This window comes from Roseburia sp. TF10-5, assembly GCF_003462365.1.
In the GTDB taxonomy this organism is placed as follows: domain Bacteria; phylum Bacillota; class Clostridia; order Lachnospirales; family Lachnospiraceae; genus Roseburia; species Roseburia faecis.
On record NZ_QTYW01000005.1, the window covers coordinates 173,014 to 227,990 of the forward strand.

51 protein-coding genes (1 of these 51 running past the window's edge) are annotated in these 54,977 nt (G+C 45.0%); 3 read left to right on the forward strand and 48 right to left on the reverse strand.

The features are described 5' to 3' along the window. The 39 genes from DXD06_RS07255 to DXD06_RS07445 all read right to left on the reverse strand — a co-directional run. Positions 1-176 carry the 5' portion of a Cof-type HAD-IIB family hydrolase gene (locus DXD06_RS07255; protein WP_243000911.1) on the reverse strand. Its footprint begins 607 nt before the window's first position, so only the first 176 of its 783 coding nucleotides appear in the window; it begins with the start codon at positions 174-176; its stop codon lies off the left edge, out of view. Between the two features lie 79 nt (positions 177-255). Then, positions 256-1,632, reverse strand: coding sequence for a M14 family zinc carboxypeptidase (locus tag DXD06_RS07260; RefSeq protein ID WP_117831198.1), 1,377 nt, complete (start codon positions 1,630-1,632; stop codon positions 256-258). A gap of 34 nt (positions 1,633-1,666) precedes the next feature. Further along, positions 1,667-2,452 (reverse strand): CPBP family intramembrane glutamic endopeptidase, encoded by a 786-nt coding sequence (locus DXD06_RS07265; RefSeq protein WP_117831199.1) that lies wholly within the window; start codon positions 2,450-2,452, stop codon positions 1,667-1,669. A 21-nt stretch (positions 2,453-2,473) separates the two neighbouring features. After that, positions 2,474-3,121 carry an HAD hydrolase-like protein gene (locus DXD06_RS07270; protein ID WP_117831200.1) on the reverse strand — a complete coding sequence of 216 codons (648 nt, stop codon included), beginning with the start codon at positions 3,119-3,121 and terminating at the stop codon, positions 2,474-2,476. Then, positions 3,121-5,352 carry a DNA gyrase/topoisomerase IV subunit A gene (locus DXD06_RS07275; RefSeq protein WP_117831201.1) on the reverse strand — a complete coding sequence of 744 codons (2,232 nt, stop codon included), beginning with the start codon at positions 5,350-5,352 and terminating at the stop codon, positions 3,121-3,123. Before DXD06_RS07275 ends, DXD06_RS07270 begins: the two co-directional genes overlap by 1 nt. A gap of 37 nt (positions 5,353-5,389) precedes the next feature. Beyond that, on the reverse strand, positions 5,390-7,303 hold the full coding sequence (locus DXD06_RS07280; RefSeq protein WP_117831202.1) for a DNA gyrase/topoisomerase IV subunit B: 1,914 nt from the start codon (positions 7,301-7,303) through the stop codon (positions 5,390-5,392). Between the two features lie 30 nt (positions 7,304-7,333). Further along, a complete protein-coding gene (locus DXD06_RS07285) occupies positions 7,334-8,428 on the reverse strand; it encodes a PucR family transcriptional regulator (RefSeq protein ID WP_117831203.1) in 1,095 nt (364 codons plus the stop codon). 82 nt (positions 8,429-8,510) lie between these two features. Further along, positions 8,511-9,623 (reverse strand): ABC transporter ATP-binding protein, encoded by a 1,113-nt coding sequence (locus tag DXD06_RS07290; RefSeq protein WP_117831204.1) that lies wholly within the window; start codon positions 9,621-9,623, stop codon positions 8,511-8,513. A gap of 185 nt (positions 9,624-9,808) precedes the next feature. Continuing rightward, the gene (locus tag DXD06_RS07295) at positions 9,809-10,453 is read right to left on the reverse strand and encodes an orotate phosphoribosyltransferase (RefSeq protein WP_117831205.1); all 645 of its coding nucleotides are present in this window, start codon (positions 10,451-10,453) and stop codon (positions 9,809-9,811) included. A gap of 33 nt (positions 10,454-10,486) precedes the next feature. Beyond that, positions 10,487-10,921 (reverse strand): dUTP diphosphatase, encoded by a 435-nt coding sequence (locus tag DXD06_RS07300; protein WP_022045113.1) that lies wholly within the window; start codon positions 10,919-10,921, stop codon positions 10,487-10,489. A 1-nt stretch (position 10,922) separates the two neighbouring features. Then, positions 10,923-11,936 (reverse strand): NAD(P)H-dependent glycerol-3-phosphate dehydrogenase, encoded by a 1,014-nt coding sequence (locus tag DXD06_RS07305; RefSeq protein WP_117831206.1) that lies wholly within the window; start codon positions 11,934-11,936, stop codon positions 10,923-10,925. 1 nt (position 11,937) lies between these two features. Then, on the reverse strand, positions 11,938-12,588 hold the full coding sequence (gene plsY / locus DXD06_RS07310) for a glycerol-3-phosphate 1-O-acyltransferase PlsY (RefSeq protein ID WP_117831207.1): 651 nt from the start codon (positions 12,586-12,588) through the stop codon (positions 11,938-11,940). Between the two features lie 2 nt (positions 12,589-12,590). Continuing rightward, positions 12,591-13,913, reverse strand: coding sequence for a ribosome biogenesis GTPase Der (der, locus tag DXD06_RS07315; RefSeq protein WP_022045110.1), 1,323 nt, complete (start codon positions 13,911-13,913; stop codon positions 12,591-12,593). Between the two features lie 89 nt (positions 13,914-14,002). Then, positions 14,003-15,898, reverse strand: coding sequence for a hypothetical protein (locus tag DXD06_RS07320; protein WP_117831208.1), 1,896 nt, complete (start codon positions 15,896-15,898; stop codon positions 14,003-14,005). Beyond that, positions 15,873-16,778 (reverse strand): ABC transporter ATP-binding protein, encoded by a 906-nt coding sequence (locus DXD06_RS07325; protein ID WP_117831209.1) that lies wholly within the window; start codon positions 16,776-16,778, stop codon positions 15,873-15,875. The genes DXD06_RS07320 and DXD06_RS07325 overlap by 26 nt, the downstream gene beginning before the upstream one ends. Continuing rightward, a complete protein-coding gene (locus DXD06_RS07330) occupies positions 16,771-17,142 on the reverse strand; it encodes a GntR family transcriptional regulator (protein ID WP_243000920.1) in 372 nt (123 codons plus the stop codon). The genes DXD06_RS07325 and DXD06_RS07330 overlap by 8 nt, the downstream gene beginning before the upstream one ends. Before the next feature lie 104 nt (positions 17,143-17,246). Then, complete coding sequence (pgeF, locus tag DXD06_RS07335) at positions 17,247-18,113, reverse strand: peptidoglycan editing factor PgeF (RefSeq protein ID WP_117831211.1); 867 nt, start codon at positions 18,111-18,113, stop codon at positions 17,247-17,249. Between the two features lie 5 nt (positions 18,114-18,118). Beyond that, a complete protein-coding gene (locus DXD06_RS07340; RefSeq protein ID WP_022045105.1) occupies positions 18,119-18,475 on the reverse strand; it encodes a YraN family protein in 357 nt (118 codons plus the stop codon). A gap of 3 nt (positions 18,476-18,478) precedes the next feature. Continuing rightward, positions 18,479-18,814, reverse strand: a complete 336-nt coding sequence (locus tag DXD06_RS07345) for an EscU/YscU/HrcU family type III secretion system export apparatus switch protein (protein ID WP_055068466.1) — start codon at positions 18,812-18,814, stop codon at positions 18,479-18,481. 1 nt (position 18,815) lies between these two features. Then, positions 18,816-20,609 (reverse strand): flagellar hook-length control protein FliK, encoded by a 1,794-nt coding sequence (fliK, locus tag DXD06_RS07350; RefSeq protein WP_117831212.1) that lies wholly within the window; start codon positions 20,607-20,609, stop codon positions 18,816-18,818. A 35-nt stretch (positions 20,610-20,644) separates the two neighbouring features. Next, on the reverse strand, positions 20,645-21,406 hold the full coding sequence (locus tag DXD06_RS07355; RefSeq protein WP_055262144.1) for a ribonuclease HII: 762 nt from the start codon (positions 21,404-21,406) through the stop codon (positions 20,645-20,647). After that, positions 21,399-22,256 carry a ribosome biogenesis GTPase YlqF gene (ylqF, locus tag DXD06_RS07360; RefSeq protein ID WP_022045101.1) on the reverse strand — a complete coding sequence of 286 codons (858 nt, stop codon included), beginning with the start codon at positions 22,254-22,256 and terminating at the stop codon, positions 21,399-21,401. The genes DXD06_RS07355 and ylqF overlap by 8 nt, the downstream gene beginning before the upstream one ends. Before the next feature lie 31 nt (positions 22,257-22,287). Next, complete coding sequence (gene lepB / locus DXD06_RS07365) at positions 22,288-22,869, reverse strand: signal peptidase I (protein WP_022045100.1); 582 nt, start codon at positions 22,867-22,869, stop codon at positions 22,288-22,290. A 71-nt stretch (positions 22,870-22,940) separates the two neighbouring features. Beyond that, the gene (rplS, locus tag DXD06_RS07370; RefSeq protein WP_022045099.1) at positions 22,941-23,294 is read right to left on the reverse strand and encodes a 50S ribosomal protein L19; all 354 of its coding nucleotides are present in this window, start codon (positions 23,292-23,294) and stop codon (positions 22,941-22,943) included. 170 nt (positions 23,295-23,464) lie between these two features. Continuing rightward, entirely contained in the window at positions 23,465-24,895 is a 1,431-nt protein-coding gene (trmD, locus tag DXD06_RS17810; protein ID WP_117831213.1) for a tRNA (guanosine(37)-N1)-methyltransferase TrmD, read from the reverse strand. Between the two features lie 14 nt (positions 24,896-24,909). After that, on the reverse strand, positions 24,910-25,416 hold the full coding sequence (gene rimM, locus DXD06_RS07380; protein ID WP_022045097.1) for a ribosome maturation factor RimM: 507 nt from the start codon (positions 25,414-25,416) through the stop codon (positions 24,910-24,912). Positions 25,417-25,572: 156 nt separating this feature from the next. Beyond that, a complete protein-coding gene (locus tag DXD06_RS07385; protein ID WP_022045096.1) occupies positions 25,573-25,803 on the reverse strand; it encodes a KH domain-containing protein in 231 nt (76 codons plus the stop codon). Between the two features lie 22 nt (positions 25,804-25,825). Further along, complete coding sequence (gene rpsP / locus DXD06_RS07390; RefSeq protein ID WP_022045095.1) at positions 25,826-26,071, reverse strand: 30S ribosomal protein S16; 246 nt, start codon at positions 26,069-26,071, stop codon at positions 25,826-25,828. 32 nt (positions 26,072-26,103) lie between these two features. Continuing rightward, positions 26,104-27,462 (reverse strand): signal recognition particle protein, encoded by a 1,359-nt coding sequence (ffh, locus tag DXD06_RS07395; protein WP_117831214.1) that lies wholly within the window; start codon positions 27,460-27,462, stop codon positions 26,104-26,106. Between the two features lies 1 nt (position 27,463). Then, complete coding sequence (gene ylxM, locus DXD06_RS07400; protein WP_055068549.1) at positions 27,464-27,808, reverse strand: YlxM family DNA-binding protein; 345 nt, start codon at positions 27,806-27,808, stop codon at positions 27,464-27,466. 76 nt (positions 27,809-27,884) lie between these two features. After that, positions 27,885-29,096, reverse strand: a complete 1,212-nt coding sequence (gene ilvA, locus DXD06_RS07405) for a threonine ammonia-lyase (RefSeq protein WP_117831236.1) — start codon at positions 29,094-29,096, stop codon at positions 27,885-27,887. Next, entirely contained in the window at positions 29,080-30,042 is a 963-nt protein-coding gene (gene ftsY / locus DXD06_RS07410) for a signal recognition particle-docking protein FtsY (protein WP_117831215.1), read from the reverse strand. Before ftsY ends, ilvA begins: the two co-directional genes overlap by 17 nt. 43 nt (positions 30,043-30,085) lie before the next feature. Beyond that, on the reverse strand, positions 30,086-33,643 hold the full coding sequence (gene smc / locus DXD06_RS07415; protein ID WP_117831216.1) for a chromosome segregation protein SMC: 3,558 nt from the start codon (positions 33,641-33,643) through the stop codon (positions 30,086-30,088). 3 nt (positions 33,644-33,646) lie between these two features. Continuing rightward, entirely contained in the window at positions 33,647-34,336 is a 690-nt protein-coding gene (gene rnc, locus DXD06_RS07420; protein WP_055068459.1) for a ribonuclease III, read from the reverse strand. Positions 34,337-34,393: 57 nt separating this feature from the next. After that, positions 34,394-34,630, reverse strand: coding sequence for an acyl carrier protein (gene acpP / locus DXD06_RS07425; RefSeq protein ID WP_022045088.1), 237 nt, complete (start codon positions 34,628-34,630; stop codon positions 34,394-34,396). An 18-nt stretch (positions 34,631-34,648) separates the two neighbouring features. Continuing rightward, positions 34,649-35,674 carry a phosphate acyltransferase PlsX gene (gene plsX, locus DXD06_RS07430; protein WP_117831217.1) on the reverse strand — a complete coding sequence of 342 codons (1,026 nt, stop codon included), beginning with the start codon at positions 35,672-35,674 and terminating at the stop codon, positions 34,649-34,651. 140 nt (positions 35,675-35,814) lie between these two features. Beyond that, a complete protein-coding gene (rpmF, locus tag DXD06_RS07435; protein ID WP_022045086.1) occupies positions 35,815-35,994 on the reverse strand; it encodes a 50S ribosomal protein L32 in 180 nt (59 codons plus the stop codon). Positions 35,995-35,998: 4 nt separating this feature from the next. Then, entirely contained in the window at positions 35,999-36,523 is a 525-nt protein-coding gene (locus DXD06_RS07440) for a YceD family protein (RefSeq protein ID WP_022045085.1), read from the reverse strand. Positions 36,524-36,614: 91 nt separating this feature from the next. After that, entirely contained in the window at positions 36,615-37,805 is a 1,191-nt protein-coding gene (locus tag DXD06_RS07445; RefSeq protein ID WP_055068458.1) for an acetate kinase, read from the reverse strand. Between the two features lie 157 nt (positions 37,806-37,962). Here DXD06_RS07445 and DXD06_RS07450 point away from each other — a divergent pair, with 157 nt between their 5' ends. Beyond that, positions 37,963-39,273 (forward strand): tRNA(Met) cytidine acetate ligase, encoded by a 1,311-nt coding sequence (locus tag DXD06_RS07450; protein ID WP_158569504.1) that lies wholly within the window; start codon positions 37,963-37,965, stop codon positions 39,271-39,273. Positions 39,274-39,276: 3 nt separating this feature from the next. Here DXD06_RS07450 and aroB read toward each other — a convergent pair whose 3' ends face one another. The 6 genes from aroB to DXD06_RS07480 form a co-directional block, all read right to left on the reverse strand. Further along, positions 39,277-40,389 carry a 3-dehydroquinate synthase gene (aroB, locus tag DXD06_RS07455; protein ID WP_117831219.1) on the reverse strand — a complete coding sequence of 371 codons (1,113 nt, stop codon included), beginning with the start codon at positions 40,387-40,389 and terminating at the stop codon, positions 39,277-39,279. An 18-nt stretch (positions 40,390-40,407) separates the two neighbouring features. Continuing rightward, on the reverse strand, positions 40,408-40,995 hold the full coding sequence (locus tag DXD06_RS07460) for a ribonuclease H1 domain-containing protein (protein ID WP_117831220.1): 588 nt from the start codon (positions 40,993-40,995) through the stop codon (positions 40,408-40,410). A gap of 3 nt (positions 40,996-40,998) precedes the next feature. Beyond that, positions 40,999-41,871, reverse strand: coding sequence for a DUF2225 domain-containing protein (locus DXD06_RS07465; RefSeq protein ID WP_055068454.1), 873 nt, complete (start codon positions 41,869-41,871; stop codon positions 40,999-41,001). Positions 41,872-41,895: 24 nt separating this feature from the next. Further along, positions 41,896-43,575, reverse strand: a complete 1,680-nt coding sequence (locus tag DXD06_RS07470; protein WP_117831221.1) for a glutamine--tRNA ligase/YqeY domain fusion protein — start codon at positions 43,573-43,575, stop codon at positions 41,896-41,898. Between the two features lie 84 nt (positions 43,576-43,659). Beyond that, the gene (locus DXD06_RS07475) at positions 43,660-44,871 is read right to left on the reverse strand and encodes a BMP family ABC transporter substrate-binding protein (RefSeq protein ID WP_055262158.1); all 1,212 of its coding nucleotides are present in this window, start codon (positions 44,869-44,871) and stop codon (positions 43,660-43,662) included. 28 nt (positions 44,872-44,899) lie between these two features. Continuing rightward, positions 44,900-45,775, reverse strand: a complete 876-nt coding sequence (locus tag DXD06_RS07480; protein WP_022045077.1) for a hypothetical protein — start codon at positions 45,773-45,775, stop codon at positions 44,900-44,902. Positions 45,776-46,027: 252 nt separating this feature from the next. Between DXD06_RS07480 and DXD06_RS07485 the strand changes: the two genes are divergently transcribed. Continuing rightward, complete coding sequence (locus DXD06_RS07485; RefSeq protein ID WP_117831222.1) at positions 46,028-50,281, forward strand: 2-hydroxyacyl-CoA dehydratase; 4,254 nt, start codon at positions 46,028-46,030, stop codon at positions 50,279-50,281. Positions 50,282-50,366: 85 nt separating this feature from the next. Here the strand turns inward: DXD06_RS07485 and pap are convergent, their stop codons facing one another. Next, positions 50,367-51,836, reverse strand: coding sequence for a polyphosphate:AMP phosphotransferase (pap, locus tag DXD06_RS07490; protein ID WP_117831223.1), 1,470 nt, complete (start codon positions 51,834-51,836; stop codon positions 50,367-50,369). Between the two features lie 182 nt (positions 51,837-52,018). Here pap and DXD06_RS07495 point away from each other — a divergent pair, with 182 nt between their 5' ends. Next, positions 52,019-52,804, forward strand: coding sequence for a DeoR/GlpR family DNA-binding transcription regulator (locus tag DXD06_RS07495; RefSeq protein ID WP_022045074.1), 786 nt, complete (start codon positions 52,019-52,021; stop codon positions 52,802-52,804). A gap of 3 nt (positions 52,805-52,807) precedes the next feature. Here the strand turns inward: DXD06_RS07495 and DXD06_RS07500 are convergent, their stop codons facing one another. Then, positions 52,808-54,478, reverse strand: coding sequence for an EAL domain-containing protein (locus tag DXD06_RS07500; protein WP_172679153.1), 1,671 nt, complete (start codon positions 54,476-54,478; stop codon positions 52,808-52,810). 142 nt (positions 54,479-54,620) lie between these two features. Then, on the reverse strand, positions 54,621-54,896 hold the full coding sequence (locus DXD06_RS07505) for a hypothetical protein (protein WP_117831224.1): 276 nt from the start codon (positions 54,894-54,896) through the stop codon (positions 54,621-54,623). Positions 54,897-54,977 lie beyond the last annotated feature (81 nt).

Genomic DNA, 54,977 nt, shown 5'->3' on the forward strand with positions numbered 1-54,977 from the left:
TCAAAGCCGATCCCAAGCAGCCGCTTATCGTTTATATTGCTGCGGGATCTTCCACTGCACAGAAATGTCTTATGTCCGTTTTTGTGCAATTGTCTGATGGTTGGAATTGTACTTTCCGGAATCTGCATTTTTTCATCCCACAGCGTTCCGTCTATATCAAAAAATATGTATGCCATTTTTACTCTCCTCATCTGTCAGCTGTTTCCCCTATACTAGCATAATCCGGCAGATGCGTCAAAGTATCCTGATTTTTTTCTATTTCAATGCATTTGCAATCCGCACAACAACATATCTGTTTTTCTGGAATTCGATCTCATACTGCCAGTGCGGGCACGGTGCTACTGAACTTCCAATCTCAATGGTAATGGAAGGTTTATTAAGCAGATCCATCACATACTCCCGGTACTGTCCTCCCCAGGACTTTCCGCTGCCGCTATCCGGGGCTTTGCTGTATCCGGTAATTTTCTTTGCGATATCATACATTTTATAGGTATCTTTTTTCAGGCTTCCTTTCGTACAGTCCCCGTAAATAATTCTTCCCATGGCATGGTAATTCACCACACCCTGCAGATTTTGCTGTTTCATCAGCTGTCTGGTCAGCGTTGCTACTGCATAGGACTCCGGCTCGCTCAGTGCTTTTGGTCCGGAATATCCCTGTTCCCCTTTTTTCCCACCTGGAATAAAATGTTTTGCCGGAAAATTCCGGTTTAAATCCACCCCACGTCCATTGGATTTCCATCTGGAATGTTTTGTCTGGGAAATCGTCACCCCATCCGGGTTTGCCATGACAATATAATGGATCTGCATCTTCTGGAGGACATTTGACATTTTGACACCACCGATGGTTCCGTTATAATTTTCCAGATAATACTGGATTTCCTTCATCATGACTGCAGAACAGATATACTCTCTGGCATGCAATGTACTGACAATCAGAAGGGATTCCTCTGCATCCGGGTTTCCGATTGCAAAATCATAGATTCCACGTCCCTGCACAGAAGTTCCGATTTTGGTCATCTCACAGTAATCACTGTACTGCTGTGCCAGTTCCTGCATGTCTTTTTTCATCTGGCTGTATGTATACTTCTGTGACCGGATCTGTACGGCCTCTGTATTCGAAAACGTGACTTTTGCAGCCTCATCCGCTTCCTTCTGCTCGTTTTTTGCAACAATTTTATATGTATATGTCTTACCGGATGATACGTTTTTATCGGTATAGGATGGCTTGCTGCTCTCAGCAAGTTTTTTGTATTCCCCTCCGGCTGTTTTCCGGTAAATCACATAGGAAGTGGCATCGCTGCTTTTTTCCCATTCCAGATATACCTTTGTTTTTCCCTGTTTTGTTGTATGCAGTCCCTCCACGGCAGAAGGCTTTGGCAGTTCTTCCGGCTGTTGGGTATCATCTGGCTGCTGGATATCTCCCGGCTGTTTGGTATCATCCGGCTGCTGCGTATCTCCCGGCTGTTTTGTATCATCCGGCTGCTGCGTAGTATCCGGTGTTACATGATTACTCTCGGTATCCGTTACCGTGGCAGTATTTGCGGCATCTTCTGCATAAATACTCTGTGGGCACTGTGCCAGCATTCCAGCCACAAGTGCCCCGCAAATTACTTTTTTCCATAAACATTTCATCTTCTTTTGTACTCCTTTTTTTATTGTCTTTTATTTAGGCGATTGTTTTTCTGTCAGACAAATACCTCCACATCAGCACAATCCCAACTCCCAGTATCATCAGGGAAAATATCCATGCGACCGCATCTCCCCTGACACTGAAATCCAGCCAATGCGTTTCCGTCCGGACTACCGCAATAAAATTTGCCGTCATATGTCCGATCATGGATGCATAGACATTTCCCGCGCGATCCATCAGAAGTGCGAGCACCACACCGAGAATCAGTGCGTAAATGAACTGCACGATATTGACATGCACGGCTGCAAAAATCAGTGCCGAAATTCCAACCGCAAACGGTTTCGACAGCATATCTTTTAATCTTCCAAAAAGAATCCCCCGGAATACCAGTTCCTCCAGAATCGGGGTAAACACTGCCAGACAAAGAATTTCCATTCCTATTGTACTTCCGTAAAAATCGGTATTTGCCTGCTGGTAACCCATCGAAATTTCCGTCAGTTTCGTCATGGATATGAGATTGTTCAGGGAAATTCCAAGGCACGCCATAATCCCAGCCGCAAAAAGCGCATGACAGATACGCTCCCGGCTGATTCCAAACGGCTGCTTTGCAATCCCTGCCAGTGCCTGTCCCTGACGATAAAACGGAAGCATGGATGGAATTGTAAAAACAGTGGCAATCAGCTGACAGAACACATAATGTGTGGCATCTCCTCCAAATGCCCACTGTGCAATTGTCATAATAATCAGCATCACCGCATAATAAAAAAGAAACGGGTATAAGATATACCAGATCTTTCTCAGCGTCTCCTTAAAAGTTTCCATGATATACCCTCCCGTTTTTCTTTATTGTTTCTTTAACATGCCCGGCAGTTCTTCCATAGAATCGCACACACCGATCACGCCTGCCTCTTTCATTTCCTTTACATCTCCAAAACCAAAGCTGACCGCAAGACACGCAATTCCAAGTTCTTTCGCCCCGTTGACATCAAACATCGTATCCCCGATCAGACACATCTCGGATTTTGGAATATGACTCCAGCGGTGCATGACTTCCTTAAGAATCTCGGATTTTTTATCCCGTGTACCATCAAATGTTGCACCTACCACATCATCAAAAAGCGGAAGAATTCCAAAATGCTCCAGAATCCGTTTGCAGGATACTTCCGGCTTGGAAGATGCCATGCCAATCCGGTATCCCTGTTCTTTTAATGTACGGATACACTTTTCCACACCCGGATATAACTTACACTCAAAAATTCCCGTCGTATTGTACCGTTCCCGGTATTTCTGCACAGCCTCATACGCTTTTTCATGCGAAAATCCATAATATCTTTCAAAACTCTCCGAAAGCGGCGGCCCGATAAACCGGTATAATTTTTCCGTATCCGGCTCCTTAATTCCGTAAAAATCAAGCGTATATAAAACACATTTTATGATTCCCTCGGAAGAATCAATAAGCGTTCCGTCCAGATCAAACAAAATGGTGTTCATTATTTCTTTACTCCTTTGGTATCACGGTTTCCCACATGCAGACGATGCAGGGCAACCGGCTTTCCTTTCACCTCGACCTCTTTCTCCTCACCTTCATGCAGCACATGAATACTTTTCAGTTCATCCCCGGCAGCCAGTTTCATGCCACGCACGCCCACCGCACCTTTCTTTTTCTGCGGAATTTGTGCACAGTCAATCCGAAGAAACATATCTTTCTTTGTTGCCATCACCAGTGTATCATTTTCTTCCAGCGGACATACCGTTAGTACTTCATCTTCCTCTCCCAGCTTTGTTGCCGCCGTTGTCTTTTTTGCGACCACAAATTCCATACCGTCCACAACTTTGATCATGGCATATTTTGTGCCAAATAACATCCTGTGCGAGCTGACATGTTCAAGACCTGCCAGATATACAACATTCTCTTCTTTACTGTCATAATTGCAGAGGTTGTCAATCGGTGTTCCTTTATCCCGGAATTTTCCATATGGAAGATCAAGCACTTTTAGCAGATGCATCTGTCCCTTGTCCGTAAAGATACAGATTTTATCCGTATTTTTGCACGTAAAGATATGCCTGTATTCCGCGTTTGCCGCCTCTTTATTTCTCTCATAGACAGAAGTATCCACAATCTTTGCATATCCGAAGCGGTCCATCAGAAAGACAACATCCTGCTCCTCGATCTTCTTTGCTGCAACTACAGCTTCTTTCAGATTGTCAATCACGGTTTTGCGCTCTTTGCCATAAGCTTTTTTAAACGCGGTCAGCTCTTTGATGATTACTTTTGCCATGGAAGAACGATGCTCTAAAATATCCTCGTATTTTGCAATATTTTCCAGTGTCTCATCATGTTCTTTCATCAATGCTTCAATTTCCAGACCGATCAGTTTATACAGACGCATTTCCAGAATGGCCTGTGCCTGACGATCCGTAAAATTTAACTGCTGTGCCATGATCTTTGAAGATGGATTCTTAAAGGTAATATGATCGGTATTTCCGTCTGTCAGACAGGCTTTTGCATCTTTGATGCTGCGGCTGCCGCGTAAAATCTCAATGATCAGATCAATGACATTGCAGGCGCGGATCAGTCCTTCCTGGATTTCTTTTTTGTCCTGTTCTTTCGCCAGAAGGGTCTGGTACTTTCTGGTTGCAATCTCATACTGGAATTTCACATGATGACGGATGATCGGCACGACGCCCATCGTCTCCGGTCTGCCATCCGCTACCGCAAGCATATTGACACCAAAGGTGTCTTCCAGCTTGGTTTTCTTGTACAGCAGATTCTCCAAAGCCTCGATATCTGCTCCCTTTTTCAGCTCCAGAACAATACGGATTCCTTCTTTGGATGACTGATTGGTAATATCGGTAATGTCACTCGTTGCCTTGGATTCTACCAGACCGTAAACATCATTTAAAAACTTCCCGATATTGGCTCCGATCATGGTATACGGAATCTCCGTGATTACCATACGGTCTTTGCCACCTTTGCCCTTTTCGATCTCAATTTTGCCACGAATCTTGATCTTGCCGATGCCGGACTCATAGATTGCCGGCAGGTCATCCTTATTGGCAATGATGCCTCCGGTCGGGAAATCCGGTCCCGGAATATACTGCATCATCTCTGCGGTCGTGATATCCGGATTTTTCATATAGGCGATCACTCCGTCAATCACCTCGCCAAAATTATGCGGTGGAATGGAAGTTGCCATACCGACAGCGATCCCTTCCGCACCGTTGACTAAAAGGTTCGGCACCTTGACTGGTAAAACAACCGGTTCTTTTTCCGTCTCATCAAAATTCGGCATGAAATCTACAACATTTTTGTCCAGATCCGCCAGATACGCTTCCTGTGTCACTTTCTGCAGACGTGCCTCTGTGTATCGCATGGCAGCGGCGCCATCCCCTTCTATGGAGCCGAAATTTCCATGTCCGTCTACCAGCGGCAGTCCTTTTTTGAAATCCTGTGCCATAACAACCAGCGCATCATAGATGGAAGAATCTCCATGCGGATGATATTTACCCATGGTATCTCCGACAATACGTGCACTCTTACGATACGGTTTGTCATAGCGGATTCCCAGTTCATACATATCGTAAAGGGTACGACGCTGCACCGGCTTTAATCCGTCACGGACATCCGGCAGCGCACGGGCAATGATGACACTCATCGCATAGTCAATATATGATTTTTGCATCAATTCCGAATACTCGGTACGAATGATACTCTGTTCCATTTTGTTTCTTCCTCACTCCCAGAAAATCTGATCAGATCTATACATCTAAGATCGCATCGTTTGCATGTTCATAAATAAAGGCCTTCCGCGGCGGCACATCCGTGCCCATCAGCATGGCGGTGACATCCGATGCCATACGGCCATCTTCAATCTCTACGCGCTTCATGACACGTGTCTGCGGATTTAACGTAGTCTCCCACAGCTGCTCCGCATCCATCTCTCCGAGACCTTTATAACGCTGCAACGTAAAACTTCCGGTATGTGTTTTCCGGTATTTTTCCAGTGCCGCATCATCATAAAGGTACTCTTCTTTCCCTTTTGACGGAATCACTTTGTACAATGGCGGCATCGCCACATACACATGTCCTTCAAAAATCAGTTCCGGCATAAACCGGTAAAACAGTGTCAGAAGCAGCGTGGAAATATGTGCCCCGTCCACGTCGGCATCTGCCATGATAATAATCTTGTCATAGCGCAGCTTACTGATATCAAAATCATTTCCATACCCTTCCGAAAAACCACAGCCGAATGCGTTAATCATCGTCTTAATTTCCGCATTGGCAAGCACCTTGTCGATACTTGCTTTCTCTACATTTAAGATCTTTCCGCGGATCGGCATAATCGCCTGATACATACGATTTCTCGCCATTTTTGCGGAACCGCCGGCAGAATCTCCCTCCACGATAAAAATCTCACACTTTGACGCGTCGCGGCTCTCACAATTGGACAATTTCCCATTCGAGTCAAAGGAAAACTTCTGCTTGGTCAACAGATTGGTTCTCGCCTTTTCCTCTGCTTTTCTTATCTTTGCCGCTTTTTCTGCACAGCCAATGACCGTCTTTAAGGTTTCTAAATTCTTGTCAAAAAATAATGGAACTTCATCACTTGTCACTTTCGCTGTCGCGCGGTTTGCATCCTGATTATCCAGCTTGGTCTTTGTCTGTCCCTCAAACCGTGGGTCCGGATGTTTGATGGAAATGACTGCTGTCATTCCGTTTCGCACATCTGTACCGTTAAAGTTTGCATCCTTTTCTTTTAAAATTCCAAGTTCTCTGGCATAAGAATTGATAATCGTCGTAAAAGCTGTCTTAAAGCCTGTCAGATGTGCCCCACCTTCGGAATTGTAGATATTATTACAAAATCCCATGATATTCTCATGGAACTCACTTGTATACTGGAAAGCAGCTTCTACCTCAATGCCTTCACTTTCCCCTTTGAAATAAATGACATCATGCAGTACCTCAAGATTGTTGTTGAGATCTTTGACAAATCCAACGATTCCATCCGGTTCATGAAACTCTATATGTTCCACTTCCGGTTTTCTGCGGTCCTCGTAAATAATCGTCAGTTTCGGATTCAGATAAGCAGTCTCATGCATCCGGCTTTTCACATCGTCTTCCCGGAATCTGGTCTTTTCAAAGATTTCCGGATCTGGAAGAAAATTAATCTTTGTTCCGGTCTTTTTGGTCTTTCCGATCTTTGGAAGAAGTCCATCTTCGAGCTCTACCACCGGATGTCCCTGTGCATAGCGGTCATGATACACATATCCGCCCTGGCTGATTTCCACATCCATATAGGTGGAAAGTGCATTGACTACCGAAGATCCGACACCATGCAGTCCTCCACTTGTCTTATAAGCATTGTTATCGAATTTTCCTCCTGCGTGCAACGTAGAAAATACAACGCGGGCAGCCGATACTCCCTTCGCATGCATGCCAACCGGAATTCCACGTCCGTTGTCCTCTACCGTACAGGAACCATCTGCCTCAAGGGTGACCCAGATTTTATCGCAGGCACCCGCCAGATGCTCATCTACAGAATTATCGACAATCTCATAGATCAGATGATTGAGTCCTTTGGTCGTTGTACTTCCGATATACATTCCCGGACGTTTCCGGACCGCTTCAAGCCCCTCCAGTACCGATATACTGCTTGCATCATATCCTGACATGTTCCTCTATCTCCTTACTATCCTGCTAAATTACATTTGATCTCTCATGTGAGCAATCACCATCACTGCAATCCGAAAAGTCATCGCATCGTCAAACGTACGGATATCCAGTCCGATTGCTTTCTCGATACGTTCCAGACGATATACCAGAGTATTGCGGTGCACATACAGCTGTCTTGCCGTCTCTGATATATTCAGATTATTCTCAAAAAATTTATTGATAGTAGACATTGCTTCCTCATCATCTAAGATGTCCGGAATTTTCTCACCGAATACCTCTTTGATAAACATATTACATAAACTCATCGGAAGCTGGTAAATCAGACGCCCGATGCCAAGCTTTCCGTAAGAAATTGTGTCATACTTTGCATAAAAAACACGGCCGACTTCGAGTGCCATCCGCGCTTCCTGATACGATTCCGCAATTTCCGGCAGCTGTGTCACAACATTTCCATAGCCGACACGCACACGGATCATTGCTTCCATATGTAAATTATCTGCAAGACTGCCTGCAATTTTTGACAGACGATCTTCCATCTCCTCCTCTTTTATATGAGAAACATCTTTTACCAGTACAATACTGTGCTGATCCACGCAGGTCACAAAATCTTTTGAACGAATATCTGCCAGATTTTTTACCAGTTCCATCGCCACATCGTTATTTTTACTTCCTGTATCAATGACGAAAACAACACGCGGCACTTCCTGGATATGGTGCTTTTTGGCTTTTCCGTAAATATCTACAATCAGCATATTCCCCAGAAGGATATTCTGCATAAAATTATTGCGGTCAAACTGCTCCGCAAAACTCATAACCAGATTCCGGATCTGACAGACTGCCATCTGTGCGCATACAAGAAATGATTCCTCATTCACCAGACAGACTAATATGTATTCCGTTTCCCCTTCCACCATCACTTTGTATAAATGATAATCCTGATAGGTCTGTTTTTCAGCAAGCGATTCTGCGAAATCAACGACCACCTGCTGTTCTAACGCCTCTGGTAACGGCATGTCTTCCGTGTGTGCTACCAGCTTCCCCTTGGCTGTAAACAACGCCGTATCCATGCGGCTGATCTCTTTAATTTCGTTTAATGAATTCTGTAATTTCTGATTTGAAAGCATATACTCTCCTATTATTTGAAAGAACCCGGGTGTAAATACAAACACCCGGGCTCAAGATTTACAACTATATAATTTTAACGGACTAGTTGGTAATTGTCAATTCTGTTTCCTTGTCGAATACATGAATCTTATGAGGATCAAATGCAAGCTTGATATGATCGCCATAACGAGCAGGTGTATCAGAATCTACTCTTGCAGTCATGTTTGCACCAGCTACAGAGTAGTACAGTAATACTTCTGCACCAAGTAACTCGTATCCTGTTACATCAGACTCGATGACACAGTCACCATTCTTCTGGATCATCTCAGGATCATCAGAGATATCTTCTGGTCTGATACCTAATACAACTGTCTTTCCATTGTATCCGCCTTCTTCAAGCTTCTTAGCCTTGTAATCTGGAAGAACTACAGAGTAATCACCAAATGTTAATGTAGCCTTGTCACCCTGGATAGAGCACTTTGCATCGATGAAGTTCATCTGTGGAGATCCGATGAATCCAGCTACGAATAAGTTGTTAGGCTCATTGTATAACTTCTGTGGAGAATCAACCTGCATGATAACACCATCTTTTAATACAACGATTCTGGTTCCAAGAGTCATAGCCTCTGTCTGATCATGTGTTACGTAGATGATTGTAGCACCTAATCTGTTATGTAAAGAAGCGATCTCAGATCTCATCTGTACACGAAGTTTTGCATCCAGGTTGGATAAAGGCTCATCCATAAGGAATACCTTAGGGTTACGAACGATTGCACGACCCATGGCAACACGCTGTCTCTGTCCACCGGAAAGAGCCTTTGGCTTACGATCCAGTAACTTCTCCAGATCAAGGATTCTTGCGGCTTCCTCAACCTTTGCTTTGATCTCATCCTTCGGAACTTTTCTTAACTTAAGACCGAATGCCATGTTATCAAATACTGTCATATGTGGATACAGAGCGTAGTTCTGGAATACCATTGCGATATCTCGATCCTTTGGCTCTACATCGTTCATTACTTTTCCGTCGATGATCAGATCACCGGAAGAAATTTCCTCCAGACCTGCGATCATACGAAGTGTTGTAGATTTACCACATCCAGATGGTCCTACGAAGATGATAAACTCTTTATCTGCAACATCCAGATTGAAATCTTTTACTGCCTCAAATCCGTTTGGATATACTTTGCAAACATTTTTTAATGATAAACTTGCCATTTGAAAAACCTCCTGATTTTTGCTTTTCGTTATTTTTTCTTTAGATGAAGTTTCTTTAAACTTCCTGATAAATGTATGATAACGGAATCTGCCCGAAATTGCCACCGTCAATCCGTCCAAATATTTACATGGTTTCTTGGCGAAATAACGAAAGGGGACATTGTTGTAAACAATGCCCCCAAAAATTACAGCTTTGAATATCCAAAACCGTTAACCATCGCCTCAATCTTTTGTCCCTGCCGGCAGAGCGGACAGTCTGCAACCGGATATGCCGCATATCCGGTGACATCATTTTCATCAAAAAGTGTCTCGACTTCTACGCCGTCTACCGAATTGATCGTTCCGAATAAAGAAGCCACCCACTCGATCTCTCCTCCGTAATACTGGATACACTCGAGTGCTCTGCGGATCGTCTCACCGGTTGTCGTAGTTGCTAAAAGAAGCACCACATGCTTTCCTTTGATCGCACCCTTGTTATTGTCACGGAACAGCATCTGGTTGTTGCTGTTGATCTCCGGAGAAATTACATACACCGTCTCATGCTGGTTGGTCGTTCCCATAATTCCACCGTTTTGGATTTCTTCTGTCAAAAACGTACCGACCACTTCTGTACCATCCATACATACAATTGTATCCACGTATTTTGTCTTTGGAATTCTCGAATACAGTACATGTGCCGCCTGTTTTGCTTCCGCCACACGTGTCTTGATACTTGTCACATCCACATAATAATTAATGTGGGAATGACTCGTTGCAAAATGTCCGTGCATGGCATGCAGCGCCAGCATGTTGCTTTCTTTTGAATAAAATTTCATCATACGATCTTCCATAGTATAATCCTCCTTCTCCTGTTGCTGTTATTGTTATGATAATCCGGTACTGCCAAAGCCACCGCGATCTTTCCCCGTCAGATGTTCCACCTTTTCGAATACAATCTCCGGCTGATTTTCCACGATTCGAAACTGTGCAATGCGGTCATTTACGTGGATCACGGTATCCCTGGTTGCATAAACCGGCATCCGCCACATATCGTTGTCCCCGCAATAGGAACCATCTACAATTCCAACACTGTTTGTCTGGATAATTCCCCAGTTTTTAAATGTGGAACTGCGCGGCACAAGATGTGCCTCATATCCCTTTGGAAGTTCCATTGCCACGCCAAGCGGGATCAGTGCAAACTCTCCCGCTTTTAAAGTTACTTCTTCCGAAGCCCGCATATCAATCCAATCGGATTTTCCTTCAATGTAATCCAGCGGTTCGATTTTGTCTGTAAAATATTTAATCTTGATTTTCTGCATATCAGTTTTCCCACTTCAGATTCAGATGCTCCACACGTTTTTCGCGGACCATCAGATCCTTTACACCTTCCTTTGCCGGTTTGTCATCGAACAGTACTTTATTCACTTCTTCTATAATCGGAAGCTCCACATCATACTTTTTTGCCAGAGCAAGTGCTGCCTTGGCCGAATAAATTCCCTCTACGACCATTTTCACTTCGTCGGTAGCCTGCTTCATGGTATACCCCTGTCCGATCAGCATACCCGCCTTGCGGTTTCTGCTGTGACGGCTCTCACAGGTGACAATCAGGTCTCCGATACCGGTCAGTCCGCAGAGTGTCTCCACTTTTGCCCCCATCTTTACAGCAAGTCCCGCAATCTCTGCAATGCCGCGGGTAATCAGGGCCGCTTTGGTGTTATCCCCGTATCCGAGTCCGTCCGCCATTCCTGCAGCAAGTGCAATCACATTTTTTAATGATCCGCCCAGTTCCATGCCAAGCATGTCCGGGCTGGTATAGACACGGAACACTTCATTCATAAACAAATCCTGGATTTTTTCTGCTGTGCTTTCTGTTTTTGCTCCTGCCACAACGGTTGTCGGAAGCCCGACCCCAACTTCCTCCGCATGTGATGGTCCACACATAACTGCAACATCTGCACAAGGAATTTCCTGTTCTACCACATCGGAAATCGTCATCAGAGTGTCCTCCTCAATTCCCTTTGCCACGCAGACGATAATCTGTCCCTCTGTCATATACGCGGCCATGCTTTTGGCCGTGCTTCTGGTAAACACGGATGGTACCGCAAGAACGAGAAATTCCTTTCCGGTTACTGCTTCTTTTAAATCTGTTGTAAATCGAACATCCTCCGGAAGTTTCACTCCCGGAAGTTTATCGACATGCTCATGCTCCCTGCGAAGCATGGCAACTTCCTCTTCCACAATCGACCATACCGTTACTTCATTTCCATTGGTGCGAAGAAGCTTTGCCAGCGCAATGCCCCAGCTGCCAGCTCCGATCACTCCTACCTTTGCCATATCATTTATCTCCTTTTTTCGTTCCGAATTTGTTCTCTGTTCCATTCATCAGACGAACAATATTCGCACGGTGTCTCCAAATCGCCATGCCGGTAAAACATGCACTCAGTATGTAAAACTCGATCCGGCTGGCTCCGCTGATTTTTAACCAGCCAAGCTGTCCGAAAATAATCGCCTGTACCAGATAGGCCGATACCAGAAATATGGAACCCACCGAAACATACCGGGTAATTCCCACAATAATCAGGAATCCAACGGCACAGCAGATTACTGCCGGAGGACAGACGGCAAGGATGACGCCTGTCGTACAGGCAATTCCCTTTCCGCCGCGGAACTGCAGATAGCACGGAAAATTATGTCCTAAGACTGTTCCAAACCCGGCATACAGTTCCAGCACCTTTGTATCATCCCCATACGTTCCGTGAAAAATCAGTTTTACAAGAAGTACGGCAAATACTGCTTTCAGAAGATCTCCGGCAAATGTAATAATACCGGCTTTCCATCCAAGTACCCGCAGAGAATTTGTCGTACCTGCATTTCCGCTTCCCTGCTTGCGGATATCAATCCCTTTGCTTTTCCCATACAGATATCCCGTCTGAAACAGACCGAATCCATATCCAATCAGTAATGCAATGATTCTTGCGACGATCATAACTAGTCTTCCTTTCGCTCCCTCGTGATGAATTTAAGAGCCGTGCCACGGAATCCAAATGTATCGCGGATACGGTTCTCCAGATATCTGGTGTACGAAAAATGCATCAGATTCTTGTCATTGACAAATACAACAAACGTCGGCGGTTTTACCGCAACCTGTGTTACATAATAAATCTTGAGTCTTTTTCCTTTATCGGTCGGTGGCTGCTGCATGGCAACTGCTTCCGTCACGATTTCGTTTAAAACACCCGTTGCAACACGCATACTGTTGTTCTCAATGACAACATCGATCATTTCAAAAATCTTATTCAGACGCTGACCGGACTTTGCAGAAATAAACAAAATCTCTGCATACGGCATAAAGCTTAAGATCTGACGGATTTTCTCGGTATGTTTCTTCACCGTGTTGTTATCCTTTTCGATGGCATCCCATTTGTTAACCGCAATAATGATACCTTTTCCTCTGTCATGTGCAATTCCGGCAATCTTGGCATCCTGCTCGGTTACTCCTTCGGTGGCATCAATAACGATGATCACCACATCCGCGCGTTCCACAGCGGTAACTGCACGGATAATACTGTAGCGCTCAATCTCCTCTTTGATCTTGTTTTTGCGGCGAAGCCCCGCCGTATCAATAAATACATATTCTTTTCCGTTGTATTTAATGTCTGTATCGATGGCATCTCTGGTAGTTCCCGCGATATCCGATACGATTACACGGTCTTCCTGTGCCAGCTTGTTGATCAGGGATGATTTCCCGACATTCGGCTTTCCGATAATGGCTACCTTCGGTCTTTCATCCTCCGGCTGATTTTCCGATCCTTCCGGGAAATATTTCACCACTTCATCCAGCATATCTCCAAGTCCTAGCATGGAAGAAGCGGAAACCGGATACGGTTCTCCGATTCCGAGATTGTAAAATTCATACACATCCGGCATAAATTTTTCAAAACTGTCCACTTTATTTACCACCAGAACCACCGGCTTTTTGGATCTGCGCAGCATGTCCGCTACTTTTGCATCCGCATCCTGCAGTCCCTGACGCACATCCGTGATAAACATGATCACATCTGCCGTGGCAATCGCAATCTCTGCCTGTTCACGCATCTGGGAAAGGATCACATCCCCGCTGTCCGGTTCGATTCCACCGGTATCAATCAATGTAAAATTATAGTTCAGCCATGTGACATCCGCATAAATGCGGTCTCTTGTGACACCCGGAGTGTCTTTTACAATGGAGATTCTCTCTCCTGCCAATGTATTAAAAAGCGTAGATTTTCCGACATTCGGACGCCCGACAATGGCTACGACTGGTCTGCTCATTTTTTACCTCCAACAAAAAAATGGATGGCGTCCGAAAACGCCATCTTTATTTTACAATAAGCCGCGGAAGTTGTAAAGTCCTGCTGATTTCATCTCTGTGATGTTTTCTCTCCGGAACTTAAAAAATGAATTTCCGAAACATCGTCAATGACCCCGCATTCTATCAGGGTATTTATGATATTGGTACAGTCTTTCCCGAAGCTGACATATGCTGATCCGCCATATGGTCTGGATGTTTCCACAGATTCGCCCATATTCGTGTAGTAATCATCGAGCCGGTCATATACATTTTTCCAGTCTGCAGATACGTGATAAAAATCCATGCTGAGACTGGCAGAAGAGTACTCCCCTGTTTCTTCCGGATCTTTCAGTGCATTCGTCAGATTGTACTTTTGCAGCTTCTGATCTGCGGCGTCTTCACAAATCGCCTGATACAGTTTTTTTGCAGTATCCGCATCAAAGTCACAATCCTTATAATTTTCCGATGATTCGTCTAATGTCAGGGTTCCGGTATTAAACTTTGAAATTTTGTCATAATCCGTTCCAAAGAGATATTCCATAAAATGATCTGCTTTATTTTCTTCTCCAAATAATACTTCTGAAAGCTTTTCATTTTCCTCTGTAATCTCATATGTACGCGAGAGCGTTTTTCCATTTTTCAGGTAGTAATAAAAAATGATCTGTGTACTGTCATCCGTTTTATTTTCCCTGTAAATTTCCGCATGACTTAAAATTTCTTTCTGTGCCTGACGTGCCACACGAACGCTATCCCCTTTATATTCTACCGGATAATCAAGAGAAACTTCCACCCGGCTTACCTGATCTGCATCCGGGACATACTGTTCCAGATAGGTGGCATTTTTTGAGCATCCACAGAAACTGCCCAGCACAAACAGCACAAATAACCCGCTCTCACAGAATCTCCTGCGGCAAAATACGCGAAATCCTTTTTCCACAAACATCTGTGCAATAAAAAAACTGACAAAACCAAATGCCACCACAAGAACAAGCAGCATTGGTTTTTTTACATGCAGATGCACGGAATCTAAAAATTCTGCCGCAAAGACGCCTGCAAAATAACCGACTCCGGTTCCCACGCCCCAGCGGAACAATGGTTTGACCCAGTTAAAAGAAATCAGATCCCCTGCACTTTCAATCCTGCGTTTTTTATAACAGTAATAAGCAATCAGATAAATGACAACTGCTGCAGCCACATAGGCCGCAAGTACCCGCAGTCCCCGGTAGGACAACACCCCCGACATCAGGTCTGTTTCCTGGTTATAGGACTGCCGGAATACAAAACGCACATTGTTGTACAGATAATTCATCGGGGAAAGAATCCGCAAAATTAAAAATTCCGGCACAGTATCCATGCCAAGTCCATATCCCAGATATCCGATGACATAACGTGCCCCACTGGAAAATGCAAATGCTACATAGTTAACCGCCAGAAAGTACACCGGAAGTGCAAACAGCTGTCCGGTAAACATGACACAAAAACACACCGTTGCATAAAGGAAAAAAGCAATTCCCATAACACTTAAAAACCACAATCCCAGAAACTGCACACTCGCAATGCCTTTCAAAAGACAAAGAACCACCGTTACCAGAAAAACCAGTGCCTGCGGAATCAATAAAAAACAAAGGCCACTGATCATATTCGTCACATACAGTTCCCCCCTTGTAACCGGCAGTGCATGGATCATATACGCATTCTTCTGGGTAAACAGATAGCCAAACAACGCCATCCCACAGACGACTGCCATAATTGCAATTGCGACCACATCCACTTCCAGACGCAGACTGTTGTACAATGCATAATCCCTGGCATAAGCAGTCATGTCCGTCTGTTGCTGCAGACGCGACCACAGCTGCCCCGGCACTTTTACCATCCCATATAACAGATAGCATACCCAGATCGGCCAGTACAGGGTCACATTTTTTTTAAAAACCGTACGGTTAAAAAAGGATGTCTTTGACTTCATAGCCCAAACCTCCCATTTCATAAATAAAAATTTCTTCCAGTGTAAGTGGCAGAATGTCCACAATAGCCAGATGATCTCCCTCTGTCTGGATGGCTGCCGCAACCTCCCTGGGATTTCCCTTGACAATCATTGTATATACACGCCCGGAATTTGACATATGCAATACCTCAAATTCTTTTGGGAGTTTCGGCATACCGGTCTGGCATGCCACCTGGATTTTACTGATGTTTCCATGTAAATCAAACAGGGAACGCTCAATTATAACCTTTCCGTGATTCATAATGCCCACATGATCACAGACATCCTCCAGTTCGCGCAGATTATGGGAAGAAACCAGTACGGTCGTCCTGCGCTCTGCAACCTCGGACATCAGGATCGTCCAGATCTGTTTCCGCATAACCGGATCAAGGCCATCCAGTGGTTCATCCAGAATCAGAAGTTTCGGTCTGCAACAGAGTGCCAGCCAGAATGCAACCTGTTTTTGCATTCCCCTGGACAGTCTGCGGATATTGCGTTTCATATCAATTCCCGGGAAAAACTCCTGCAGGCGATAAAACATCTTTTCGTCAAAGGACTCGTACATTCCCCGGAAATAACGCATCATTTCCAGTGTATCCGCCTGTAAAAAATAAAACGGCTCATCCGGTATATAAGCCATTTGAGCCTTTACCTGTTTATTTTCATATACCGGAACCCCGTCAATAAAAATTTCTCCGGCATCCTGCCGGTATACACCTGTCAGATGACGGATCAGGGTTGATTTCCCGGCACCGTTTGGTCCCACAAGCCCATATATGTTTCCAGACGCCACATGCATATTTACCCCGTCGAGCGCACGGAAATCCCCAAATTTCTTTATCAGATTATTTACTTCAATCAAAGTCTTTGCTTCCTCCTGCCAGTTTCCACATACGTCCTGTCAATTCCTCTGTCCCTACCGACATATTCTGCAGTCTGATTACCACCGTGTCGAACTCCTGCAGCAGCTCTTTGCGGATCAGTTCCGCAATCTGCTTTTCCGATGCCGCCATCCGTTCGCCTTCCCGGTCACAGACATACCCTTCCTGTTCCAGCTCCTGATAAGCATTCCTTACAGCATTGGGATTTACGGCAAATTTTGAAGCCAGTTCCCTCACTGACGGAAGTTTTTCTCCCTCCGGTATCGCATGCGTTATGATCATTTTTCGAATCCCGTCCGTGATCTGCTCATAGACCGGTTTGATATCTCTGCAATCTGGCTGCATCAAAGAGCATCCTCCTATCTTTCCTCAATACAGTCAGTGTACCATAAATCTTCCCCGAGTAATTTAACATCTTTGAAATACATTCTTAAGGATTTCTTAATTTGTTACACAAGTTTTAAAAATGCTCCCAGATTTCCGCGTTTTCCATGGCTTGCCCTATGGGAAAAAAGCAGATTCGGATTACAGCAGGTACAAAGATTCGTTACCGCCAGATGTTCCGGAAGGATTCCTGCATCCCGCAACACAATCTCATTACTTTTCCACAGATCCAGCTGATATTTTCCACCGCCCTTTTCGATCAGGATCTCACACTCATGACCGGAAAACTCTTTTGCAAAGGCAGATGCCACATCTTCACTTACTTCATAACAGTCCTGACAGATGGACGGTCCGACGGCGGCAAGAATTTCTCCGGGGTCACTATGAAATTCCCTGCGCATCACCTCGATGGTATGCTGCCCCATGCGTCCGACCGTTCCTCTCCACCCGGAATGGGAAAGTCCGATCGCATGGTGTATGGGATCTACAAAATAAAGTGGTACACAGTCAGCGTAAAAAGTTGCCAGAATCAGTCCCGGTTCATCCGTCACCAGCCCGTCCACATCCGTGTAAGACCGCTCCTTTGTCACACCATAGCCCCCGCAGCTTCTATCCACCCGCCGGACATTTGTCGTATGGGTCTGATCCGAACAGACGATATCTGAAAGCGTTCCTCCCATCGCCTCTGCCACCCTGCGGTAGTTTTCCGTCACTGCCTGTGGATTATCTCCACGTGTAAAACTCAGATTCAGGCTCCGGAACATCCCGGTGCTGCATCCACCCTCTCTGGTGGTAAAACAGTTCTTTACGCCCGTATGTGCCAAAAGAAGGGGAAAATACAAAAGCGGAAGCCCCTGTCCCTTTTTGCCCTGAAACTGTTCCAGTTCCAGTATATGCTCTTTATTTTTCCACTGAAAATCCTCTCTGTCCATGTCTGTCACCTCTGAAAATAAAATGCATTTGGGATGTGCCGGATACTTCCGTCCCCATAAATTCCAATCACATCAAAACGGCAGTCCATCTCCTGCCCTGCTGCATATCCTGCATAATGATAATTTGCAACCTTACAGATCTGGCGCTGCTTTCTCCGGTCTACCGCCTCTAACGGATCTCCGTAATCATTGCTGCTCCGGTATTTTACTTCAACGTATACAAGTACCCCGTCCTTTTGTGCAATAAGATCCACCTCTCCAAATGGTGTCCGGTAATTGCGTGCAAGAATTGTGTAATCATGTGTGCACAAATACCGGGCTGCCATGGTCTCATATTCTGTTCCAATTGTACGTTTATTCAAATTTTATTTAACCCCTGCCTGATCAATCTTTGCCTTCATACGATCCATATCATCCACAAAAACAAGAATCTCCGCAACCACCTCATACAGCTCCGGCGGAATCATGTCCCCGATCTGCAATTTGGAAAGAGTAGACGCAAGTTTATTGTCTTTGTAAGTCGGAACCTGACTCTCTTTTGCTTTTTCAATAATTTTTTCGGCTACCTGCCCCTTTCCGGTTGCCAGTATCTTTGGTGCTTTTTCGCCCGGCTCATAGGCAATCGCCACTGCCGTTTTCTCCGGTTCTTTCTTTTGTTTTAACTGCTCAAAAGGAAAGGGTTTAAAATTATTATTTTCCATTTTATGCCCTCATATCAAAGGAATACCGGTGCAGCTGTGTCGCCGCCGGCTGATCCATCTTCAGAAAATCGTCCACAAAATTTACATGTTTTTCTTCATTTACCACGTCGATCTTACAGTGATATCCCTTTTTTTCCAGCCTCGCTTCCAGCACCGGATAATTTTTTTCCAGCAATGCATATGCAGTGTCATTGTCCAGATAAAAACGCGTACTTACTTCACGTCCTCTCATCCGGACCGAAACATCCGTACTTCCCAGATGATCCAGATCCAGATGCAAAAAAGCAGTCAGATCCTTTTCTCCCTGTGCCAGTGCCTTTTTGTTGGTATACACAAACAGTTCGCCGCTTGCATGCTGCCCCGACATTTTGAGTGGAATCTGTGCGTATGTGTACATCTGGTTCACCTGATTCATAAATTCTACATTGCTGTGGATCTCTCCCGCCATCTGTGAGAAAGCGGTATGCTCCTGTCCCGCATTTTTGAGTGCTGACTCAATTTTTTCCATCTGACTGTTCAGACGCTCATACAGCCTCCCGACATAATCGCCCTCTTTGAGATCCCCTGGTTTCGCCATCCACTGCTGTTCTGCCGTATCCCGGACAAGTGCCTGGAATTCCTTGGAAGAAAACAGCTTTCCGAGATGTTCCCGTTCCAACGGCAACGGATCTTTGCACAGCTGCTGCAGATCCTTTAACACTTCTACCGTACCGCTATTTGCGTTATATGCACTCTGCGGCTTTCCGAGAATATCTCCGATCATCCGGTTTAAATGCTGCAGCTGTTCCTGTGAAAGTACAGCTCCCAGTGTATGTGGAGTCTGCGACATCTGCCCGGTATAAGTTGTTTTTCCGGAAACAGTTTCCATCGTTTCGGCTTCCTGCTGTCCGGCCACGCCTTTCTCCTCCGCTGCAGCCTGACCTTCCTGCTGCGACAAAATTTCCGGATGTTCCTGCACGGTTTCCGTGGCAGTCTCCGGTGCAGCCTCCGTCTGCATCTGCGTTTCTGCGGTATCTGTCTGCACGCTTTCATAATTCAGACCATCCAGGTTGTATGCCATATCCGGTTCCGGACTTTGTATCTGCTGCGGTACTTCTTCCAGCCCGTCTGTCAGAATCTGCAACAACTCATTTCCAAGCTGACGCATGGTCTCTGTCTTTACTGGTGCGCCTTCCGTTCCGGTCAGACTCTGTGGAAACTGCTCAATCAGTGCATCCAGTTCCCGTGTAATCGCCTGACTGTCATTCATATAATTTTCAAACTGGGAGGCATTTTCTACAGTAATCGGTATTCCAAGCTTTTGCATCTGTACCAGCGTCTGTACATCAATCCGCGGATTTGCATTGACCAGCCGTGCCATCTGCTGCAGACTCTCCCGGTCAATCGGCATCTGTTCTTCCATCATCCGGTCAACCATGGACAAATACTCCGGCTGTGCGGAAAGTCCCGCTGCGGAAAGCGCCTGCATCAGCGTATAATTTGCGCCTGCCCCGTCAATTGCAAACGGCCGGATGGCAATCTGCGTGCCATCGTTGGACTTTACCTGGAAAAACATGGATTCCCCTTCCATAAGGGAAATCTTTCCGTCCAGCCGTGCCATCACCTGCTGCCCTCCGGAAAGAGAAAGCGTCACGCGGCCATTTTTAACGGAAGTGACCGTCCCCTCAAAAATATTTCCTTTTGTCAGAGACCGCAGAGAGGCCACAAGATTTTCCACACCTTTCGTCCCGGTCAGCGTCTCCGCACCTGATGAGATCGCCTGATGATACTGTTTTACCAAATCTGAAATCTGCATCCGAACAGCCCCCTTTGTGATTTTGAATAATTATCTTATGATACAAAATTCTTAATAAAGGTTCTTCTGTGAATCGGTGTCGGTCCATACTTTTTGAGTGCTGCAATATGTTCCGCGCTTCCATATCCTTTATTGGAAGCAAAACCATACTCCGGATAAATCGAATCATAGTATACCATCATCCGGTCCCTGGTCACCTTGGCAATGATCGATGCCGCACCGATGGAAATGCTCTTTGCATCTCCCTTGATAATCGGTACCTGCGGAATTGTCACTTTCGGAATCGTCACTGCATCATTAAGCAGCAGATCCGGCTGCGGAGATAACTGTGCAATCGCCTGCCGCATTGCCTCATACGTTGCCTGCAGAATATTGATCTCATCAATCCTGTCCGGACCGATCGTGCCAAGTCCGGTTGCCACTGCCTGCTCCATGATGATATCATACAGTTCTTCTCTTTTTGCCGCTGAAAGTTTTTTGGAATCATTAATATATAATATATCACAATCCTTCGGCAGAATCACAGCTCCTGCCACGACCGGTCCCGCAAGCGGTCCCCGTCCTACCTCATCGATCCCACAGATATATGTATATGTATCGTACTCTTTTTCATATTTCTTTAAATTTTCCGTGCGGATCATTTCCTTCTGTAGCTTATCCATGCGTTTTTTTGCGGTATCCACCAGTTTCTGCACACCGGTGCGGGAATCCGACGCATATTTTTCCACAAACGCCTCCAGTGCTTCCGTCGGTGTTGCTGTCAGTTCCTCTTTAATCGCATCAATTTTTTCAGCCATTTTCCTGCTCCTTTGGCCACTCCAGCGTAACTTTTCCGAGTTTTCCGCTCCGGAATTCATCAATCAGAAGTGCTGCCGCTTTGCTGTAATCGAGTTCCCCGCCTTTCGTGATACATTTCCTGTTTTCTGCAATCCCGCATAAAAGTTCGGTCTCCTTTTGTGTTTCTTCGACTTCATAACGTTCTGTCAGGATTCCCGGATACTGTGTTTTCAGGAAACGGATCAGCTCTACCGCAAGTTCATCCGTATTTAAGATCTCATCCCGGATGGAACCGATCAGCGCCAGACGAAGTCCAACTTTCTGATCCTCAAATTTCGGCCAGAGAATTCCCGGAGTATCCAAAAGCTCTACACTTTTGCTCAGACGTATCCACTGTTTTCCCTTCGTTACACCCGGCTTGTTTCCGGTCTTTGCACACGCTTTTCCCGCATACGAATTGATAAATGTGGATTTTCCGACATTTGGAATTCCAACAACCATGGCACGGACCGGCCGGTTTTTGATTCCGCGCTTACGGTCCCTCTCCATTTTTTCCTTACAGGCTTCCATAATAATATCGGTAATGGATTTCATTCCGTTTTTGCTTCGCGCGTCAAGGCTTACCACATAATATCCTTTCTTTTTGAAAAAAGCAGACCACTGCTCGGTTGCCTTGCGGTCCGCCAGGTCCGCTTTATTCATTAAAATCAGACGATATTTGTTTTTTCCAAGTTCGTCAATATCCGGATTTCTGCTGCTGAGCGGGATCCGGGCATCTACCAGTTCGATCACCAGATCTATCAGTTTGATGTCTTCCTGCATCTGTCGTTTTGCTTTGGTCATATGACCGGGATACCATTGAAAATTCATCTCTTTTTCCTCATTTCCTAAATCAGCCCGCTTAATCGATCAGTCCCATCTTTCCAAATCCCTTAAAATGGAACCACGCTTTTCCAATTATATAATCTTTTTTCACATTTCCGATATTTGCCATACGGCTGTCCTCACTGCTGTTTCGATTATCCCCGAGAACAAAATATTCGTCATCCCCAAGTTTCACTTCATCTGCTGCCACACCGGGATCTTCGATGGAAGCAGAAACAATATCTTCCTTGTAAAGTTCTCCATTAATATATACTTTCCCATTTTTGATCTGTACCGTATCCCCCGGACAGGCAATGACCCTCCGGACATAATAATGGGATTTTTCATTTCCATTCGGCAAAAAAACGACGACATCGCCCTGCTTTGGCGCGCGTACCATATAGACAAAGCGATTGACAAAAATCTGTTCCTCGCTCTGTAAGGTATCCTGCATGGCATTTCCCACAACTGTCGTCCGAAAACCAAAAGAACTGACCAGTGCATATGCAATGGCAATTACAATGGCACATTCTAATACCCAGGTCATAATTTCTTTAAACAGGGGCACATTAAACTTTTTTCTTCTTCTGCTGAAATTCAGTCCGCTTCTTCTTTTCACTTTTCCACCTCTTTAATTCAAGTTAGAAAAAAGGGATGCCGCATTCTGTGGCATCCCTTCCATGAAGCAAATTATTTTACTAACTCTTTTACCTTTGCAGCTTTGCCGACACGGTCTCTTAAGTAGTAAAGTTTTGCACGACGTACTTTACCTTTACGAACGATCTCTACCTTCTCAACGTTTGGAGAATGTAAAGGCCATGTCTTCTCAACACCTACACCGTTTGAAATCTTTCTTACAGTGAAAGTGGTACGGTTGCTTCCACCCTGCTTCTTAATAACAGTTCCTTCGAATACCTGAATACGCTCACGGTTTCCCTCTTTGATCTTTCCGTATACCTTTACAGTATCACCTACGGAAAACTGTGGTGCTTCAGCCTTTAACTGCTCTGCCTCAATGTTCTTGATAATTTCACTCGCGTTCATTTTGTGACCTCCTGATTATTTTGACGTTCTTAAACTCCATCTATCGGTGCCAGAGGACCGTCACTTCTATTCACATTTGTAACTATCCGTTCCGTAATATTACCGAATAATTACACCGCAACAATTATAAACTTTAGCATACTCATTCCGAAAAATCAAGTCCTTTTTCATCATTTTTCGCACATCCAGAAAATTTTGTCACGCGACAGGCAAAATCCCTCTTTTTCCTGCAATCCCTTGGATTTTTCGTTGTCCGTGATAATCTGTGCAAACGGAATTTTTCCCTGTTCGAGCATACAGTTTGCTGCATACGTTTCGAGCGTCATGGCAATGTGTCTGCGCTGGAATTTTGGTGCTACCATAAGCATTCCGATACTTCCCTCACAATGCTGCCCGATAAATCCGGCAAGCTTTTCGTCATAAAAAGCCCCCACAAGCATACCATCCTGTATCCTCGACCGCAGGTAGTCCTCATCACAGCAGCCGTGATAAAAGGAAATCACCTGTGGAAAATCTTCTCGTTGTAATCTGCGCATCGACAATCCATCCTCACGCGTCAGATCCGGCCGGTATAACCCGCGCACCGGAAGCTTTTCATGTCTGGTGTACACAGCCTGATAACATTCGCACTCCTGATTAAGTCCGTATCTCTTTTGAAAATAAGGAATCATTTCCTCCTGATGCAAAACCGCCAGCGGTATTTTTTCAACCGGAAGCGTCCATGTACGGATATCCGGAAGTCTTGACGGATCAACACATGCATGAAAATAGATCTCGTATTCCATATCTTTGAGCAATATCTGTCCCTGTCCGAAATACAACAGTTGTGCGCGTCCACGATTGATCAGTTCAATCATATCGATGTGCAACAGTTTCTGTTTCATAAGCAGTTGTCTGCATTCCTGCAGCCGCACATAGCGGGCATACAGATCCGGCCTGCGTTCCTTTGTACGCAGGATGGACTGTTCCTTTTTCCATGCATCTATGTGTTTCTGGTTTCCGGAAAGCAGCACCTCCGGCACCTTTTTCCCGTGCCACACATCCGGTCTGGAATATTGCGGATGTTCCAAAAGCTCTCCGTGGAAAGATTCGGTCAGGGCCGACTGTTCATTTCCAAGCACACCCGGAACCAGGCGTGCCACTGCATCGACAATCACCATGGCTGCCAGCTCTCCGCCCGTCAGTACATAATCACCGATGGAAATGTAATCTGTGACCACTTCCTCAAGCACGCGCTCATCAATGCCCTCGTAATGCCCGCATAACAAAAGCAGCTCATCCTGTGCCGCCAGTTCCCGTGCTTTTGCCTGTGTAAAAGGAATTCCCTGCGGGGTTACATAAATCACCCGCTTTTTCTTATTCTGCGGTATCTTTTCCATAACACTCTGACATGCATCATATACCGGCTGTGCCTGCATGAGCATCCCTGCACCGCCGCCGTAAGGATAATCATCCACCCTGCCATGCTTATCCTGCGTATAATCACGAATATTCACCGCATCAATATCTATTTTTTTCTGTTGTACGGCTCTCCCTGTGATGCTTGTCATAAGCCCCTGCATCACCATATCCGGAAAAAGTGTCAAAACATGAAACTTCATTGTCCACCCTCCGTTTAACGCAGTCCCGGCAGCAGATGTACTTCCATCTGTCCCGCAGCCACATCCACGTTCTGGATACACGCATGGATTGCCGGAATGAGCAGATCTTTTGCGCCGTCTTTACTCACAACATAGACATCATTGGCACCGGTCTGCAATACATCGGAGATTGTTCCAAGTTCTTCTCCTTCATCCGAAACCACCTGTATTCCGATCAGATCTGCAATAAAATACTCGTCTTTTCCTAATTCCACTGCATTTTCCCTGGTAACAAGCAGCTTTGCCTGCCGCATTCTCTCCACGTCATTTCTATCATCTATCCCCTTGAATTTCAGGATCACCATATTTTTAAAGAACTTAACACCTTCGATTTCAAGTTCTCTGGTTCCCCGACCCTGATCAAGGAGGACTGTTTTCAAATTTTTAAACCGGGCATTATCATCCGTGGTAGGAAACACTTTCACCTCTCCACGTACCCCGTGAGGAGCCGTAATCACTCCCACCTGAAATAAATCTTCCATAAAATCTCCTATTGTGCAGATTCTCTCACGAATTTGTTTCATAGAAAAACAAGCACCTCGCAGCTGCGGGGTGCTTAATGCGGTACATCTCTGATGTATCGCCTGTGATACATCAGAGATGTACCGCTTTCATTTACAGTATATCCTACCGTTATGTTATTGCATGATTTCCACAATAACTTTTTTGTCTTCTTTGGATGCCGCTGCTTTCACAACCGCACGGATTGCTTTCGCAATGCGTCCCTGCTTTCCGATTACTTTGCCCATATCGGACTGTGCAACCCTAAGTTCCAGCAGAGTTCCTTTTTCATTCTCAGACTCCGTCACAACAACTTCATCCGGGAAATCAACGAGTGACTTTGCAATTACTTCAACTAATTCTTTCATTAATTACATCCACCCTTCGGAATTATTTCTCGATACCAGCTGCCTTGAAGATTCTGTTAACGGTCTCTGTTGGCTGTGCGCCTGTAGATAACCACTTCTTAGCCAGCTCAGCATCTACGTGATACTCGCTAGGATCCTTTGTTGGATCATATGTTCCGATCTCTTCGATGCATCTTCCGTCTCTTGGTGAGCGGGAATCTGCAACTACGATTCTATAGAAAGGAGCCTTCTTCTGTCCCATTCTTCTTAATCTGATCTTTACTGCCATGATTTCACCTCCTCATAGGTTTTGTTTTTTATTTAAAAGGGAAGTCCTTTGAACATTCCTCTTTTACCACGTTTGCCGCCCATCATGCCGGGCATCTGTTTCATCATTTTCTTTGTCTGCTCAAACTGCTTGACCAGACGGTTGACTTCTGCCACCTGTACACCCGCACCTCTTGCAATGCGGTTCTTTCTGCTTGGATTGAGCAGATTCGGATTTTTACGTTCCTGCGGTGTCATGGAACGAATAATTGCCTCTATTCTCCGCATGTTTTTCTCCGCTTCGTCCGTATCAATCTCCGGCATCTTTCCACCGCCGAGTCCAAGTCCCGGCATCATGCCCATCAGACTGGACAAACCGCCCATCTTTTTCATCTGACTCATGGACTCTAAATACATTTCAAAGTCAAATTCATTCTTGCGCATCTTCTGCTCAAGTTCTTTGGCTTTTTCCTCGTCGAGATTCTCCTGTGCTTTCTCAATCATGGTAAGCACATCACCCATACCAAGGATTCGGGATGCCATACGATCCGGATAAAACTGTTCCAGATCCGAAAGTTTCTCCCCCATACCTGCGTACAGAATCGGTTTTCCTGTCACTGCGCGGATGGAAAGAGCTGCACCGCCCCGGGTATCTCCATCGAGCTTTGTCAGAACAACACCATCGATTCCTATCTTGTCATTAAATGTCGAAGCAACATTTACCGCATCCTGACCGGTCATTGCATCAACAACGAGAATGGTCTGGAATACATCCACCGCTTCTTTGATCTCCACAAGCTCATCCATCATCTCTTCATCGACATGCAGACGACCTGCCGTATCAATGATCAGAACATTGCAGTCTTCTTTCTTTGCATGTTCCACGGCTGCTTTGGCGATATCCGCAGGTTTGTTTTTATTTCCCATGGAAAATACTTCCACGCCCTGCTTTTCTCCATTGATCTGCAACTGTTCAATTGCAGCCGGACGATACACATCACAGGCTGCCAGCAGTGTCTTTTTCCCTTTGGTCTTTAATTTGCCTGCGATCTTTGCCGTGGTAGTTGTTTTACCGGCACCCTGCAGACCTACCATCATAATGACGGTCAGTTCTTTTCCCGGCCGGAACGCAATCTCGGTTGTCTCGGAGCCCATGAGCTTAACCATCTCTTCGTTTACGATCTTGATGACCATCTGTCCCGGATTGAGACCGCTCATCACATCCTGTCCGATTGCCCGTTCCTGCACATCTTTTACAAACTTCTTGACCACACGGAAATTTACATCTGCCTCAAGCAGTGCCATCTTGACTTCTTTCAGTGCTGTCTTGACATCGTCCTCTGTCAATCTGCCCTTGCTGCGAAGATTCTTAAATACATTCTGCAATTTTTCAGAAAGACTGTCAAATGCCATACTACAGCTCCTCCAAAATCTGATTTGAAATCGTTGCGATCTGTTCTACGATCTGTTCATCTTTTGTTTGATGAAACTGTTCTGCCAGTCTGTGAATTTCCTCCACATCCTGCTTCACAGATAAGAACTTCTCTACCAGATGAAGTTTCTTTTCATAATCCGAAAGCTTCTTTCCACAGCGTTTGATCATATCTGCCACGCCCTGTCTGGTAATCCCCTCCTCCCCGGCAATCTCACCGAGAGAAAGATCATTGAACACGAAGTCCTCATAGATCCGGCGCTGATGTTCATTCAGTAACTCGCCATAAAAATCATATAAATAAGCCTGTTGTAACTTTTCTTCCACATCAATCACCTTGGATACTTTACCATAAAGAAAACAAGGTGTCAAGTATTTTTTCTTGACACCTTGTAATTTATTTTTAAATCATGGTTCTTACGATCTTTGGCTTATATCCGGCCTTTTCCAGCGCCTTGATAATCTGCTTCTTGTGATCGGTACCAAAACACTCCAATGTAATCCGAAGTTCAACTGCGGCATTCCGGTTCGTGGAAACAAACTGATTGTGTTCGAGTTTGATGACATTTCCCTGCTCTTTTGCCAGTGTCTCGGAAACTTTCGCCAGTTCTCCCGGCTTATCCGGAAGCAATACCGAAACGGTAAAGATACGGTCACGGAAAATCAGTCCCTGCTGTACCACGGAAGACATTGTGATTACGTCCATGTTTCCACCGCTTAAGATGGATACCACCCGCTTGTCCTTAACATCCAAATGCTTTAATGCCGCTACCGTAAGCAGTCCGGAATTTTCTACAATCATCTTGTGGTTTTCCACCATATCCAGAAAACTTACGATCAGTTCATCATCCGTTACCGTGATAATGTCATCCAGATTTTTCTGGATATATGGGAAAATTTTGCTTCCCGGTGTCTTTACGGCAGTACCGTCGGCGATTGTATTTACTGTCGGAAGCGTTGTCACTTTTCCGGCTGCAAATGAAGCCTGCATACAGTTTGCACCAGCCGGCTCCACACCGATCACCTTAATCTTTGGATTGAGCAGCTTTGCAAGTGTGGATACACCGGTTGCCAGTCCGCCTCCCCCAATCGGAACAAGAATGTACTCTACCAGCGGAAGTTCCTTAAAGATCTCCATTGCAATGGTTCCCTGACCGGTTGCCACTGCCAGATCATCGAACGGATGAATAAAGGTATATCCTTTTTTTTCTGCCAGCTCCAGTGCATGTGCACATGCCTCATCATATACATCTCCGTACAACACAACTTCCGCACCGTAACTCTTGGTACGATTCACCTTGATCAGAGGCGTGGTGGTTGGCATTACAATTACCGCCTTACAGCCGTAGCACTTTGCGGCATATGCCACTCCCTGCGCATGGTTTCCGGCAGATGCTGTAATCAGTCCTCTCTGACGTTCTTCCTCTGAGAGCGTGCTGATTTTATAATAAGCACCCCTTACTTTGTATGCACCGGTAAACTGCATATTCTCCGGCTTTAAATATACTTTATTGCCTGTCTGGTCACTTAAGTAATCACTGTATACAAGTTTTGTCTCCAGAGTAACCTCTTTTACTTTTTCACTTGCTTCTTCAAATTTATCTAGCGTCAGCATCTTCATCGTTGTCCTCCTTATTTTTTACGTCAAACAATGCATTCACAAATTCATCCGGGTCAAATTTCTGGAGGTCATCCATGGTCTCTCCCACGCCGATATATTTGACCGGCACTCCAAGTTCCGCCTGAATTGCCACCGCAATTCCTCCCTTGGCTGTTCCATCCATCTTTGTCAGCACAATTCCGGAAATCTTTGCCACATCGGAAAATTCCTTTGCCTGAACCAGCGCATTCTGTCCGGTTGTCGCATCCAGCACAACCAGCGTCTCCCGATACGCCTGTGGATACTCTTTTTCGAGAATCTTGTTAATTTTTCCAAGCTCATTCATCAGATTTTTCTTGTTGTGCAGACGTCCTGCCGTATCGACCAGAAGCACATCTGCATTTCTGGCCTTTGCTGCAGCCGTTGCATCATAAACCACAGATCCCGGATCTGCGCCTTCCGTTCCGCCAATCATGTCAACTCCCGAACGGTCCGCCCACTCTTTGAGCTGATCTCCTGCTGCTGCACGGAAAGTATCCGCACCGGCAATCACAACCTTTTTTCCCTGCTCCTTCAGTTTACCTGCAAGTTTTCCGACGGTTGTGGTCTTTCCCACACCATTGACTCCGATCACAAGGACAACGGATGTCTCTTCTTCAAAGCGGTATGCCGTCTCACCGACCTGCATCTGCTGTTTGATGCTGTCGATCAGAAGCTGTTTGCATTCTGCAGGCTCTTTCACATGGTTTGCCTTTACTTTTTCACGCAGATCATCCAGAATCGACTCGGTAGCCTTAACGCCCAGATCACCCATAATCAGAATTTCTTCCAGTTCCTCGTAAAATTCATCATCAATTTTAGAAAAACCGTGAAATACCGAATCAATTCCGGATACAATATTATCTCTTGTCTTGGTCAGTCCTTCGACAAGCCGGCTGAAAAAACCTTTCTTTTCTCCCATATCAGTTTCCTTTCTTATCGCTTCTTTCTTTTTACATAATCAATCAGTTCAAATCATGTTCAATCAGATCTACCGACACAAGTGTCGATACACCTTTTTCCTGCATGGTAATTCCATACAACCGGTCCGCTGCTGTCATTGTACCACGCCTGTGTGTAATAACAATAAACTGTGTATTTTTTGTCAGCTTATTTAAGTAACTTGCAAACCTTGAGACGTTAGAATCATCAAGTGCTGCTTCAATCTCATCCAGAAGACAAAACGGTGAAGGTTTCAGTGCCTGAATCGCAAACAGCAGTGCAATCGCCGTCAGTGCTTTCTCACCACCGGACATCTGCATCATATTCTGCAGCTTCTTTCCCGGCGGCTGCGCGATGATGCGGATGCCACATTCGAGAATATCCTCATCCTCCACCAGTTCTAAAGCTCCATGTCCGCCACCGAACAGGTGCTTGAATGATGCATTGAATTCTTTCTGGATTTCCGCAAACTTTTCCAGAAACTGTTTTCTCATGCCGCTGTCGAGATCTTCTATGATGCCGAGCAGTGTCTGCTCTGCCTCAACCAGATCATCATGCTGCCCTTTCAGGAACGTATAACGTTCCGAAACTTCTTTGTATTCTTCAATGGCATTGACGTTGACTGTTCCCAGCTTCCGGATCTCATCCTTTACTGCTGCGATCAGTTTCTTTAAAGCAAGCGGATCTTCGTATTCACTGTTTCTTAATTCTGCTGCCGCATGCGGTGTCAGTTCATATTCTTCCCACAGATAATTTGTCTGTTGTTCTGCAGATTCATTCAGCTTTTCCCGCTGGTTGTTCAGACGGAACACTTCTTTATCCAATCCGTTACACCGCTCGGAAATTTCCTCCTGTTTCCGGAAAAATCCCCGGTATTCCGCAGACATCTGTTCTTTTTGTTCTACGCTTTCACGAAGTTTCTGTTCCAGTTGCCCATGGGAATCCGAAGAAGCAAGGATCGTCTTTTGGATTTCTGCAATATCGTGCTGTTTCTTTTCCACATCTTCTTTGAAATTTTTCGCATTCTCCAGAAGCCCGGTCTTTTCCGTCTCAAATTTTTCCAGATCTCCATTGATACGTTCCACGTTTGTCTGGGCAAATTCTACTTTCTGCCGGATATTCGCTTCCTCAAGCTGAATTCCGGAAAGTTCCGATTCCGCTTTATTTTCCAGTTCTTTCTGTTCTTCAAGCATCTTCTGAAACGCTTCATTCGCATGCTGGATTTCCGTTTCCCGTTGTCTGGAATGTTCCAGTTCCTCCTTAATGCCTGTCTGATCTGCACGGATTTCTTCTACCTGCTGATCCATCTGCTGCCGTTCCTTCATGAGACTTGAAAATACTTCTTCACTCTCATTTTTCTGCTGCATTGCGCGATCCACATTGATCTTTGCAGTATTCTGACGAATAAATTCTTTCTGCAGGGTTTCTTTCACCTGTTCGAGGTCTTCCTCATTCAACTCAATGGCCGTAAGAAGATCCTCCCTGCGGTTTTTTATCTGCGCAATCTCCTGAAGCAGACGATTCGTTTTCGTTTCCAGCTCCTCCACTTCGCGGCGTCTTGCCAGCAGATTGGATGAATTTTTAAATGCTCCACCCGTCATGGAACCACCGGGGCTTAAATATTCTCCCTCAAGAGTTACAATATGTAAACTGTAATGATTCTTCTTTGCAAGTGCAATCGCATGATCAATCGAATCTGCCACAAGCACACGCCCCAGCAGATACGCCGCCACTTCCTCATACTTTTGCTCACACTTTACCAGCTGACTGGCAATTCCAATAACTCCGGGCTCCTTCAGTGCCGCTTCATTCTTCGGATTTTTTCTTGCGCTTACACTGGTCAGCGGAAGAAATGTTGCACGTCCGAAACGGTTCTGCTTCAGAAATGCAATCATTTTCTTTGCCGTTGCTTCATCTTCCGTCACAATATTCTGAATGTTTCCACCCAGAGCGGTCTCAATCGCAATCTCATATTTCTTATCCACCTGAATCAGATCTGACACAACCCCGAGTAATCCCGGATTATGTTCTTTCTGTTCCATCACTTTGCGGATACTGTTTCCGTATCCGTCATAGCGCTCCGCAATATTTTTAAGCGACTCCAGACGAGACTGCTGCCTGTGAAATTCGTTTTGCTTTTCTTCTAATGCACGGTCATTTTCTTTTGCCTTAGTTCTCCATTCTTTTTCCTTTGCACTTAATTCTTTTTCCTGCTCCGAAAGTTCACCGATATGCGCACTGACCTCTTCGAGATCTTTTTTACAGTCTGCAAGAACCGAATCCAGATCCGTTTCCTGCGTTTTTCTGTCCAGCAGACGCTTTCCAAGCTCTGCTTTTCGTATATTGATCTGCTCCACCATGGTATCGGAACGCTGCTGTTTGGCCTGAATATCTGCTCTGCGGTTTAACAGCGCAAACAATTCTTTCTGCCCCTGTTCCATTCCCTCATTACAGGATGCAATCTGTTTCTGTATCTCTGCCAGTGTCTGTGCTGCTTCTTCCTGTCGTTTCCGTACCTGTGCAAGCTGTTCATCACCGGAATGTTTTTCTTTCTCGTAGGAAGCTTTTGCCTCCTCCTTTTCCTTCTGCTCCCGCGCAATGGCATCCAGACGGCTCTGCAGATGTTCATCTGTCATCTCTGCCGTATGGATCTGCTCTGCCAGTATCTGGATCTGGCTTTCGAGTTTTTCCTTCATCACAGACGTATTGCTGATATTTTCCCGGATTGCATTGATCTTTTCGTCCATTTCCGTGATGCTTTCGCCCAAACGGTCATATTCCTGGCGGATCTTTTCCCTTGCATCCGTGCTTTCTTTCAGCTGTTCCTCTGCAATTTTGAATTTTTCCTCTACTTCACGCTGCTCGGATGCGATTCTCTCTGTTTCCATGAGAAACATGTTGACATCATAATCTTTCAGCTCATTCTTCTTTTTTAAATAGGTTTTTGCCTTTTCCGACTGCAGCTGTAACGGTTCCACCTGGCGTTCCAGTTCGGACAAAATATCGTTTACACGGACCAGATTGTCTCTCTCATTTTCTAACTTTTTTTGTGCAGTCGCTTTTCGTTTTTTGAATTTTACTATTCCTGCCGCCTCATCAAAAAGTTCACGCCGTTCTTCCGGTTTGCCGCTTAAGATCCGGTCAATCTGTCCCTGTCCAATGATCGAATATCCTTCTTTTCCGATACCGGTATCATAAAACAATTCTGAAACTTCTTTCAGTCGGCACGGACTGCCATTGATTAGATATTCACTCTCTCCGGAACGATACAGACGTCTGGCAACGGTGACTTCCTCATAGTCGATTGCCAGTTTATGGTCGGAATTATCCAGTGTAATCGCTACATACGCATAGCTGAGCGGTTTCCGGTTCTCCGTACCCGCAAAAATAACATCCTGCATGGAAGACCCACGCAGCTGCTTGACCGACTGCTCTCCAAGTACCCAGCGCACCGCATCCGCAACGTTACTTTTTCCACTTCCGTTCGGTCCTACAATGCCCGTGATTCCCTGGTGGAATTCAAATACAATTTTGTTTGCAAATGATTTAAATCCCTGCACCTCAATACTTTTTAAATACATGTACTATCCCCTTTGCTGGTTTTTAAGCATCAGAAGTGCCTGATACGCAGCCTCCTGTTCCGCTGCTTTTTTGGTATGTCCGGTTCCACTGCCAATGACACGCTCTCCAATACATGCACGAACCGTAAAACTCTTATTATGATCCGGACCGGACTCATCAGTCAGCACATAAGTAAGCTGTTCATGTTCTCCCTGCACAACCTCCTGCAGGATAGTCTTGCTATCATAAAAGAGCTGTTTGTGTTCAATATCTGTCAGAATATATTTATGAATAAACTCTTTTGCATTAGCAAAACCACCATCCAAATAAATTGCCCCGATCACAGCTTCCAGTGCATCAGACAAAATAGATTTGCGACCTCTTCCTCCGGTCTGGTCTTCTCCTTTCCCGAGTAAAAGATACTCTCCTAAAGCAATATCCTTGGTACAGAGTGCCAGTGTCGGCTCACAGACAATGCTTGCACGAAGTTTTGTCAGTTCTCCTTCCGGCTTATCCGGATACTCTTTGTACAAAAATTCACTGGAAATAATCTCAAGCACGGCATCGCCCAAAAACTCCAGTCTCTCATTGTCCGAATGTTTCTTTAAGTGCTTCTCATTGGCAAATGAACTATGCGTCAGTGCCTGACGAAGCAATTTCTCATCATGAAAGTGATATCCGATCACTTCCTGAAATTTTTTAATATCTGTCACTTCTTTCCCCTTTCTGAAATAAAGGAGTCCGCCACCGGACTCCTTTCGTATCTGTGTTTAGTTTTCGTTCATTGCAGCTTTGATCTGTTCTACCGCATCTCCTACCGTAACAATCTTTTCTGCCTGCTCGTTTGGAATCTCAATATCAAATTCTTCCTCAAGTCCCATAATGATCTGGAATACATCCAGGGAATCCGCTCCCAGATCATCGATGAATGTGGTATCCATCGTAATCTCATTTTCATCCACGTTTAATACGTCCACAATAATCTTCTTTAATTTTTCGAATTCCATAATACTTCATTTCCTTTCTTATTCTTCTTCATTATTTTTGGAATCTACAATTCTTTCTTTGATAATTTCGTTAATATTCTCTTCACGGAATGTCACACACTGGTAAATGGAATTGGTAATTTCCTTTGCCTTGGAACTTCCATGGGTCTTTACCACAAGACCATTCAATCCCAGAAGCGGTGCTCCGCCATACTGGCTCGCATCAAATGCTTTCAATGTTTTTTTCAGTGACGGCAATGCCAGTGCCGCACCAATCTTACTCTTTAAATTGCTCATCAGTCCCGCTTTGATCACACCGACCAGTGTTGAACTGAGACCTTCGTATAATTTTAAAATGACATTTCCGACAAATGCCTCACACACAATGACATCTGCACCACCATGCGGAATCTCTCTTGCCTCGATACTTCCGACAAAATTGATATCCTCACATTCTTTCAACAGCGGAAATGTTTCTTTTACCAGGGCATTTCCCTTCTCCTCTTCCGCACCGATATTTACAATCGCCACTCTCGGATTCTTGATCCCCACAACGTTTTCCATATAAATGGAACCCATCTTTGCAAACTGTAATAAATGTTCCGGTCGTGCATCCACATTTGCACCACAGTCAATCAACAGCGAAATTCCGGTCTCTGTCGGAATGATCGGTGCCAGCGGCGGGCGCTTGATTCCACGGATACGTCCGACAATCGTCTGTCCGCCAACCAGAACCGCGCCGGAACTTCCTGCGGAAACAAATGCATCCGCTTCTCTTTGTTTTACCATATTCATACCTACAACGAGGGATGACTGTTTTTTCTTTCGAATTGCCTGAACGGGTGGCTCTGCCATCTCAATTACTTCAGGCGCATCCACAACCTCAATACGCTCCTGCGGATATGGATACTTCTGCAATTCTTCCCTTACCACATCTTCCTGTCCAACCAGAAAAACTTTGATATCTTCACGGGAAGAGACCGCATCAACTGCTCCCTTAACAATTTCTGCCGGTGCATTATCACCGCCCATTGCATCAAGAGCTACTTTCGTGATTGTCTGCATGGTCTGTTCCTCCTTATGCATCTACTAGAAAATATACTATATATCATTCCATAAATCAACGATAAATTGGCTCTTTCAGACACAAAAAAATCAAGAGTCAGCAAAACCGCCAACTCTTGATTTTTAAAGACCTATCCTTATTAGTCCTGCGCGATAATCTCTTTTTTGTTATAAGATCCGCAGTTCTTGCATACACGGTGTGGCATCATTAATTCGCCGCACTTGCTGCACTTTACTAAGGTCGGAGCAGACATTTTCCAGTTTGCTCTTCTCTTATCTCTTCTTCCCTTAGAAGATTTATTCTTTGGACAAATTGACATTTGTTTACACCTCCTTAAACCTGTTAAATATATCTTGGATTGCTGCCATTCTTGGATCAAGTTCTGTTCTCTGGCAACTGCAGGCTCCCTTATTCAAGTTCATCCCGCAGACTTTACAAATTCCTTTGCAATCGTCCTTGCACAGAACTCTCATTGGCCAGTTCACCAAAATCTCGGCGTAGACAAGTTTATCTACATCCAGTTCAAACCCAATCAGGTAATCCGGTTCCTCCATCTCTTCATCGACAAGTCCCTCTTCCCGAACAGTGAGTTTCTTATCTATGTCAAAACGGATCGGCGTCCGAACTTCTTCAAGACACCGCGCACACGGAATCATCACATCAATATCAACCGTACCCTTAACGAATACCGCTGCATTCTCCTCATTACGGATCTGCAATGTCACCGGCGCTTTGCGAACAATAGGAAAATCTCCCAAGCGGGAACGAAAGGAAGTGAGCGAGATGTCCGCCTCCTGTGTCAATTCCTTGTTTATGGATTTTGTAATGATTGAAAGATCAATTTTCACACTATTCTCCTATTCACACCTAAACAATTATACATAGGGTGTCCTGCTTTGTCAACTAATTTTTACAAATTATCAACAAATTTATCAACATTTATTTTACCAGTGCTACGGTCTCACGACAGATTGCAAGCTCCTCGTTGGTCGGAATGACACATACGGTAACTTTTGAATCCGGTGTGGAAATAATTTCCTCCACGCCACGCACATCGTTTGTCTTCTTATCAAGCTTGATTCCCAGATATCCCAGATAAGAAACGATCTTTTCACGAATGAAAGAAGTATTCTCTCCGATACCTGCAGTAAATGCGATCGCATCCACACCATTCATTGCTGCAACATATGCACCGATGTATTTTGCCACACGGTAAGCAAATACCTCACAGGCATCAATGGCGCGTGGATTTCCTTCATTATAAGCAGCTTCCAGATCACGGAAATCACTGGATACACCGGATAATCCTTCAACACCGGATTTTTTATTTAACACATTCATGACACCATCGATGTCGAGGTTCTCTTTCTTTGCGATAAATTCCATGATTGCCGGATCAATATCTCCGGAACGGGTTCCCATAACCAGTCCCTCCAGTGGAGTCAGACCCATGGAAGTATCCACACATTCTCCATTTAATACAGCACTGACAGATGCTCCGTTTCCAAGATGCGCTACAATAATCTTGCTGTTTTTCAGATCCAGTTTCAGATACTCTGCACATGCTTTGGATACAAAACTGTGGCTGGTTCCGTGGAATCCGTATCTTCTTACTTTATATTTCTCATAATATTCATATGGAAGTCCGTACAGAAATGCCTTTCTTGGCATTGTCTGATGGAACGCTGTATCAAATACACCAACCATCGGTACATTTGGCATAAGATCCTGACACGCACGGATACCGATCAGGTTTGCCGGGTTATGTAACGGTGCAAGTTCATTACACTCTTCTACCTTTGCAAGCACTTCTTCTGTCAGTACCACCGACTTTGCAAACTTCTCTCCACCGTGTACAACACGATGTCCAACTGCGTCGATTTCGCTCAGATCCTTTACTGCTCCACTCTTTGGATTATGCAGTGCATCAAGAACCATCTGAATGGCCTCTTTGTGGGTTGGCATCGGAGCTTCCGTGATCTCCTTATCCATTCCCTCTTTCTGGTAAACCAGTCTCCCGTCAATTCCGATTCTTTCGCATAAGCCCTTGGCAAGTACCTCTTCTGAATCAGAGTTGATCAGCTGGTACTTCAGGGAAGAGCTTCCGCAGTTGATTACTAATACGTTCATTTGAATTCTCCCTTGTCCTTATTCATTTTGTGGAAATCCACAATCTTTTTCCATTATAAACACATTTTCCTTCTTATACAAGTGGAAATCCTCGAAAAGCTGTGTTAATATTTTAACAGAAAAACAGGCAGAAGAAACGACCGAACAGGAGGCAAACGTGAAAACAGCAGGAATTATCGCCGAATACAATCCGTTTCACAACGGACACCAATATCAGATGGAAACCGTACGCCACCTTACAGGAGCAGATTTTGTGATCGTTGCCATGAGCGGGGATTTTATGCAGCGCGGTGTTCCTGCCATTGCCGACAAATACACGCGCACCCGCATGGCACTTCTCGGTGGTGCCGATCTGGTACTCGAACTTCCGGCTGTATGGGCGACCGCTTCCGCGGAATATTTTGCTGCCGGAGGCGTACAGCTTCTCGGAAAAACAGGCGTCGTTGACACGCTCTGCTATGGCTGTGAAACTCCGGAAAAAGAACTTATGCAGGCAATTGTCGAAGTTCTTTCCAAAAATGCTTCGGACTATCAGATGCTGGTTTCTTATGACATGAAGCAGGGAAATCCGTTTCCTGCCGCACGAAGCCATGCGCTGTGCTCCCTGCTGCCTTCCTTTTCTTCTGATGCGGTTTCTTCTTTTCTGGCATCTCCGAACAATATTCTGGCCTTAGAATACGAAAAAGCAATCGCCCGCTGGAATTCCATAAACAGCGTACATGACAGAACTTTTTCCAGTATGCCGGTCCAACGTATCGGGGAAGGTTACCATAGCACAAAAACAGGTGTAACCTATGCCTCTGCAACTGCCATAAGAAACGCCCTGCTTGCGCCGTCTAAAAATGACGGTAACCACAACCATTCCATGTTCATAAGTACAGGCAGCTTTGATTTCGAACTTTCGCAGATGCTTCCCGATACTTCCGCCTCCCTCCTTGCCACTTTGGCACAGCAGAACCTTCTTCTGGACACGGATGCTTTTTCTCAGGCTCTCTACACCCGGTTATGGGCACTGTACGACGGAGGCTATGCTGACTTTGCAGACTGTGGCAAGGATCTGTCCCATCGAATCGTCCAGCAGCTAGAGCATTTTTTAAGTTTTTCGCAGTTTGCCGATCTCTTAAAAAGCAAAAATACAACATACACACGCATCTGCCGTGCACTGCTCCACATCCTGCTCAACATCCGGCAGGACGATTATGCTGCGCTCTGGCAGCCGGACGGTATTCCGTATCTGCGGGTACTTGGTTTTCGCAGGAATTCCTCTGCGCTTCTTTCCTCCATCAAAAAAGAAGCATCCGTTCCTTTGATTACCAAAGTTGCAGATGCTTCTTCTATCCTTCATGGAATTGCATACAAACGTTTTTTACACGATGTAGCCTGTGCTGATCTGTACCGCACTACATCTTCCATGCAAATACAGACCGAATTACCAAACGAATACCGACAGCCCATCGTCCTCGTATAACTTTTACAGTTCCATAATAATCTCTCTTGCCAGACTCTCCTCGATCGGCTTGGCATACACATTCGGCGCAAACTCCACTACATCGCCAATGCCTTTTTCGATCACAAAGCGTAACTTTCCGTCACGCACCTTTTTGTCGGTATAAAGCTTCTTAACCAGAGCTTCGCGGTCAATATAATCCGGAATCTTTGTCGGAAGTCCCACACGCTCATACAGCTTAGTCACACGCTCTGCCTCTTCCTCTGACATATAGCCAAGGCGTGCCGAAAGCAGTACCATAGCCGCCATTCCGATGGAAAGTGCCTCGCCGTGCAGGAGCCGGTAGTCACTGACAGTTTCAATGGCGCGTCCCACCGTGTGTCCTAAATTCAGGACTTCGCGCAGTCCGCTTTCTCTCTCGTCTTTCATAACAACATCATACTTGATCTTGCAGTTGTTCTCTGCGATATATTCGCAGGCAAACTTCTGGAAACTCATAATATCATCCAAGTTTTCCTCGATAAACCCAAACATTTCACGGCTCGCCAGACATGCATGCTTGATGGTCTCTGCCATACCGCTTGCCATCTGACGTTTCGGAAGGGTTTTCCATGCGGCAATATCAATGTAGACCTTGCGCGGCTGATTGAAAAGTCCAATCAGATTCGTTGCAAGCGGTGTATCAACGGCAGTCTTTCCGCCCACGGATGCATCTGCAGCAGCCAGAAGTGTGGTCGCATAATTGATAAACGGTACGCCTCTGCCATATGTTCCTGCCAGAAATCCTGCCAGATCCGTAACAACACCTCCGCCGATTGCAATCACAGCACAATCTCTGCGGAACCCTTTTTCCAGCATGGCATCTTCAATCTTCGCCTTCGTCTGTCTGGTCTTACTTTTTTCTCCTGCGGGAAATACGAACAGTTCCACTTTAAATCCAGCCTTGCTCAGCTTTTCACTGATTGGTTTTGCATACAGATCCAGTACATTGGAATCCGTGATCACAGCAAATTTTTTGATTTTTCCCAGAAGACCGGTCTCTAAATCCTCTACCAGCTGATCCTCCAGATGGTACCCCATCTCAATATCGTAACTGTCATCCACCACTTTTTTCAGTTCTACATTAAATACGCTCACTTTGTCACCCCTGTCTGTCTAATCTACCCCGGCAGCAAGTCTTGCCAACCGGTCTGCCTCTTCATTTCCTTCTACCCCGGAATGTCCTTTCACTTTCACAAAATGAAGGGAAATTTTATCATTCACGGACTGTATAAAATCATAATAGGCAATCGTTCCCTGTTTGTTCCGCTTCCAGGCTCCGGTTGCCCACATCTCGATTCCCATATAGTCATAATAAATGGTTAAGTCGGTAAGTCCCATGGCAACAGCTTCTTTTACTGCAGCCATGCTGCCTAACACCTCTCCTGCCACATTGCGCATCGATGCCATCTGGGGATCATTGCCGCTTCCGCTGATCACGTGACGTTCTCCCTTTGTCACGAGAAATCCGCCATATCCATAGACGGAAGTAGCACTGTTAAACGAACCGTCGACAAACGCATAATTTTCCGGTTCATTTTGTTCCTCTTTTTTTTCTTCCAGAAACTGTTCCGCTTCTGCGCGTGTCGCAAACCCTTTATAGACAGCTCCCGGAAATCCATGCACCATACTTTTACATGCATCCCATGAGGTATAAATTCCCGGAACTTTTCCCTTTTTTACCGCATAAAATTTTCCAGCCATAGATTATCCTTTGCCGTGCAGTTTTGCAATAATCTCTTCTTTTAAAAGCATCGCTCGGTCTTTTGCCACACGGGAAGCTGCCTGTGAAGTCAGAATCATGGAAATGAATCTGGATGCAATGTCCACCTTTCCAAGTTTATAAGCTATATTCGCCATCAACAGGTTTACGGTACTTTCTTCCATTCCGCACATTGGGAAATTTTCGGATGCAATCGCTTTTAAAAATCCCTCATATGCCTGTTCATAATACGTGGCTTCTTCTTTCCGGCATTCGGCAAGTGTTTTTTCATCTTTCTTTTTTGCCTTGGAAAGCTCCTCAATCCAGCCGCGGTACAGCCAGGATATCTTTAGGCACTCATATGCCTTTTCACTGTTCTTTCCCTTTTTCACCAGTGTATTATATAAAGCCAATTTATACCGCTCAATGGCTTTTTCGTAAGAATACGGCTCCATCGGTTCTTCTTTTGGCTGCTTCTGCCCTTTGAACTTATGGCATACCCCTTCTTCAATCATCTTGACCTGACCGGTAGACAAATGGGTAAAATAGCGGTTCATCGCCGTATATCCGCACTGTGGGCAGGACGATACATCATATTTATTTGTATCAATGTACTGAAAACGCGGACGTAGATCAAAATCCGGTTCCATGCGCTTTACCCGTCCAGTTTTTACCATTCTTGTACGGAAAACATTATCACATACCGGACAACGGATGGATTTATCCAGTAAGAACTCAGTTTCGCTGTGAACCGGTTCTTTTTTTGGCACCGGTTCCGGTGCTTTCCGTGCAGGTGTATCACTTTTTTCCTCTTCAAAGAGGTGGTCTGTATCCATCTGATCCAGACCAAATTTTTCCAATCCCGATAATAAATTCATTCTACGCCTCTTTTTGTCTATTCTTTATTTTTTCGGCAGCTTAAAAGAACTCTTCAAAGAAACAATTCTGTTAAATACAGGCGCTCCCGGCTTTGAATCCTTATAATCTGCGCAGAAAAATCCTTCTCTTACAAACTGAAAACTCTCATATGGTTTTGCCTCTAACAATGCCGGCTCTACAATGCTCTCTGTCAGGACAGTCAGGGAATTCGGATTCAGATTCAGACTTCCGTCTTCATTATATACGCCAAGTTCTTCATTAATGAGGTTCTCATATAAGCGAACCGTTACTTTCTTTCCGTGTTCTGCCGATACCCAGTGAATGGTTCCCTTTACTTTTCTTCCATCCGGGCTGTTTCCGCCTTTTGATGCCGGGTCATATGTGCAGTGGATAACCGTAACTTTCCCGCTCTCATCCTTTTCAAATCCGACACATTTCACGAAATATGCATTCATGAGACGTACTTCATTTCCCGGGAACATACGGAAATATTTCTTCGGCGGTTCTTCCATAAAATCATCCCGTTCAATATAAATTTCCCTGGTAAACGGAACGGTTCTCTTTCCGAGTTCCGGATTTTCCAGATTATTGTCCACCAGAAGTTCCTCCGTCTGACCCTGCGGATAATTGTCAATGACAACCTTTACCGGATCTAAAACTGCCATCATACGTGGACGTTTCATCTTCAGATCCTCACGGATGCAGTACTCAAGCATTGCATAATCCGTAGAACTGTTTGCCTTGGAAATACCTCCAAGTTCGATAAATTTCTGAATGGATTCCGGTGTATATCCTCTGCGGCGCAGCGCTGCAATGGAAACCAGACGTGGATCATCCCATCCATCTACAATCTTCTCCTCAACCAGACGCTTGATATAACGTTTTCCGGTTACAACATTTGTCAGATACAGTTTTGCAAACTCGATCTGCTTCGGAGTCCCTTCCGGACTGGTCTTATATCCAAGTTCTGTCACAACCCAGTCATACAACGGTCTGTGATCCTCGAACTCCAGAGTACAGATGGAATGGGTTATTCCCTCGATTGCATCCTCAATCGGATGTGCAAAATCGTACATCGGATAAATGCACCACTTGTCCCCGGTATTGTGATGTGTCATATGTGCCACACGATAAAGGATCGGATCTCTCATATTGATATTGGAAGAAGTCATATCAATCCGTGCACGAAGTACACGACTTCCATCCTCACATTTTCCTTCCTTCATTTCTTCAAACAGCGCAAGATTTTCCTCTACGCTTCTTTTGGCATATGGGTCTTCTTTTCCCGGCTCTGTCAGAGTACCGCGATACTCACGGATTTCGTCTGCAGACAGATCGGATACATATGCTTTTCCCTTTTTAATCAGTTTAATCGCTGCTTCATACATCTGATCGAAGTAATTTGATGCAAAGAAGAGGCGATCTCCCCAATCTGCTCCAAGCCATTTTACGTCTTCCTTAATAGACTCTACAAACTCAAGTTTCTCTTTTGTCGGATTTGTATCATCAAAACGGAGATTGAATTCTCCTCCGTACTTTTTTGCTAACCCTGAATTTAAAAGAATGGACTTTGCATGTCCGATATGCAGATATCCGTTTGGCTCCGGTGGAAAACGGGTTTTTACCGTCTCACAATGTCCCTCTGCCAGATCCTTTTCAATAATCTGTTCAATAAAATTCTTGGAAACCGCTTCATTTTCCATATGTCTATTCCTCCAGCACTCCTCAAATAAGAATAATTATAAGGATATTCCCGATATTTGTCAACCGGAACGCGCCTGTGTACGCTATTGCTCCTGTCCTTTTTCGGATTCCAGAATTCCGTCCAGCGCACGTGTTGAAAAATATGCAATCTGTTTCTTCCCGTTTTTTATTTTTTCTTCCGTTTTTTTCACTCTGTCACCGGTTCCGGATGATGCACTTTTTCCCAGTGTAGAAATTGTAACCGCTCCCTGTGCATATCCGCCATTCCAGTTCTGTTCCATATAGCGGCCATTCAGCTTTGCATCAAACAGCTCTGTATAATAAACCGACCACACACTGACAACCGAAGTCAGCGCGGCCTTTCCTGCCATCTGACGCATATCAGAGTTTCTTCCAACCGCGTATACGCATTTTCCGCTTTCTTTTGCATTTTCAGCCATCTGCATAACAGCATCCAGATCGGTATTAGATGCAAGAACCACACACCCGCTCCGGATCAGATCTCCGGCCGCGGTTGCCTCCGCATCACTGTTATTCCAGGCATCTATGTATTCTACCTGTAAAACAACCTTTTTACAGACGGCCTTTACTCCCAGGTAATAGGCATTAATATCTGCATGTGCATCATCGTTTGCCTCTGCCGCCACATATCCCAGTTTTACATTTTTCTTTTCGTCAAAACTCTTTGCGGGAATCTTTTTCTTTTCCTTCAGCTTTGCTACTTTCATTCCGGCCGTGACTCCTGCCACATAAGAAGCTTCGTAGGTATCCATATGTACATTGTAAAGATTTGTGAGTTCTGTTCCGTCTTCCGTTACCGTACTCTGTGTCTTTGAATCGTTGATAACTACAAAATCAACTTCCGGATTCTTTTCTGCTTCACTTTTTATTGCTTCTTCATAGATGGCGCTGTTTGCAATAATAATCTCACATCCCTGTCTGATAAGATCCTTTACCGCACTTTTGCAGCCATCATTCGCACCGACACGCTCTTTCCAGATGATATCCTGCTCCGGAAGACTGACATTTTCTGCTGCCGCCCGGATTCCGTCAATATGTGCCAGTGTATAGGCTTCTGTCTCATCTCCGTTTAAGATAACACCGATCCATCCCTTTTGTTCTTCCTCATTTTCCGGTGGAATTTCCACTTTCGTTTCCGCAGTCTGTTCGTTTTCCTGCTGCTTTTGTTCTTTGTCTGCTTTCTGTTCTCCTGATTCTGTCTGTGTTCCGCTGACACCTGCCATTCCTATCAGAACCGCAACGATAAGCAAAACACTTAAAAACTTTTTCTTCATGATTTTTTTCTTTTCCACTCACTAAATTTTATTTTACATGCTGGTGGGTAAACAGATGATCCTGACAGTATTCACGATTTCCCACGCATTTGCTGCAATAACGGAACTGTAATTCCGGATTTGTCAGCTCGGTTCTTCCACAGATGGCACATTTGTGACGTGCAATGCCGGACCCCGGACGAGGCTGACTGAACTGTGCCCGGAATTCTTTCTGGCGTTTCTTTTGTTTTCCGGACAAACGGGTCTTCATTGCATGGAAAAACCAGAACATATTGAGTACCGGAACCACTATCTGTACGCAGTTTAAAACACCCACGAGAATTCCCATTCCGGTTCCATAACTTGCAATTCCGATCGAGAATATACGAACCACCTGATATCCCAGATATACCAGTTCAAAAATTAACATCCATTTCATCCTGATCGGAAGGACAAAATACAGGCGTACCTCTCCCTCCGGCATGCACATGGCCAGCGCCAGCAGCATGGACATCAGAATATAATACGTGGACAGATACGGAGAAAAACCATATCCCAGCAGAATCCGCGTAACAACATATACGATCGCGCCCACAATGTCACACAAAATCACACTTCCCCACAAAAATACATTCATGCGGAATGTTCCAAGCATGGATTCCAGCGAACTGCCCCACATAAGCACACAGAACAGAAATAAGATTCCAAAAACATCCAGCGATGCCGTCGGTGTAAAAATCCATGTCACAACTCTCCAGATCTGTCCGTGCAGAATACTGCCCATATCAAAATTCATATAACTCATGAGTCCGGGTGCCGTCAGCTGTACCACGTATCCAATCACCTGCGCAAGTACAAAATATCTGCTCAGATTGGCGACCGCATGTCGTCCCCATTTGCGTTCCAGTTTATCCATCCAGTTCATAAATCTGTCTCCTGTCTACATAGAATAGTGTATGTATGGTTACGGTCACTTCTGACCTTTCTGTCAACCAATTATACGGTTTTCAAATCCCTCTTGTCAACGCAGCGGCACGTTCTTTCCAACATTTTATAAAATCTTTATGTTTTCAGTCGTTGTCTTTTGTCAATTCTTGTCGTATAATGTTTTAGGTTTTGTTTTGAAATCATACTTATTTATAATAAGTTTAGTTACTTACACATGGAGGTTACATTTATGAGTGACAAGCAGTTACATAAACTTGGAATTGATATTGGTTCCACCACCGTCAAAATTGCAATCCTCGACTCACAGGACAACATCCTGTTTTCCGATTACGAGCGTCATTTTGCAAATATTCAGGAGACACTGGCGTCCTTAATTGCCAAAGCATCCAACGAATTGGGGGATCTTTCTGTTTCTCCTGTTATTACCGGATCAGGCGGACTGACCCTTGCAAAGCATCTGGAGGTTCCGTTTACGCAGGAGGTTATTGCAGTATCCACTGCTCTCACTCATTATGCGCCACAGACCGATGTTGCAATCGAGCTCGGCGGAGAAGATGCCAAGATCATCTATTTTGAAGGCGGTAATGTCGAACAGCGTATGAACGGTATCTGTGCCGGCGGTACAGGTTCGTTCATTGATCAGATGGCATCCCTGATCCAGACCGATGCTTCCGGATTAAATGAATATGCCAAAAATTATAAAGCAATCTATCCGATTGCAGCGCGCTGTGGTGTATTTGCCAAGACAGATATCCAGCCGCTCATCAATGAGGGTGCAACTCGCGAAGATCTGTCTGCCTCTATTTTCCAGGCGGTTGTCAATCAGACAATCAGTGGACTTGCCTGTGGTAAACCGATCCGCGGACATGTGGCATTTCTCGGTGGTCCTCTGCACTTTTTATCCGAACTGAAAGCAGCGTTTATCCGCACGTTAAATCTCGATGATGAGCACGCAATTACACCGGAAAATTCGCATCTGTTTGCAGCGATCGGTTCCGCATTAAATTATAAGAAAGACGTAGAGACCACTTTAGGATCTCTGCAGCAGCGTCTTTCCACCGGCATTAAGCTGGAGTTTGAAGTTGCCCGTCTGGACCCGCTGTTTGCCAGCCAGGAAGATTACGATGCTTTTACCAGCCGGCACGGAAACAATCATGTAGAAACCGGTGACCTGAAAAACTATTCCGGAAACTGCTATCTCGGTATTGACGCAGGTTCCACGACAACAAAGATCGCACTTGTCAGCGAGGACGGAAAACTTCTGTATTCATTCTATGACAACAATAACGGAAGCCCGCTTGCAACTGCCATCCGTTCCATTCAGGAAATTTACCGTCTGCTTCCGGAGAGTGCGCACATTGTACACTCCTGCTCCACCGGATACGGGGAAGCTCTTTTGAAAGCTGCATTGATGCTTGATGACGGCGAGGTAGAAACCGTCGCCCATTACTATGCCGCCGCTTTCTTTGATCCAAAAGTTGACTGTATTTTAGACATCGGCGGTCAGGACATGAAATGCATCAAGATCAAGAACCAGACCGTAGATTCGGTTCAGTTAAACGAAGCATGTTCTTCCGGCTGCGGTTCTTTCATTGAAACTTTTGCAAAATCCTTAAACTTCACGGTGCAGGATTTCGCCAAAGAAGCACTGTTTGCCAAACATCCGATTGATCTTGGTACCCGCTGTACCGTATTTATGAACTCAAAGGTAAAACAGGCACAAAAGGAAGGCGCCTCCGTTGCCGATATCTCTGCCGGACTTGCCTACTCTGTAATCAAAAACGCATTATTTAAGGTGATCAAACTGTCCGATGCCAAAGATCTGGGAGAAAATATTGTTGTTCAGGGTGGTACTTTCTACAATGACGCCGTTCTGCGCAGTTTTGAAAAAATTGCCGGTGTCCACGCAACCCGTCCGGACATTGCCGGAATCATGGGTGCTTTCGGTGCCGCACTGATTGCCCGTGAACGTCACGAAGCCGGCTATCAGACGACGATGCTGTCCATTGAACAGATCAATAAACTGTCCTACACTACCAAGCTTGCACGCTGCCAGGGATGTACAAACCACTGTCTGCTGACGATCAATAAGTTTTCAGACAACCGTCAGTATATTACCGGAAACCGCTGTGAGCGCGGACTTGGAAAAGAAAAAAACAAAGAGAATATTCCAAACCTCTTCGAATATAAGAACAAACGTATTTTTGCTTATGAACCTCTGTCAGAAGCCGAAGCAACCCGCGGGACCGTTGGACTTCCGCGTGTACTGAACATGTATGAAAACTATCCGTTCTGGGCAACGTTCTTTAAGAAGCTCGGTTTCCGTGTGGTTCTCTCTCCGCAGTCCACACGAAAAATCTACGAACTCGGCATTGATTCTATTCCAAGCGAATCCGAATGCTACCCGGCGAAACTGGCGCACGGTCATATTTCCTGGCTGATCCACCAGAATGTAGATTTTATTTTCTATCCGGCGATTCCTTACGAGCGCAACGAGTTTCCGGATGCAAACAACCACTACAACTGCCCGATCGTAACTTCTTATTCCGAAAACATTAAAAACAATGTTGAGGAAATTACGAGTGGACAGATGCGGTTCTTAAACCCGTTCATGGCGTTTACAAACGAAGAAGTCCTTTCCAAACAGCTCGTAGACTGTTTTAAGAAAGAATTCCATATTCCGGAAGCCGAAGTACGTGATGCCGTATCCGAAGGATGGAAAGAACTTGCCATGACCCGTCTGGAGATGCAAAAGAAGGGCGAAGAAGTATTGAAATATATGGAAGAACACCATCGCCGCGGTATCGTGCTGGCCGGTCGTCCATACCATGTTGATCCGGAAATCAATCACGGTATTCCGGAAATGATTACTTCCTACGGTATGTGTGTACTGACAGAAGATTCCATTTCCCATCTGGGGAATTTGGAACGCCCGCTTATTGTCATGGATCAGTGGATGTACCACAGCCGGCTGTACTCCGCCGCAAACTACGTTAAGACCAGGGATGATCTGGACCTCATCCAGCTGAACTCCTTCGGCTGCGGACTGGATGCCGTAACAACCGACTGTGTCAGCGATATTCTGACCAATTCCGGAAAAATTTATACATGCTTAAAGATTGATGAAGTCAACAACCTCGGTGCTGCCCGTATCCGTATCCGTTCGCTTCTGGCTGCAATTCGTGTCAAAGAGAAAAAACATGAAAAACGCGAAATCAAGCCGGCAAATTACGAGCGCGTTATCTTTACCGAGGAAATGCGTAAAGATTACACCATCATCTGTCCACAGATGTCACCGATCCATTTTGAACTTCTCGTTCCGGCATTCCGTGCCGCAGGCTACAATCTGGTCATCCCGGATGTTCCGGCCAGAGAATGTGTCGATGTCGGTTTAAAGTTTGTAAATAACGATGCATGTTATCCGTCCCTGATTGTCATCGGACAGATTATGAGTGCGGTAATGTCCGGCAAATATGACCTGAGCAAAACAGCAATCCTGATCTCACAGACCGGTGGTGGCTGTCGTGCGACCAACTACATTGGATTTATCCGCCGTGCACTGACCAAAGCCGGCCACCCGGACATTCCGGTCATCTCCATCAACATGGTCGGTCTGGAGAAAAATCCGGGATTTAAACTCACACCAAGCCTGATCCAGCATGGTCTGTACGCTCTGGAATTCGGAGACATCTTCATGCGCTGTCTCTACCGTGTGCGCCCATACGAAAAGGTACCGGGATCTGCCAACGCATTACACGAAAAATGGAAAAAACGTGTCATTGACTTTGTTGGCAACACCAAGATTCTGTCCCACCGTAAATATCGCAAAATGTGCCGTCAGATCATCCGCGACTTTGACAATCTGCCAATGACGGATGAGAAAAAGCCGCGTGTCGGTGTGGTTGGAGAGATCCTTGTCAAGTTCCTTCCGGCTGCCAACAACTATATTGTAGACCTGCTCGAATCCGAAGGCGCTGAGGCAGTCGTACCGGATCTGACCGATTTCTTACTGTACTGCTGCTACAATCAGAATTTCAAGGCGGATTATCTTGGAGCTACCGCAAAATCCAAGCGCATCAACAATATGCTCATCCGCTTCTTTGAGTGGCTGCGCAAGGATGCAAGGGATGAACTTGCAAAGAGTAAACATTTTGAGCCAACTGCATATATTCAGGATCTGGCAAAACAGGCAGAGCATATCGTCTCCTGCGGTAACCAGACCGGCGAAGGCTGGTTCTTAACTGGAGAAATGCTTGAACTGATTGCACAGGGAGCAACCAACATCGTCTGTGCGCAGCCATTTGCCTGCCTGCCAAACCATATCGTCGGTAAAGGTGTCATTAAGGAAATTCGTCACGAATATCCGGGCGCAAATATCGTTGCAATCGATTATGATCCGGGTGCATCGGAAGTTAACCAGCTCAACCGTATCAAGCTGATGCTTTCTACAGCACAGAAAAACCTGAAAAAAACAAATTCATAATTCTGCGATGTTTCATCATAAGTCGCAAAAATACCCCGGCAACGGAAATTCCGTTTGCCGGGGTATTCCTTTTTTATTTTTCCAGTCAGTCTAACACTTTTTCCAGTTCAGCAATCACGATCCTTAATGCTTTGATCCGTGCATATTTTTTATCTACGGATTCTAAGATATGCCACGGTGCATAGGTAGTGCTCGTCTTTTGAATCATCTCATTGACTGCCCCCTCATACGCATCCCACTTATCACGGTTGCGCCAGTCTTCCTCTGTAATCTTCCATTGCTTTTCGGGCGTATTCTGCCGATCGGTAAAACGGGCAAGCTGCGTATCTTTGTCGATCTGCACCCAGAATTTGATGATCACAGCTCCCCAGTCGTGCAGTTCCTTCTCAAACTCATTAATTTCATTGTACGCACGCATCCAGTCATTCTCGCTGCAAAACCCTTCCAGACGTTCGACCATCACACGCCCATACCACGTTCGGTCAAAGATTGCAATATGCCCGGTACGCGGAAGCCTTGTCCAGAAACGCCACAGATAATGTCTTGCTTTCTCATGCGGCTCGGGACTTGCAATCGGATGAACCTCATATCCACGCGGATCAAGTGCTCCCGTAATCCGCTTGATATTTCCGCCTTTTCCGGCTGCATCCCACCCTTCATAGGCAATGATGACCGGCACTTTCTTACGATACAGACGATTGTGCAGTTCTCCAAGTCTCTGCTGAAGCTGCTTTAATTCCTTTTTATAGACATCCTCCTCCATACACTTGTCCAATGGAATGTCACAAAGAAGCGGCATTTTTTTCAACGGAAATACATTCTGCAGAAGCGGAACCGCCATCTGGTGATTGCTCAGAGCAATCTCAATCCCCTGGGTAAGCGTCTCAAGAATCTGTACTTCTGTCCATTTTCTGGACTTTGCATCAATGATATACCAGGGTGCGGATGGCATATTTGTATTTTTCAGATATCCGGAAAATACATCCATACATTTCTCATAATGTTCATTCTGCCACAGATCTTTTTTGCTGACACGCCATGTTGTGTCCTTCTGATGCTCCAGCTGTGCAATACGCCGTGACTGTTCCTTTTTTGAAATATGCAGAAAGAATTTCATGACCAGATAGCCATTGTCTGTAAGCTGCCGTTCAAACCGGCGGACACTTTCAATCCGATTGGCATATACATCCTCGGAAATGGTTCCGTGCAGACGCTCCTCCGTAATCTCATCCATCCATGCCGTATCCAGAAATACAAACTGTCCGGCTTCCGGAATTTTGGCAAAATGCCGGTACAAAAACGGTTTTCTCTTGTCATCCTCCGTCTTTTTCTGCATCGATACCACCTTAAAGAAACGCGGATCAATATTCTGGATGATCTGGCCGATTGCATAACCTTTTCCGGCCGTTCCCCAGCCTTCAAGCACAACAAGAACCGGTACTTTTTTTTCTTTAATCAAAAGCTGCTGCCGTGCCAGTTTCTCTTTTACCGCTTCCAGCCGTGCCTTAATTTCCTCCTCCGATGGTTTTTCGGATTTTTCCCACTCTTTTAGCATAAAAACCCCTCCTTATGCTTTTTTCTTATCATACCACAGCTGCTGATTTTCATCCACTTCTTTGCAATTTTTTTTGTTTTCACTTTTCACTGGCAAAAAATGCAATTCCGATGTATAGTATCCTATATATAAACTTTCGAAATCTGTGTTTTCGTAAATATAAAGGAGTATAAAAAATCATCATGCTGCAATTAGAACGTCAGAAACTTATATTGGAATATTTGAAACAAAACCGAAAAGCAACCACAAATGAACTCAGTGAAATGCTTGGAGTTTCCACCACAACCATCCGTACCGATTTAAACCAGATGGATAAAGAAAAACTTCTGACCAAAACACATGGAGGCGCACTCTACCACGATAACTCCGCAGACAATAAAGAACTTACCGGAAAAGCCTATTTCTTTCATGAACGTGCACTGGAAAATAAAAAAGAAAAAGAGGCAATTGCTGCAAATGCCATCCACATGGTAAAAGATCACATGTGCATCTTTTTAGATGCCAGCTCCACTGCCTATACACTTGGCATGAAACTGACCGGCTTTACAGAACTTACCGTTATTACAAACGGCATTGACCTTGCACTGGCTCTGAAGGATATCCCCGGGATCACCGTTATCCTGACCGGCGGAATCGTTACCTCTGCCTCTTCTTCCATTGAAGGTCTCCTCGGTGTGGATCTGCTGCAGAAAATTCATACGGACATTGCATTTGTCTCTGCACGCGGCTTCTCCGTTGAAAACGGACTTACCGATTTCAGTATCTACGAAGCAGATTTAAAACGCATGTGTATCAAGGCTTCTGCTAAAACAATTGCATTGATTGACCACACCAAATTTGACACCTCATCCATCTCCAGCTATGCCTCTATTGATGATCTGAATCTGGTAATCACCGACTCCGGATTATCCGAAAATACAAAAGAAATTTATGAAAAAGCCGGCGTTGATCTGCTCATCGCCGACTAATTATCAATTTTCCATGTTTAACAATTTTTGCATTGCAGCTGCCTGAACCGGTCTGGAATAATAATACCCCTGAAACCATGTGGCTCCAAAGGAACGCAGATAATTTTGCAGCTTTTCATCCTCTACCCCTTCCAGGCAGCTCTTTAAATCCGCTTTATTTGCAAAATCAACCATGCTGCGCACCAGTGCCTGTTTGGTCTGATTATCCGTAATTCCACGGATAAAACTCATGTCAATCTTTATCTCATCCATCGGGGTCTGCAGCAGGACACTTGAAGATGCACTTCCCGTACCGTAATCATCCATTGCAAGTCTCACTCCATGTTGTTTGAGGTACAACAGTTTTTCTTCCATAACGCTGACCGGCATGCTTCTACACCGCTCTGTCAGTTCCAGACACAACTGCCCCGCCGGAAAACCGGTTTCTTTCAACAATGCCATGACAACACCACAGAACGTTTTCCTTTCCAGCTGTTTTGCGGACATATTGACATTAATAAAAAAATCCGGATTTGATTTTCGAAACTCCACAGCATCCGTCAATGCCTGTTTCAAAACAAAATTTCCCAGATCATACATACATGGATTGCTTTCCAGCCAGTCAATAAACATTCCCGGTGGCACAATACCATATGGCTCCTTTTTCCAGCGGACCAGTGCTTCCGCTCCGACAATCTCTCCTGTCTGTGCATGTACGACAGGCTGATACTCCACATAAAATCCGTCACATTGGTTCAGCACAGACTGATGAATTACCTTCATCAGATCCAGATCCACGTCCCCATTGATCTGTACCAGATCATTAAAGAACATTAACTTATGATCCCGTCTGGTACGCATTTTTCCTAAAACATATTCCAGCTTACTCTGTACCGTGGAAATTTCTCCCTCATAATGATCAAGAATTATCCCACTGGCATATATCTTCAGGTCAAAATGGTTGTTTTCCAAGACAACACTTTCCTCCAGCCGCGCGCGAATCTTCTCCAGAAATGCCGCAGCCTCTTCACGGCTGGCATCCCTCAAAATAAATGCGTAATTGGAATTTCCCATACGATAAACTGCTTTATCTGCATCCATCATGTAAATAAACCGGTATGCAAGAACCTTTTGAATCCGGTCGCTGTAATTTGTTCCGTACAATATATTGATATCATTCATATGATCAATTTCAATTTCCAAAACAGCTACTTTTCGTCCCTGCTGAATATAATCCACAATATCTTTTTCAAATTTGACCTGACCATAAAGATCCGTCAACGGATCAATTTCCGGAATCACATTCTGATTCCGAAGCAGAACAATAAAATATCTGTTTTTGCCCTGCTCTAAAATCATATCCGTTATAATCTGCGTCATCACATACTTTTTGTCTTTTCCCATACGGATGTACAGATCGTTCTCCAGATTGATCCCCCGCAGACGTTTTTTCATCTCTTCCGTATATTCCGGGCAGTCATATGGGTGTACGCTCTTTTCCAGCACTATTTTATATCCATCTTCACACCATCCCGATGGAATCCCCAGAAATTCTGCAGTACTTTCTGGAACAAATGTTAAATTATGCTGCATATCAGTAACCATTAAATAACTGTCCTGAGATAATTTTGAAATACGACTGATCATCTCCTGAAATATCTGAGATTTTTCCATGCAAAATTCCTGTTTTTCCATCGCTTCCACTCCATATACCTTCTATCAATAGTCTATGTTTATGGTAACATATTTCTGCCATTTATGCAATTTTCAACTTTGACTGGTGCATACAGGGCAACAGCTGTTATACCCGTTAGTCAATGTAAACTACATACATCGCCTACACCTGCATATCCACATGATCCTCCCGCGCCTTTATCCCATCGGTTACCTTTAAATCTTTTTGGGAAACATGCGCGGCACTCTTAAACGATACATTTGCTTCATCTGATCCGTCGACATATTTGCGGTTTTTACAGGTCTGGCATTCCTTCTGTTTCCCATTTTCATCTACGCTTCCGATGCCGTTTTCTTTTCCTGTGACATGTCTGGTATCGCTGTCCGAAATTCCATAATTATATAAACATGATAGGTTTCCTACTCCTGTTATATCCATGGCAGACTCCTTTCTGTTTTGTGTATGCTAGGCGTTTGCGAAACGCCAAACACCGCATAAATACGGTATTTTTTGTTGTTA

Excerpts from the sequence above, each read along its gene's own strand:
- DXD06_RS07465 (WP_055068454.1), bottom strand. The coding sequence starts at position 41,871 with ATGAATTTATTATCGGGATTGGAAAAATTTGGTCTGGATCAGATGGAT.
- DXD06_RS07295 (WP_117831205.1), bottom strand. The coding sequence starts at position 10,453 with ATGGAAGATCGTATGATGAAATTTTATTCAAAAGAAAGCAACATGCTG.
- rimM (WP_022045097.1), bottom strand. The coding sequence starts at position 25,416 with ATGGAAGATTTATTTCAGGTGGGAGTGATTACGGCTCCTCACGGGGTA.
- DXD06_RS07260 (WP_117831198.1), bottom strand. The coding sequence starts at position 1,632 with ATGAAATGTTTATGGAAAAAAGTAATTTGCGGGGCACTTGTGGCTGGA.
- rpsP (WP_022045095.1), bottom strand. The coding sequence starts at position 26,071 with ATGGCAGTAAAGATCAGATTAAGAAGAATGGGACAGAAGAAGGCTCCT.
- DXD06_RS07475 (WP_055262158.1), bottom strand. The coding sequence starts at position 44,871 with ATGAAGAAAAAGTTTTTAAGTGTTTTGCTTATCGTTGCGGTTCTGATA.
- DXD06_RS07280 (WP_117831202.1), bottom strand. The coding sequence starts at position 7,303 with ATGTCAGGATATGATGCAAGCAGTATATCGGTACTGGAGGGGCTTGAA.
- DXD06_RS07505 (WP_117831224.1), bottom strand. The coding sequence starts at position 54,896 with ATGGATATAACAGGAGTAGGAAACCTATCATGTTTATATAATTATGGA.
- DXD06_RS07265 (WP_117831199.1), bottom strand. The coding sequence starts at position 2,452 with ATGGAAACTTTTAAGGAGACGCTGAGAAAGATCTGGTATATCTTATAC.
- DXD06_RS07300 (WP_022045113.1), bottom strand. The coding sequence starts at position 10,921 with ATGCAGAAAATCAAGATTAAATATTTTACAGACAAAATCGAACCGCTG.
- ftsY (WP_117831215.1), bottom strand. The coding sequence starts at position 30,042 with ATGGGAGAAAAGAAAGGTTTTTTCAGCCGGCTTGTCGAAGGACTGACC.
- ilvA (WP_117831236.1), bottom strand. The coding sequence starts at position 29,096 with ATGCTGACGCTAGATAAATTTGAAGAAGCAAGTGAAAAAGTAAAAGAG.
- smc (WP_117831216.1), bottom strand. The coding sequence starts at position 33,643 with ATGTATTTAAAAAGTATTGAGGTGCAGGGATTTAAATCATTTGCAAAC.
- DXD06_RS07445 (WP_055068458.1), bottom strand. The coding sequence starts at position 37,805 with ATGAACGTATTAGTAATCAACTGCGGAAGCTCTTCCCTGAAGTACCAG.
- fliK (WP_117831212.1), bottom strand. The coding sequence starts at position 20,609 with ATGCAGATTTCAGATTTGGTAAAACAGTATCATCAGGCGATCTCATCA.
- DXD06_RS07385 (WP_022045096.1), bottom strand. The coding sequence starts at position 25,803 with ATGAAAGAATTAGTTGAAGTAATTGCAAAGTCACTCGTTGATTTCCCG.
- DXD06_RS07320 (WP_117831208.1), bottom strand. The coding sequence starts at position 15,898 with ATGAAGTCAAAGACATCCTTTTTTAACCGTACGGTTTTTAAAAAAAAT.
- DXD06_RS07285 (WP_117831203.1), bottom strand. The coding sequence starts at position 8,428 with ATGCTTTCAAATCAGAAATTACAGAATTCATTAAACGAAATTAAAGAG.
- trmD (WP_117831213.1), bottom strand. The coding sequence starts at position 24,895 with ATGAAGTTTCATGTTTTGACACTTTTTCCGGATATGGTGATGCAGGGG.
- DXD06_RS07500 (WP_172679153.1), bottom strand. The coding sequence starts at position 54,478 with ATGGAAAAACAGGAATTTTGCATGGAAAAATCTCAGATATTTCAGGAG.
- rpmF (WP_022045086.1), bottom strand. The coding sequence starts at position 35,994 with ATGTCAATTTGTCCAAAGAATAAATCTTCTAAGGGAAGAAGAGATAAG.
- plsY (WP_117831207.1), bottom strand. The coding sequence starts at position 12,588 with ATGATCGTCGCAAGAATCATTGCATTACTGATTGGATATGGATTCGGT.
- DXD06_RS07275 (WP_117831201.1), bottom strand. The coding sequence starts at position 5,352 with ATGGAACAGAGTATCATTCGTACCGAGTATTCGGAATTGATGCAAAAA.
- pgeF (WP_117831211.1), bottom strand. The coding sequence starts at position 18,113 with ATGGACAGAGAGGATTTTCAGTGGAAAAATAAAGAGCATATACTGGAA.
- DXD06_RS07470 (WP_117831221.1), bottom strand. The coding sequence starts at position 43,575 with ATGGAAAATGAAGCGGTTTCCAAGAATTTTATTGAACAGATTATTGAA.
- DXD06_RS07345 (WP_055068466.1), bottom strand. The coding sequence starts at position 18,814 with ATGGAAAATAATAATTTTAAACCCTTTCCTTTTGAGCAGTTAAAACAA.
- DXD06_RS07330 (WP_243000920.1), bottom strand. The coding sequence starts at position 17,142 with ATGCAGCCAGATTGCAGAGATATCAAACCGGTCTATGAGCAGATCACG.
- plsX (WP_117831217.1), bottom strand. The coding sequence starts at position 35,674 with ATGCAGACAATCACGAAAGTAGCTCTTGATGCAATGGGCGGTGATAAT.
- DXD06_RS07480 (WP_022045077.1), bottom strand. The coding sequence starts at position 45,775 with ATGAACTGGATGGATAAACTGGAACGCAAATGGGGACGACATGCGGTC.
- ylqF (WP_022045101.1), bottom strand. The coding sequence starts at position 22,256 with ATGAATTTTCAATGGTATCCCGGTCATATGACCAAAGCAAAACGACAG.
- DXD06_RS07270 (WP_117831200.1), bottom strand. The coding sequence starts at position 3,121 with ATGAACACCATTTTGTTTGATCTGGACGGAACGCTTATTGATTCTTCC.
- DXD06_RS07305 (WP_117831206.1), bottom strand. The coding sequence starts at position 11,936 with ATGGCAAAGGTAGGAGTGATCGGAGCTGGCAGCTGGGGCATTGCGCTG.
- ffh (WP_117831214.1), bottom strand. The coding sequence starts at position 27,462 with ATGGCATTTGACAGTCTTTCTGAAAAATTGCAGAATGTATTTAAGAAT.
- DXD06_RS07495 (WP_022045074.1), top strand. The coding sequence starts at position 52,019 with ATGCTGCAATTAGAACGTCAGAAACTTATATTGGAATATTTGAAACAA.
- rplS (WP_022045099.1), bottom strand. The coding sequence starts at position 23,294 with ATGAACGCGAGTGAAATTATCAAGAACATTGAGGCAGAGCAGTTAAAG.
- pap (WP_117831223.1), bottom strand. The coding sequence starts at position 51,836 with ATGCTAAAAGAGTGGGAAAAATCCGAAAAACCATCGGAGGAGGAAATT.
- der (WP_022045110.1), bottom strand. The coding sequence starts at position 13,913 with ATGAGCAGACCAGTCGTAGCCATTGTCGGGCGTCCGAATGTCGGAAAA.
- DXD06_RS07485 (WP_117831222.1), top strand. The coding sequence starts at position 46,028 with ATGAGTGACAAGCAGTTACATAAACTTGGAATTGATATTGGTTCCACC.
- acpP (WP_022045088.1), bottom strand. The coding sequence starts at position 34,630 with ATGGAATTCGAAAAATTAAAGAAGATTATTGTGGACGTATTAAACGTG.
- DXD06_RS07460 (WP_117831220.1), bottom strand. The coding sequence starts at position 40,995 with ATGGCTGGAAAATTTTATGCGGTAAAAAAGGGAAAAGTTCCGGGAATT.
- DXD06_RS07290 (WP_117831204.1), bottom strand. The coding sequence starts at position 9,623 with ATGGCAAGTTTATCATTAAAAAATGTTTGCAAAGTATATCCAAACGGA.
- DXD06_RS07355 (WP_055262144.1), bottom strand. The coding sequence starts at position 21,406 with ATGGCTGAAAAAATTGATGCGATTAAAGAGGAACTGACAGCAACACCG.